The 56732-nt window shown below is 39.0% G+C and carries 66 protein-coding genes and 1 other annotated feature (1 of these 67 running past the window's edge); of the genes, 9 read left to right on the forward strand and 57 right to left on the reverse strand.

What is annotated here, in order from left to right; all coding sequences use genetic code 11:
• Nucleotides 1-195: 195 nt before the first annotated feature.
• The 18 genes from IEU71_RS00005 to IEU71_RS00090 form a co-directional block, all read right to left on the reverse strand.
• Nucleotides 196-543 (reverse strand): hypothetical protein, encoded by a 348-nt coding sequence (locus tag IEU71_RS00005; RefSeq protein ID WP_036067040.1) that lies wholly within the window; start codon nucleotides 541-543, stop codon nucleotides 196-198.
• The gene (locus IEU71_RS00010; RefSeq protein ID WP_004914431.1) at nucleotides 540-869 is read right to left on the reverse strand and encodes a hypothetical protein; all 330 of its coding nucleotides are present in this window, start codon (nucleotides 867-869) and stop codon (nucleotides 540-542) included. The genes IEU71_RS00005 and IEU71_RS00010 overlap by 4 nt, the downstream gene beginning before the upstream one ends.
• A gap of 71 nt (nucleotides 870-940) precedes the next feature.
• Entirely contained in the window at nucleotides 941-1192 is a 252-nt protein-coding gene (locus IEU71_RS00015) for a hypothetical protein (RefSeq protein WP_004914429.1), read from the reverse strand.
• On the reverse strand, nucleotides 1189-1389 hold the full coding sequence (locus tag IEU71_RS00020) for a hypothetical protein (protein ID WP_004914426.1): 201 nt from the start codon (nucleotides 1387-1389) through the stop codon (nucleotides 1189-1191). Before IEU71_RS00020 ends, IEU71_RS00015 begins: the two co-directional genes overlap by 4 nt.
• Complete coding sequence (locus tag IEU71_RS00025; protein WP_004914422.1) at nucleotides 1376-2104, reverse strand: type I restriction-modification system subunit M; 729 nt, start codon at nucleotides 2102-2104, stop codon at nucleotides 1376-1378. The genes IEU71_RS00020 and IEU71_RS00025 overlap by 14 nt, the downstream gene beginning before the upstream one ends.
• Nucleotides 2101-2382, reverse strand: coding sequence for a hypothetical protein (locus IEU71_RS00030; RefSeq protein WP_004914419.1), 282 nt, complete (start codon nucleotides 2380-2382; stop codon nucleotides 2101-2103). Before IEU71_RS00030 ends, IEU71_RS00025 begins: the two co-directional genes overlap by 4 nt.
• A 5-nt stretch (nucleotides 2383-2387) precedes the next feature.
• Complete coding sequence (locus tag IEU71_RS00035; RefSeq protein ID WP_004914417.1) at nucleotides 2388-2546, reverse strand: hypothetical protein; 159 nt, start codon at nucleotides 2544-2546, stop codon at nucleotides 2388-2390.
• Between the two features lie 2 nt (nucleotides 2547-2548).
• Nucleotides 2549-2986, reverse strand: a complete 438-nt coding sequence (locus IEU71_RS00040; RefSeq protein ID WP_004914414.1) for a RusA family crossover junction endodeoxyribonuclease — start codon at nucleotides 2984-2986, stop codon at nucleotides 2549-2551.
• Between the two features lie 106 nt (nucleotides 2987-3092).
• Entirely contained in the window at nucleotides 3093-3794 is a 702-nt protein-coding gene (locus IEU71_RS00045) for a putative HNHc nuclease (RefSeq protein ID WP_004914412.1), read from the reverse strand.
• Nucleotides 3795-5114 carry a replicative DNA helicase gene (gene dnaB / locus IEU71_RS00050; protein WP_051000483.1) on the reverse strand — a complete coding sequence of 440 codons (1320 nt, stop codon included), beginning with the start codon at nucleotides 5112-5114 and terminating at the stop codon, nucleotides 3795-3797.
• A complete protein-coding gene (locus IEU71_RS00055) occupies nucleotides 5107-6120 on the reverse strand; it encodes a phage replisome organizer N-terminal domain-containing protein (RefSeq protein WP_004914407.1) in 1014 nt (337 codons plus the stop codon). The genes dnaB and IEU71_RS00055 overlap by 8 nt, the downstream gene beginning before the upstream one ends.
• 10 nt (nucleotides 6121-6130) lie before the next feature.
• The gene (gene ssb, locus IEU71_RS00060; RefSeq protein ID WP_004914402.1) at nucleotides 6131-6562 is read right to left on the reverse strand and encodes a single-stranded DNA-binding protein; all 432 of its coding nucleotides are present in this window, start codon (nucleotides 6560-6562) and stop codon (nucleotides 6131-6133) included.
• Nucleotides 6549-7142 (reverse strand): ERF family protein, encoded by a 594-nt coding sequence (locus tag IEU71_RS00065; RefSeq protein ID WP_004914399.1) that lies wholly within the window; start codon nucleotides 7140-7142, stop codon nucleotides 6549-6551. Before IEU71_RS00065 ends, ssb begins: the two co-directional genes overlap by 14 nt.
• Nucleotides 7135-7536 (reverse strand): hypothetical protein, encoded by a 402-nt coding sequence (locus IEU71_RS00070; protein WP_004914397.1) that lies wholly within the window; start codon nucleotides 7534-7536, stop codon nucleotides 7135-7137. Before IEU71_RS00070 ends, IEU71_RS00065 begins: the two co-directional genes overlap by 8 nt.
• A gap of 2 nt (nucleotides 7537-7538) precedes the next feature.
• A complete protein-coding gene (locus IEU71_RS00075) occupies nucleotides 7539-7748 on the reverse strand; it encodes a hypothetical protein (protein WP_004914394.1) in 210 nt (69 codons plus the stop codon).
• Nucleotides 7745-7942 (reverse strand): helix-turn-helix domain-containing protein, encoded by a 198-nt coding sequence (locus IEU71_RS00080; RefSeq protein ID WP_004914390.1) that lies wholly within the window; start codon nucleotides 7940-7942, stop codon nucleotides 7745-7747. Before IEU71_RS00080 ends, IEU71_RS00075 begins: the two co-directional genes overlap by 4 nt.
• Before the next feature lie 108 nt (nucleotides 7943-8050).
• Nucleotides 8051-8206, reverse strand: a complete 156-nt coding sequence (locus IEU71_RS00085; RefSeq protein ID WP_004914387.1) for a hypothetical protein — start codon at nucleotides 8204-8206, stop codon at nucleotides 8051-8053.
• Between the two features lies 1 nt (nucleotide 8207).
• Nucleotides 8208-8375 carry a hypothetical protein gene (locus IEU71_RS00090; RefSeq protein ID WP_004914386.1) on the reverse strand — a complete coding sequence of 56 codons (168 nt, stop codon included), beginning with the start codon at nucleotides 8373-8375 and terminating at the stop codon, nucleotides 8208-8210.
• Nucleotides 8376-8469: 94 nt separating this feature from the next.
• Between IEU71_RS00090 and IEU71_RS00095 the strand changes: the two genes are divergently transcribed.
• Complete coding sequence (locus tag IEU71_RS00095; RefSeq protein ID WP_004914383.1) at nucleotides 8470-8916, forward strand: hypothetical protein; 447 nt, start codon at nucleotides 8470-8472, stop codon at nucleotides 8914-8916.
• Nucleotides 8917-9046: 130 nt separating this feature from the next.
• Here IEU71_RS00095 and IEU71_RS00100 read toward each other — a convergent pair whose 3' ends face one another.
• From IEU71_RS00100 to IEU71_RS00110, 3 genes are read right to left on the reverse strand one after another with little or no spacing between them, the layout of a single operon-like run.
• Nucleotides 9047-9772 carry a phage antirepressor KilAC domain-containing protein gene (locus IEU71_RS00100; RefSeq protein ID WP_004914380.1) on the reverse strand — a complete coding sequence of 242 codons (726 nt, stop codon included), beginning with the start codon at nucleotides 9770-9772 and terminating at the stop codon, nucleotides 9047-9049.
• Between the two features lies 1 nt (nucleotide 9773).
• The gene (locus IEU71_RS00105; RefSeq protein WP_004914376.1) at nucleotides 9774-9929 is read right to left on the reverse strand and encodes a hypothetical protein; all 156 of its coding nucleotides are present in this window, start codon (nucleotides 9927-9929) and stop codon (nucleotides 9774-9776) included.
• Nucleotides 9930-9942: 13 nt separating this feature from the next.
• Nucleotides 9943-10206 carry a hypothetical protein gene (locus tag IEU71_RS00110; RefSeq protein WP_036067039.1) on the reverse strand — a complete coding sequence of 88 codons (264 nt, stop codon included), beginning with the start codon at nucleotides 10204-10206 and terminating at the stop codon, nucleotides 9943-9945.
• A gap of 93 nt (nucleotides 10207-10299) precedes the next feature.
• Between IEU71_RS00110 and IEU71_RS00115 the strand changes: the two genes are divergently transcribed.
• Entirely contained in the window at nucleotides 10300-10665 is a 366-nt protein-coding gene (locus tag IEU71_RS00115; protein WP_004914370.1) for a DUF2513 domain-containing protein, read from the forward strand.
• Here IEU71_RS00115 and IEU71_RS00120 read toward each other — a convergent pair.
• Nucleotides 10648-10803: a hypothetical protein gene (locus IEU71_RS00120; RefSeq protein ID WP_004914367.1), complete on the reverse strand. Its 156-nt coding sequence runs from the start codon at nucleotides 10801-10803 to the stop codon at nucleotides 10648-10650. The genes IEU71_RS00115 and IEU71_RS00120 overlap by 18 nt on opposite strands.
• A gap of 70 nt (nucleotides 10804-10873) precedes the next feature.
• Nucleotides 10874-11101 carry a hypothetical protein gene (locus tag IEU71_RS00125; RefSeq protein ID WP_004914362.1) on the reverse strand — a complete coding sequence of 76 codons (228 nt, stop codon included), beginning with the start codon at nucleotides 11099-11101 and terminating at the stop codon, nucleotides 10874-10876.
• Between the two features lie 166 nt (nucleotides 11102-11267).
• On the opposite strand from IEU71_RS00125, the gene IEU71_RS00130 reads away from it, so the two are divergent.
• The 3 genes from IEU71_RS00130 to IEU71_RS00140 all read left to right on the forward strand — a co-directional run bounded on the left by IEU71_RS00130 (nucleotide 11268) and on the right by IEU71_RS00140 (nucleotide 13867).
• Entirely contained in the window at nucleotides 11268-11945 is a 678-nt protein-coding gene (locus IEU71_RS00130; RefSeq protein WP_143471452.1) for a helix-turn-helix domain-containing protein, read from the forward strand.
• 65 nt (nucleotides 11946-12010) lie between these two features.
• Complete coding sequence (locus IEU71_RS00135; protein WP_004914357.1) at nucleotides 12011-12652, forward strand: amastin family protein; 642 nt, start codon at nucleotides 12011-12013, stop codon at nucleotides 12650-12652.
• A 144-nt stretch (nucleotides 12653-12796) separates the two neighbouring features.
• Entirely contained in the window at nucleotides 12797-13867 is a 1071-nt protein-coding gene (locus tag IEU71_RS00140) for a site-specific integrase (protein WP_004914355.1), read from the forward strand.
• A gap of 57 nt (nucleotides 13868-13924) precedes the next feature.
• Here IEU71_RS00140 and IEU71_RS00145 read toward each other — a convergent pair whose 3' ends face one another.
• The 15 genes from IEU71_RS00145 to ykzS all read right to left on the reverse strand — a co-directional run bounded on the left by IEU71_RS00145 (nucleotide 13925) and on the right by ykzS (nucleotide 28000).
• On the reverse strand, nucleotides 13925-14833 hold the full coding sequence (locus tag IEU71_RS00145; RefSeq protein WP_004914351.1) for a phosphate ABC transporter substrate-binding protein: 909 nt from the start codon (nucleotides 14831-14833) through the stop codon (nucleotides 13925-13927).
• Nucleotides 14834-15013: 180 nt separating this feature from the next.
• On the reverse strand, nucleotides 15014-15700 hold the full coding sequence (locus tag IEU71_RS00150) for a response regulator transcription factor (protein ID WP_004914348.1): 687 nt from the start codon (nucleotides 15698-15700) through the stop codon (nucleotides 15014-15016).
• Between the two features lie 83 nt (nucleotides 15701-15783).
• Nucleotides 15784-16938, reverse strand: a complete 1155-nt coding sequence (recA, locus tag IEU71_RS00155; protein WP_004914345.1) for a recombinase RecA — start codon at nucleotides 16936-16938, stop codon at nucleotides 15784-15786.
• A gap of 139 nt (nucleotides 16939-17077) precedes the next feature.
• A complete protein-coding gene (gene pgsA / locus IEU71_RS00160; RefSeq protein ID WP_004914341.1) occupies nucleotides 17078-17659 on the reverse strand; it encodes a CDP-diacylglycerol--glycerol-3-phosphate 3-phosphatidyltransferase in 582 nt (193 codons plus the stop codon).
• 11 nt (nucleotides 17660-17670) lie between these two features.
• Complete coding sequence (locus tag IEU71_RS00165; RefSeq protein ID WP_004914338.1) at nucleotides 17671-18558, reverse strand: helix-turn-helix domain-containing protein; 888 nt, start codon at nucleotides 18556-18558, stop codon at nucleotides 17671-17673.
• A gap of 14 nt (nucleotides 18559-18572) precedes the next feature.
• Nucleotides 18573-19844: an EF-P 5-aminopentanol modification-associated protein YfmH gene (yfmH, locus tag IEU71_RS00170; RefSeq protein WP_004914336.1), complete on the reverse strand. Its 1272-nt coding sequence runs from the start codon at nucleotides 19842-19844 to the stop codon at nucleotides 18573-18575.
• Between the two features lies 1 nt (nucleotide 19845).
• Nucleotides 19846-21108: an EF-P 5-aminopentanol modification-associated protein YfmF gene (gene yfmF / locus IEU71_RS00175; RefSeq protein WP_004914334.1), complete on the reverse strand. Its 1263-nt coding sequence runs from the start codon at nucleotides 21106-21108 to the stop codon at nucleotides 19846-19848.
• Nucleotides 21105-22559: a cardiolipin synthase gene (gene cls, locus IEU71_RS00180; protein ID WP_004914332.1), complete on the reverse strand. Its 1455-nt coding sequence runs from the start codon at nucleotides 22557-22559 to the stop codon at nucleotides 21105-21107. The genes yfmF and cls overlap by 4 nt, the downstream gene beginning before the upstream one ends.
• Before the next feature lie 81 nt (nucleotides 22560-22640).
• Nucleotides 22641-23495, reverse strand: a complete 855-nt coding sequence (locus IEU71_RS00185; protein ID WP_004914328.1) for an amino acid ABC transporter substrate-binding protein — start codon at nucleotides 23493-23495, stop codon at nucleotides 22641-22643.
• Entirely contained in the window at nucleotides 23495-24133 is a 639-nt protein-coding gene (locus tag IEU71_RS00190; RefSeq protein ID WP_004914323.1) for an amino acid ABC transporter ATP-binding protein, read from the reverse strand. Before IEU71_RS00190 ends, IEU71_RS00185 begins: the two co-directional genes overlap by 1 nt.
• Before the next feature lie 4 nt (nucleotides 24134-24137).
• Nucleotides 24138-24779 carry an amino acid ABC transporter permease gene (locus IEU71_RS00195; protein WP_004914322.1) on the reverse strand — a complete coding sequence of 214 codons (642 nt, stop codon included), beginning with the start codon at nucleotides 24777-24779 and terminating at the stop codon, nucleotides 24138-24140.
• Nucleotides 24780-24863: 84 nt separating this feature from the next.
• Nucleotides 24864-25197, reverse strand: a binding site (T-box leader).
• A gap of 35 nt (nucleotides 25198-25232) precedes the next feature.
• On the reverse strand, nucleotides 25233-25760 hold the full coding sequence (gene mreD, locus IEU71_RS00200) for a rod shape-determining protein MreD (protein ID WP_004914318.1): 528 nt from the start codon (nucleotides 25758-25760) through the stop codon (nucleotides 25233-25235).
• Nucleotides 25760-26617, reverse strand: a complete 858-nt coding sequence (gene mreC / locus IEU71_RS00205) for a rod shape-determining protein MreC (protein WP_004914316.1) — start codon at nucleotides 26615-26617, stop codon at nucleotides 25760-25762. The genes mreD and mreC overlap by 1 nt, the downstream gene beginning before the upstream one ends.
• A gap of 113 nt (nucleotides 26618-26730) precedes the next feature.
• Nucleotides 26731-27738, reverse strand: a complete 1008-nt coding sequence (locus IEU71_RS00210; RefSeq protein WP_004914314.1) for a rod shape-determining protein — start codon at nucleotides 27736-27738, stop codon at nucleotides 26731-26733.
• Nucleotides 27739-27826: 88 nt separating this feature from the next.
• Nucleotides 27827-28000 (reverse strand): protein YkzS, encoded by a 174-nt coding sequence (gene ykzS / locus IEU71_RS00215; RefSeq protein ID WP_004914310.1) that lies wholly within the window; start codon nucleotides 27998-28000, stop codon nucleotides 27827-27829.
• A gap of 163 nt (nucleotides 28001-28163) precedes the next feature.
• Here ykzS and IEU71_RS00220 point away from each other — a divergent pair, with 163 nt between their 5' ends.
• Together IEU71_RS00220 and IEU71_RS00225 are read left to right on the forward strand one after the other, a co-directional pair.
• Entirely contained in the window at nucleotides 28164-30209 is a 2046-nt protein-coding gene (locus tag IEU71_RS00220) for an ATP-dependent Clp protease ATP-binding subunit (RefSeq protein ID WP_036067736.1), read from the forward strand.
• 67 nt (nucleotides 30210-30276) lie between these two features.
• Nucleotides 30277-30969 (forward strand): MucBP domain-containing protein, encoded by a 693-nt coding sequence (locus tag IEU71_RS00225; protein WP_004914302.1) that lies wholly within the window; start codon nucleotides 30277-30279, stop codon nucleotides 30967-30969.
• 38 nt (nucleotides 30970-31007) lie between these two features.
• Here IEU71_RS00225 and IEU71_RS00230 read toward each other — a convergent pair whose 3' ends face one another.
• The 4 genes from IEU71_RS00230 to pcrA are packed head-to-tail and all read right to left on the reverse strand — an operon-like array spanning nucleotide 31008 to nucleotide 36935.
• Complete coding sequence (locus IEU71_RS00230; protein ID WP_004914301.1) at nucleotides 31008-32150, reverse strand: CamS family sex pheromone protein; 1143 nt, start codon at nucleotides 32148-32150, stop codon at nucleotides 31008-31010.
• Nucleotides 32147-34192, reverse strand: a complete 2046-nt coding sequence (ligA, locus tag IEU71_RS00235; protein ID WP_004914297.1) for an NAD-dependent DNA ligase LigA — start codon at nucleotides 34190-34192, stop codon at nucleotides 32147-32149. Before ligA ends, IEU71_RS00230 begins: the two co-directional genes overlap by 4 nt.
• An 8-nt stretch (nucleotides 34193-34200) precedes the next feature.
• Nucleotides 34201-34689, reverse strand: coding sequence for an AAA family ATPase (locus IEU71_RS00240; protein ID WP_004914294.1), 489 nt, complete (start codon nucleotides 34687-34689; stop codon nucleotides 34201-34203).
• Nucleotides 34686-36935 carry a DNA helicase PcrA gene (gene pcrA, locus IEU71_RS00245; protein ID WP_004914291.1) on the reverse strand — a complete coding sequence of 750 codons (2250 nt, stop codon included), beginning with the start codon at nucleotides 36933-36935 and terminating at the stop codon, nucleotides 34686-34688. The genes IEU71_RS00240 and pcrA overlap by 4 nt, the downstream gene beginning before the upstream one ends.
• Before the next feature lie 174 nt (nucleotides 36936-37109).
• Between pcrA and IEU71_RS00250 the strand changes: the two genes are divergently transcribed.
• The gene (locus IEU71_RS00250) at nucleotides 37110-37616 is read left to right on the forward strand and encodes a GNAT family N-acetyltransferase (RefSeq protein ID WP_036067043.1); all 507 of its coding nucleotides are present in this window, start codon (nucleotides 37110-37112) and stop codon (nucleotides 37614-37616) included.
• Nucleotides 37617-37645: 29 nt separating this feature from the next.
• Here IEU71_RS00250 and IEU71_RS00255 read toward each other — a convergent pair whose 3' ends face one another.
• From IEU71_RS00255 to gnd, 14 genes are all read right to left on the reverse strand, one after another.
• Nucleotides 37646-38278 (reverse strand): glycoside hydrolase family 73 protein, encoded by a 633-nt coding sequence (locus tag IEU71_RS00255; RefSeq protein ID WP_004910855.1) that lies wholly within the window; start codon nucleotides 38276-38278, stop codon nucleotides 37646-37648.
• Nucleotides 38278-39999 carry a thiol reductant ABC exporter subunit CydC gene (cydC, locus tag IEU71_RS00260; RefSeq protein ID WP_004910854.1) on the reverse strand — a complete coding sequence of 574 codons (1722 nt, stop codon included), beginning with the start codon at nucleotides 39997-39999 and terminating at the stop codon, nucleotides 38278-38280. Before cydC ends, IEU71_RS00255 begins: the two co-directional genes overlap by 1 nt.
• Nucleotides 39996-41723 carry a thiol reductant ABC exporter subunit CydD gene (gene cydD, locus IEU71_RS00265; protein ID WP_004910852.1) on the reverse strand — a complete coding sequence of 576 codons (1728 nt, stop codon included), beginning with the start codon at nucleotides 41721-41723 and terminating at the stop codon, nucleotides 39996-39998. The genes cydC and cydD overlap by 4 nt, the downstream gene beginning before the upstream one ends.
• Nucleotides 41724-41816: 93 nt before the next feature.
• Nucleotides 41817-42830 (reverse strand): cytochrome d ubiquinol oxidase subunit II, encoded by a 1014-nt coding sequence (gene cydB / locus IEU71_RS00270; RefSeq protein ID WP_004910851.1) that lies wholly within the window; start codon nucleotides 42828-42830, stop codon nucleotides 41817-41819.
• The gene (locus tag IEU71_RS00275; protein ID WP_004910849.1) at nucleotides 42830-44305 is read right to left on the reverse strand and encodes a cytochrome ubiquinol oxidase subunit I; all 1476 of its coding nucleotides are present in this window, start codon (nucleotides 44303-44305) and stop codon (nucleotides 42830-42832) included. Before IEU71_RS00275 ends, cydB begins: the two co-directional genes overlap by 1 nt.
• A gap of 201 nt (nucleotides 44306-44506) precedes the next feature.
• On the reverse strand, nucleotides 44507-44806 hold the full coding sequence (locus IEU71_RS00280) for a DUF1292 domain-containing protein (RefSeq protein ID WP_004910847.1): 300 nt from the start codon (nucleotides 44804-44806) through the stop codon (nucleotides 44507-44509).
• A gap of 79 nt (nucleotides 44807-44885) precedes the next feature.
• Complete coding sequence (gene ruvX, locus IEU71_RS00285; protein ID WP_004910845.1) at nucleotides 44886-45317, reverse strand: Holliday junction resolvase RuvX; 432 nt, start codon at nucleotides 45315-45317, stop codon at nucleotides 44886-44888.
• Nucleotides 45317-45568, reverse strand: coding sequence for an IreB family regulatory phosphoprotein (locus IEU71_RS00290; RefSeq protein ID WP_004910843.1), 252 nt, complete (start codon nucleotides 45566-45568; stop codon nucleotides 45317-45319). Before IEU71_RS00290 ends, ruvX begins: the two co-directional genes overlap by 1 nt.
• Nucleotides 45569-45669: 101 nt before the next feature.
• Nucleotides 45670-48351: an alanine--tRNA ligase gene (gene alaS / locus IEU71_RS00295; protein ID WP_004910842.1), complete on the reverse strand. Its 2682-nt coding sequence runs from the start codon at nucleotides 48349-48351 to the stop codon at nucleotides 45670-45672.
• Between the two features lie 250 nt (nucleotides 48352-48601).
• Nucleotides 48602-49936 (reverse strand): aspartate aminotransferase family protein, encoded by a 1335-nt coding sequence (locus IEU71_RS00300; protein WP_004910840.1) that lies wholly within the window; start codon nucleotides 49934-49936, stop codon nucleotides 48602-48604.
• A 64-nt stretch (nucleotides 49937-50000) separates the two neighbouring features.
• Nucleotides 50001-51431 (reverse strand): APC family permease, encoded by a 1431-nt coding sequence (locus IEU71_RS00305; RefSeq protein WP_004910838.1) that lies wholly within the window; start codon nucleotides 51429-51431, stop codon nucleotides 50001-50003.
• 162 nt (nucleotides 51432-51593) lie between these two features.
• Entirely contained in the window at nucleotides 51594-52976 is a 1383-nt protein-coding gene (locus tag IEU71_RS00310) for a gluconate:H+ symporter (RefSeq protein ID WP_036066408.1), read from the reverse strand.
• A 106-nt stretch (nucleotides 52977-53082) separates the two neighbouring features.
• Entirely contained in the window at nucleotides 53083-54621 is a 1539-nt protein-coding gene (gene gntK / locus IEU71_RS00315) for a gluconokinase (RefSeq protein WP_004910835.1), read from the reverse strand.
• A gap of 114 nt (nucleotides 54622-54735) precedes the next feature.
• The gene (gene gnd, locus IEU71_RS00320; protein ID WP_004910833.1) at nucleotides 54736-55644 is read right to left on the reverse strand and encodes a phosphogluconate dehydrogenase (NAD(+)-dependent, decarboxylating); all 909 of its coding nucleotides are present in this window, start codon (nucleotides 55642-55644) and stop codon (nucleotides 54736-54738) included.
• Between the two features lie 131 nt (nucleotides 55645-55775).
• Here gnd and IEU71_RS00325 point away from each other — a divergent pair, with 131 nt between their 5' ends.
• On the forward strand, nucleotides 55776-56627 hold the full coding sequence (locus IEU71_RS00325) for a MurR/RpiR family transcriptional regulator (protein ID WP_004910831.1): 852 nt from the start codon (nucleotides 55776-55778) through the stop codon (nucleotides 56625-56627).
• A gap of 30 nt (nucleotides 56628-56657) precedes the next feature.
• On the opposite strand, the gene udk is transcribed toward IEU71_RS00325, so the two are convergent.
• Nucleotides 56658-56732, reverse strand: partial view of a uridine kinase gene (udk, locus tag IEU71_RS00330; RefSeq protein ID WP_004915389.1) — the final stretch only. 552 nt of this gene lie beyond the right edge of the window; 75 of the gene's 627 nt are visible here — the last part of the coding sequence; its start codon lies beyond the right edge, outside the window; the stop codon is at nucleotides 56658-56660.

Raw genomic sequence — 56732 nt, forward strand, 5'->3', positions numbered from 1 at the left:
GTACCAGATGTTTCCCACTCGTCATTATCTGTCTTGCGATAACCCACGATGTATACTTGTTTGTCTATTACTTTCATTTATCCGCCACGCTTTGCTCCTTTAACTATTCGTCAACTATCTTGATTGTTTCTGGGTGCGACCATTGCTGACAATAACATGCCAGACTCAATCTCATGCTGTAAGTTGTGTCCTATTTCAATCATTGCTGACCTCCGAAATTTTAACCGGAACAATAACCAACCTTTCAATAGTCACATCTTTTTCTATAATAATCTTATAGAGGTCGTGTCCATTCATCACTCTGCCACCATATAATTCAGCCGCACCGTTTTCGTTATATCCCATAATGTAAAACGCTGGCAATATTAGATCCACTTTGAACATCTGCGACTTCTTGTATCCCATATCGTTGAAAAGTTCATCAAGTTCTGATTGCTTTTTAAACTTGTGCAATCGTTGCTTTAGAATTTCAATATCCATTTCGTTTTGTTTGATGCACCTCATGAGGTTCTGATACATATGCTTTTTTATCCACATAATCATTCTTCCTCCACTGGTAACTGCACCGCTTCTGTTAGTGGGTTTTTCCAAAGCTCTGCCTCTTCTTTGGTGCCAAATACCTTAGCATAATCGAATTCCAAATAGTCTAAATCATCTAAATTAGATCCACTAAGAAAAAGATAATGCTCGTCCCCGTCTTCCGTTTCTGGTTCTTTACTTCTCACAAACCACTTCATATGGTGTAACTGTTCTGCTGTGTAAAGTGGTAATGTCTTGTCTGTTTTATCACCATACTTATCACTAATAGGCGTTAGACTTATATACGTACCACCCGATGTTCTTCTGATATATGCTACTGGTTCAGTCATTACTTATCTCCTCCGTGTAAAAACTCATGAATATCATTGCCGATGTCATCTGGACTGATACGGTCGGTGTCCTAGCTCCATTCTGCAATGTACTTGTCTGCTGGCAACACTCTGATGTGTCCGTCTGATGTGTGGACGGTGTATATTTCAAAACCATACGCATCAAAGTCACCCTGTTGATAATTTATTTTAGTAACCGTGACATCTAACGAATACCCACGACGGTCATATAAATTTTCACCAACTGTTATGGTGTATGGTTCATTATTACCATCACTGAATATCGCTCCCAATCCCACGCTCTGTAAGCTAACTATTTTCATTTTTTTACCTCTGGTAGTACAAACTTCAATTCCTTGACTTCAATATTTTTCATGCCGTTTTTTAGAAATATTGCAACTTGTCCTGCGTGCATTGCACTAATCATTTTTAATTCATAACCGCCTGGGTATTCTTTGATTAAAATACCCGCTTGCCTGTTATTTGCATCTACTAACCAATCAAAGCTAACTATCTTCATGACTAACTCCTTTTAATTTTGAATACTTTTCAATAAACTTAGCTGCAAAATCGTACTTATTACCAACATTGTCACGCCACATATTGATGTCTGCTTCAATGTGATCTATTGGCTCATCAATATACCGACTAACATTAAACTCTTTCATTGTCGTCCTGTTTTGCGGCATAACATTTACTGTGCTAAATGCTAAGAAATCATTTTTATCATTCAGTAGATAATAAACATTGTTGACTTCACGGCTTAAACTATCACCATGAATAACGATTGCGTTGATACCTCGAATTGATAGATTGAATAATAGAAAAGGTAACGCACGTTCTGATTTTTCTTCTAATACCATATAATCATCTGATGGTTCATAGAAAAATGGATTGTGGTTGTCAATCAAATCGTGCCACCAATGACGAATAGCAATACCACCTGTACCAGCTGCTGATTCAAAATATGTGTCTGCTTTCCCAACAAGTTTCGTCATAATGTCAGAAACGCTGTTTGGCGTGAAATCTTGCTTCTTAGTCTTGCGCTCGGACTGTTCACTTTCAAAATATTCGTGAAACCAATCAAACGATGTATCGCGCTCAACTTCCAAAAATGCTTTAAACGTTTGCTCACGTTGTTCACGATTCATCATGATTGACATTAACTTGTTAGGAACTTTAAACGCTTCATCAACACCTAGCAATTCATTAACTTTTTCGCTGGTTAATTTCATCTCATCACACTTTCCACAACTTGCCCATTGCTGATATGATAACCAGCAGAATAGGCAATCTTTTTAATCGTGTTCGCGCTGATCATAAAATACTGTGCAAGCACGTCTATTTCAGTAATATTACTTCTGACCAACGCCCTGAATCTGCGCTTACGTTCTGATGCACGTTTCCGTTCGGATTGCGCATGTGTATCAAAACAATGTGTAAACGCTCCTGAAACTGCTGCTTGCTTATTGACGCGTTTAATTGACTGTCTTTTATATTCTTCGATTGTCATTGTATTCACCTACTGACATTGCTTTTCTTGCCACCTGTTGCGATAATTTCTGTCTTCACATGATGTGTCTTTTGAAATTCATATAAATATTTCTTAGCTTCACGCTCTGTATCAAAAGCTCTCCAGAAATCATCATTCACATAAATGCTGTAATATGTTTTCATTGCTATATTTCCTCAATCTCAATTCTTAGATACGGCTTAGGCGTGAATATCTTTCTCGCTCTGCCGTCCACGATAAATCTGTCATCAACTATGATTAGCTTGTTTAGCCTGTCTTGCGTTGACTTGGTCAAGTTGTCCCAATCGCCTTTGTTTTGCTCTGTCGGGTAAATCTCATGGCTCAAAGCACGCTGTATCTTTTTCTTGCTCCATGACTTAGTTGGTGCAAAACCAAAGATGTAGTCAGCCTTGATTGGGACTTCACCATACTTTTTAAAGGCCTTATCCTTGATGATTTCGGCACGTAGTCGATACTCAAGCTCTTGAATATAGGCTTTTTCTCTAGCACCCTTAAACACTTGACGTGTCTTTGGATTAAACCGCGACTGGTTGTGTGGCGCTGGGTCTCCTGACAATTCACTTTCAAAAATAAATATCGTCATGCTTTCCTTTCTGCTCATTTGCTTTTATTCGTACTAAAACGCCTGTTTGTGACTTGCAAACATTAGTTTGGCATAATTACACTAAAACTACTTTTAAACGCTTAAATCACTTTATATTCAGTCCGTGTGCCAATGCTATTTTTTCGTCAATCTTGATGCCGTTCAGGTGGTGTTTCTGTAAGAATGTCTCAATCCCTAACGAATGTGCCTCCTGATGATGTTCTCGACATAATTGCACGGCTCTGTGTTTCAAATGGTTAGTCTTACGCCTGTCTACGCCTTGACCAATCGTGTCTAAATGATGTAGGTCGCTAGGTCTCTTGCCACATATCACGCAACACTTGTTCATCAGACACTGATATTCCCAGTGCGCTATTTCCTGTGGCTCCAGTTCATTCAACGGCTTCACACTCAAAGCAATGTCGTGAAGTGCTGCGTAATCTAATAACATGTTGATGAACTCGTTTGTGTCCGACTTGTTGCCCTTGACTACGCTCAGACTAAATTCGCCAAAGTCTAAACCGTGGTAATACTCGTACATACCGTAAAAGTGCCTTCTCGTGCTTTCTACAGTCTCTAACCATGCTCCACCTACTTGTGACAACCAAATGTCATTGAGTAGTGCAAACGCAAATCTACGCTGTTTTGGCGTTGGCTCACTATCATCACTAGCTACCACTGACAGAACTTGTTGCTGATTAGTTGCGTGATACTTCTGCAATGTGCGCAAATCTTCATCGCTCAACTGCAACGTGATTAGACCTTTGTTTGGGTCAACCTTATTCAGTTTTGCGAATAGCTCTGTCATTTACCAAACCGTACCTCCTTGTGATTCGTTCACCCAATCTGTCATCATGCTGTACTTTTTGTTGAAGGCTAGTTGAATCGTGCCACGCTTACCGTTTCTGTTCTTAGCGATAATAAATTCAACTGTCGATATTTCATCATCATCAGGTTGTTCTTCACCCTCATTGCGATAGTAGTCATCTCGATATAAGAAAGCCACATTGTCTGCGTCCTGTTCGATTGAACCACTGTCTCGCAAATCAGATAACAGTGGGCGTTTGTCTGTCCGCTGTTCAACGCCACGATTAAGCTGTGCTAGTGCTACGATTGGCGCATCTACTTCCTTGCTTAACACTTTCAATCCACGACTGATTTTAGAGACCTCATTAACACGATTGCTGTTGCGCTCGTTGCCTGTTTCAATCAACCCTAGATAATCAATCATCACCATGCCTAACTCGCCTTGCTGACGTTGTAAACGCAGGACACGGCTTCTAATATCATCAAAGCTTTGAATAGGTGTGTCATCAAACCAGATAGGCAACTTTGACATCTTGTCACTTGCAAATGTTAATCTGCCAATTTCGGTTTCGTCCAAGTTGCCATCACGTAACTTTTCTGACGAGATATTGCTCTCTTTGGCAAAAATGCGCTTGACTAGCATTTCATTGTTCATCTCTAGTGAGATAATCAGAACTGGCTTGTTTGTTCGCTTAGCACTTTCTTCTGCCATGTTCAAAGCAAATGCCGTCTTACCCATTGCTGGTCTAGCACCAATAATTGTGAGTGAGCCTTTTAGCAAACCACCAATGTATTTATCAATCGACTTGAAGCCAGTTGTAATACCAGCGATACCACCGTTTTCTTTCACAGATAGAATGCTATCTAGCGTTGGGTTCAAAACCTCATCAATCTTTTTAGTTGTGTTTGAACTAACATCAACGTCACCGTTTAAGAATGTTGATAGATCACTTTTGACTGCTTCAACATCATCACCACTTGCTAGATTCTGCATCACTTGTTGTGCTTTAAGATATAGATTGCGCTTTTTGGCTAATGAGTGAATCACCTTAGCTTTTTGAATAGCGTTATTTGCACTTAGACCACGTTGAGCAACGATTGATACAAAACTAATGTCTACACCAGCTTGGCTAATTGAGATTGGGTTTACCTCGTCACCGTTGTTAGCTATCTCGTTAATGACACTAAATGTTTGCTTAGCTTCCTGATTGTTGAAGTCATCAGCTTTCATCTGTGAGGCAACATCAGCTAACAGACCTTGAATATCATTTGACAACATCAAGTCGCCAAGAAACGATAACTCTAATTCTTCGTTATTCATGACTATCAACAACCTGTTTTAACCTTTCGTAGGTTTCATCATCACCAGCAACCAACAGCTCCCAAACGTCATTATTTTTTAGATCAGGCGTATCTTGCAAAAATACTGGTGTTCTAACAAAACCAAATTTTTCACTGTAAATTGACAAGACTTTTTCGTACTGCTCTTGTCTGTGCGCTAATAACTCTTTTTCTTTAACCGCCTGCTGCTTTTCTTCATCAGACTGCTTTTTAGCTTCACTGGTGGCTGTGTCTTTTTTGCGCTTGTTTTCAACTGCTTCAATGGACGCTAAGGTAAACAACTTTCTTTGATACCAGTTCTTAGTAATACCCCAAACATAAGCCGGTCTGTTATTTCCTTGATTAACTGCTATCTCTATTGCTTTTGATATGACTTTAGTTGCTTCGCTATAATTACTTTCATCAGCGAAGTCTTTGAGTTCATCGTAGATATTTTGAGAAAGAATACCACCGACAGACCCAAAACCATTGTTTTCAAACATAGCCACTATTTGAGAATATGATTTTTGTTTTGTATCTGTCTCTAGTTCTATCTCTTTATCTATCTCTATCTCTATCTCTGTCTCTGGTGTACGTTTGTCGTACATTTGTACACTGACTTGTTTTTGATGTTCAATATTCTTGCGATAAGCCTTGATACGGTCTGCTTCTGTCGAGGTTTTGCCTATAAAACTTTGAATGTCTAACATATAGATTTCGCCAGTTTCCAAAACTTCAATCAGTCCAAACTTTTTGAACATGTCAATCGCTCTTGTGACATCACCCAAACTATGACTAGTGACTGTTGCCAACATTTCAGTATTGAAAGGAATCCGCTCATTGAACATTAGCCGTCCGTCATATTTGAGACTTTTGAGATACATTTTTAGTAATATATTTGAGAATTTATAGCCGTCATTTGGAATACTCTCCAACAATTTGATTTCATCACTATCAAAGAAGTTTTCCTTGAGACGGATATAATAATATTTTTTGTTATCCGCCATGTATCACCTCTTAGAAAGGTAAATCTTCATCACTGATTTCAGTGTTTGAATTGCCGTTGAATGGGTTGAAACCAGTTTGTTGTGTTTTGTTATTTTGTGGTTGTGCTGTTTCATTTTGGGACTGTGACTTGCTTTCCAATAGATCGAAGTTATCTGCAACCAACTCATTTACATAAACACGTTGTCCATCTTTGTTCTCGTAGTTTCTAACTTGCCATGATCCACTCAAACCGACTTGTGAGCCTTTGTGTGTGAAGTTTGCAAAGTTTTCAACCGGCTTGCCCCACATTGTAAAGTTAATAAAGTCTGTTTCACGTTCACCGTTAGCACTCTTGAACTTTCGTGTAACGGCGATTGTGCCACTACCAACAGCCTTGCCTGACTGTGTATAGCGAACTTCAACATCTTTTGTTAGTCGTCCTGTTAAATTAACTTGGTTCATTTGTTTTCTCCTCTAACTGATTCATCTTTAATTTATATGCGTCTAAAATTGCGTGACCTTGACCGTACTGCTTAGCTTCCTTTGCTATCTGCAACACTTGTTCTTTTGAAATTGCATTCATAATTTCAGAATTAAAATCTCGTGACTTGACTTCCTCTTTCTTTTTGAAAGCTTGTTGTTCAAGTTCTAACTCATCAACATCAATATCAGCAATTCCAAACAGTCCCTGTAATGCATACTTTCGTGAGTAACTGCTAACGGCTCCAGTCCACTGTGGCTCACTCATTTGCTTTCTCTCACCCTTTTGAGTGTTTAACACTGGAACATCTGCCAACTCTGCAAACGCACGGCTGCTGTGCTTATCTGTGCCGTTTGTTACCTCTGCAATGGATTGGATAAAGATACGATTTGCAACCGTCACAATCTCATCATTCAAAGCAATTTCCCAACCACTGTCTAACGTCTTGAACGTTTGCAAAATCTGTTCTGCACTACGATATGTGTACTTAACTTGTTGACCTGCTTGTTTCTTCAAATTCATGTGGTTTTGAAGTTCAACGAATGTCATTTTATTACTCATACTTCACCCTCTTCTGCGTGTCATAGACCACAACTTTGTCTAGATCATCTTGAATTTTTTCGCCAAATAAATCTTTAAGTTGTTTTGGAGATTTTACTTCCACTGCGGCCCATCCATAGTTATTAACGAAGTCTTTTTTATTTTTATCGTTATCCTTATCGATTGACACTTTTTTGCTTTCACCGTAAGTGATGTGTTTGAACTGTGAGCCACTATCTAACCGCTCTTTCAGTTCTTTATCCACTTTAGAAATACCATTTTTCAAATGCTTAATCAGATAGACCAAATCTTCTAGTTGGTCGTTATCTAACTCTTGTAATTGCTCTTTGTCGTTCAAAAGACTAAGACCAAAGTTTTGTCCGAAGTCATCAATGATTGTTATTTCGTTTGCCATGCTTAATCTCCGTGTTCTATATTGTTAATCGTTGCATCTAACTCTGATATTTCGTTGTCAACCTCTAACATTTGGTTTTCGAGGTCATCACGCTTCGTGTACAAATCGTCACGCTCGCTATGCAACTTATCCAATAGCTCTTGCTTGTAACGCCAACGTTCGTCTTCAACGTCTGGTCTTCCGAAGTGTAATGCGTCTTGCGGTTCAATCATCTAACGTCACTCCTTCCGACCAGATAATCAATTGATACTTTGAAATAATCAGCTAAATCGAATACCATTGACGATCGTGGTTCGCTTTCTCCTGATTCGTATCTAGCCAACGTTCGTTTTGTTACCAACATTTCATCTGCTAATTCTTGTTGCGTCACGTTTCGCTCTTTACGAAGCTTACGTAATCTATCCATTTGCTTTTACCTCATTTCTTGATATAATCGAGGTATAAATTATTTTTCAAGACAATTTATACCTACTGCGCTTAGCCAACTCCAATTTTGCTAAGCGTTTTTCTTTTGTCAGAAATACTTGTTTGAGCTGCTCTTACCGCCCATTGCTTCAAATCTGCGTTGCTTTTCGATTCGTTCACGCTCCTGTGCTTCACCTTGTGATAAGCCTAGTACGAATACCAAAACCAAAATTACGATTGTTGCTACTACTTGTAAAAACCACATGTTATTTGCTTACCCTTTCAAATAAATCCAATGCCTTTTCGGCTTCGTCAATCGGTCTGTAGTTGATAGACAGCTCACCCTCTATCGCCTCACGACCTTTGCTAATTGCTGCCTGTGCGTAGTCAAGCAACGACTGCCTTATGTCTTCTAAATCTGCACTCTTTGACATGCCGACCTCTTTTCTAATGTTTTATTGTTTGTGTGGTGCTATCCTTTAATTACTGGCATTGCACTGCCTAGTAAATTGAAAGGAAAAATTTAAAATGAATTTAAAACAGATTCAAAACGTTTCGTTGTTGTATGTTCACGCTTTTGGTGTAAATCCTAAAATTGTCGTTAGTGATAAAAACAATATTTCATTTATGGCAAACTTCGTAGATTACCACGACGGTAAATGCTGGACTCATTACACCGATTCGGATGGCGATACACAAACTATAAGTATTGATCAATCCACAAATAGTGAGCAGATTATTGATTTTTTGACGGAATTTAAAAAGGCTCATTATATAAAATTTGCACATCGTTGGCCAAAGTGGTCTAACGCTGAAAAGCTTGAAAAAATAATAGACTTTATAAATTCATACAAAGGTGAGTTGATTGATATCAATGACCGGCCATCGAACATTGTATTGCTTGATAGTAATCAGCCATTAAAAGTCATTTTGTTCAAACCTAACGACGAATTCACCGTCATTGGAATGCAGTAGCATGGGATAATTTCTTAACTTATCAAGTGTTATTTGAAGCTCTTTTTCTTGTTTTGCAGCAAGTTCAATGAGCTTTTTTTGTTCCGAAAACCCCGTTAGTAGGTTGTTGATATTTTCCATTATTTTCTCCTTATGCTGCTTGCAAAAACTTGTTAATAAAGTATTGCTGACCTTTTCCGGTAACTTTAGGTGTCTTAGATACTGTGACACTGCCGTTACTGCGTGCGATTGAGGTTTCCTTGATTTCAAACAATCCCAATTCCATACTCTTCTGTGTTGGCATGTTGTAATCTGTACCGTTACGTCGGATTAAGTAGCCGTTATCACGTAGCCAACTGAACAACCGTGTAGCACCTGTATCGACACCATTTTGTTTGAGTATCTTAGCCAATTCACCAACAAGAACGCTTGTATGACTAGTTGCTACTGCGTCCGCAAACAAAGCTTTAGGTTTCATCTCGGCAATGATTTGGTCTTTCTGCTCAAGTAGTAACTGCGATGCTTTCAGACCAAGTGCCATTTGATAAGATGGATCGTTGGCTAACTTCTTGTAGCGGTCTTCGACTTGGATAAAGTAATCTCGTATTTGCTGACTCTTTTCAGTCTTCGACATCATAGCTACGTTCTTTGCCATGTCGACCGTGAGAGAATAATCTTGAAGTGGCTTAACAGCGCCGTTATTTACAACCGTACCTGAAAGTACACTTGTAAAATCAGTTCCCTCAACATACATTTCCCGATATTGTTCAAACCATGCGCTGAAGCGTTTCTTAACGCCTAATTCCTTGTGCAACTCTCGAGCGCTTACTCGTGTCTCGCCTTGCTCATTTTGGTTAATCTTGATAATTTCTTGCATATTATTTGCCTCCAAATCCACGAATTGAACGAGCGATTTGTTGTTGATTTGCATGACGAACTTCTTTGTCTAAGTCAGCCATTGACGTTTTCAAATCTTCGTGTGAATCAATAAACTCGTCTAACCAAGTTGCATATCTAACTTGTTTATTTTCCATATTGCTTACCTTCCTAAATTTCTCCCTCATACGTTTTGCCGATACTTATGCACGCTTTGAATTTTTCCCAAGCCATTCTTGGTATGACACCACCACGCTCATCAAACTTGATGTAAGGGGCATCCGGACGACTCAAGAAGTGTTTCCGTATTGTGCTTATACTCATTTGTTCGTACAATTCCAAAACCGGAATTGTTAAAGATGCAGGCCAACCTATCTCGTTGTAGGTTTTAATTTGTTGCTTACGTTCATCGGTGAGCTCAAATGTTTTAGCCATTCGTTCACTTCCTTTCTAATGCTTTAATTGATTTTTGGTGCTATCCTTTATTTATCAACGTACCGGTTGAAATAAATGAAAGGATAATGTGTTTTGAAACTAAACTATGAAGCTTTGCGTGCAGTGATGATTGAATTTCAAGAGGCTCCTCTCAATCCAGACGTCCACAACGTTGTACAATCGACAATCAACAAATACGGTTTTGCTACTGATGACATCTTATATGCTGTCAAACAAGCGATTGACGAAGGGCTCTTATCTGGCCACACACAACAAACGGTAGCTAAGTGGCCCGTTATGTTCGTCAGTGACATCACACCAGATGGACACAAGTTTTTGGATTCCATCATTCCAGAGACGGCTTGGAATAAAGTGAAGTCTGAACTAATAACAAATGGCGTACCTATGACCATTCCAACCATCACGAGAACTATTGCAAAACTATTTCTTGATAAATGATTCAACCAAGAAAGTAACTTGAACTTCCATGTAACCGTGGGAGTTTTTAATTGGCTGAACATCTATAACGTGTTGTTCATCATAATCAAACTTCTTGTCATCGATTGTTAATGAATTACCGTCATCAATCATTTCCATCTATCTCCCTCCTTTCTTGAATGCTCGGCTACTTCACTAGTTGCGCTTTTTTTGTGCGCTTAAGTGTCTTTTAGGACACCATTTCTTTAAAAAAAATATCCATAACTTCTTCTCTATTCAGATTGACAACCTTTGACAAAGCGACAATTTCATTCGCTTTAAATTCTCGTTGGTTGTTCAATCCCTTATAGAAAGTTGAAGTCGTCATCGGAATACCCATGTCGTTTATTTCAGAAACAACTTTGTAAACCGGCGTTCCGGTCTGTTTAATCAGACCAAGCAACATTCCTTTATTCATTTAATCACCTCCGTTTCCTTTAGGACACTTTTAATACTACGCCACTATTTTTTCGTTGTCAACACTTTTGTGTCTTAAATGACACTTTAATTTCTAAATTCATTTTGATTGTGTAATTTAGGACACTATTGTGTTATTATATACACATGGAGGATTCATTATGTCTATGCGCTTAAAAGAACGCCGTGAGGAACTTGGATTAACCCTTGAAGAAGTTGGGAAGCTAACCGGTGTCGGTAAATCAACAGTAAGAAAATGGGAAACCGGTTATATCCAAAACATGGGTAGAGATAAAATAGTTGCTTATGCAAAAGCTCTTAGAATAAACCCAATGGATATAATCGACCCAGAAAGCGTAATATCTGATAGCGCTATTGATAAAATAGTTTCCGTTTCATCTAAATTAAATGAAAAACGTCAGAATAACGTTTACAACTTTGCTAAACAACAATATAATGAACAAAAAAACGTTATCCCAATGCCTGTAAAGAGTGAAGTTTCAGTGTGTGGTGCAGTATCAGCTGGTACCGGTGAATATCTATTAGATAATAACCCTGAACTTGTACCCTATGAGGGCGTTGTTCCTGAACATGATTATGCCGTTATCGTCAACGGTGTATCTATGAGACCGTTGTTCGAGGATAAGCAGATTATCTTTGTTAAGAAAACGTTTGAAGCACGTAGCGGTCAAGTTGTTATCGCCTATTATGATAATCAGGCATACGTAAAAAAGTACGTCAATGATGAAAAAGGCGCACGTTTCGTTTCTTTAAATAAGAGTTATGATGATATGCCTATTGATGAAACACATGAGACACAGATTATCGGTGTTGTTGTTCTATAAACCGCTTTGCGGTGTACATATATATGTGCCGAGCGTCCACATTAAAAAGCTATGGAGATTCAAAGATGAAAGAGAAGAAGCCGGAACGATTAAAAGTTCTGTCTATTATTGCGATAGTTTTAGGGGCTGTTGCGCTAGTAAGTTCATGGATGCCTTTTGTTAACAATGGTAGTTTTGTAATTGCAATAATTTCGTTATTGTTTGGAATCGTTGGATTAATATTTAACTTAAAAAATAATAAGTTGCTATCACTTATTGCAATTATTATTTCCGTTATTTCTATAGCTATCGTGATAGTAACACAAGCAAGTTATAGTTCTGCTTTAGACAGTGCAGGAAAAGAGGCTGACAAATCAATCAAAAAATCTAATGACAAAACCAACGGTAACAACACAAACAAATATTTAAAAAATGTGGACGTTGACTTGGGTCAGCTTCAAACAAATGATGACGGTTACGGAAATATCGACACAAAGATGAATGTTAACATTAAAAACACATCATCTAAGAAAATAAACTACAGCTTTACCGTGCAAGCATATAGTTCTAGCACTACAAAGCTTGGTGATCCGGAATATATAGAGGTAGAACTGAAACCGAATGAAAGCATCCAAAAAACAATTTTTGAATATCTTCCGCAAGATAAAGTTCAATCATACAAAGACGCCACTTACAAAATAACAAAAGTACAAGACAATTCATATTAGTAAATGCCCTTATGGGCGTACATAAAAAAGCACACCCCAACCTGCAAAAGTTCACTGGGTGTGCTAAACATTATAGAGCGAACGCATGGGGCGTTCTATTAGATTATAACAGATATAAGCCCCCTGATAAAGGATGTTTTTATTATGGCTAGTTTTGAAAAACGCGGGAAGAAATGGCGTGCTGTTGTATCCTATACTGACGCTCGTGGTTTAAGGCAGAAAACAAGCAAAACGTTTGAGTTGAAAAAGACGGCCGCCGCTTGGGCTGCTGAAACTGAAACTAAGGTAAACGGTGGCTTGGATATTAACGCTGGTAATATTTCATTACCAAAATACTATAAGTTATGGACTGAAACTTACAAAAAGAACACAGTAAGAGAGGCTACGTTTGTTAAATACCACAGTTATTGGCTCAATATACAAGAATTATTCGCTGATATTCCCCTTAATAAACTAACTACGCAGTTTCTACAAACTCAAATGAATGAGTTCGGAAAAACGCACACTAAAGCATATTCTAAAGGATTTTTATCAAGTATTAAAAGTTCGTTGAAAGACGCTCAAATAGATGGTCTGATAGATAAAGATATTTATTCGAGAGTTAAGGCTGTTGGTTCTGTAAAACATACTGATGATAACTATTTATCGGCATCGGAGTTTAAAAAATTGCAGTGGTGGCTATATAAAGATAAAAATAGATTACTCAACGAACCTTTTTATTTAGCCGTGCTGATTGCAGTTGAAAGCGGTGCTAGATCTGGTGAAATATTAGCCTTAACATTTTCAGATATAGACTTCAAAAATAATACAATAAACATTGACAAATCATATTCTCAACTAATGAAAAAAGTGACTCCACCCAAAAATGTAAGTTCTGTTAGACGAGTTGCTATCACTAAAAAGTTAATTGACGTTTTGCGCTGGATAAAAGGCTGTTCAAACTCTGATCAGTTATTTGAGGTACCAATACCATCAAATACCATTATGCGTCGTATGGAGATCATGACAAGTGAATTAGGTATCAATCAAATTAGGTTCCACGGTTTACGCCATTCGCACGTTTCATACTTGCTCCACAATAATATCGACATATCTTACATCAGCAAAAGAGTTGGACATTTAAACGTCACAATCACCCTTACAACATACGCACATATTCTCAAAGAAAAAGAACAAGCTCAAGATGAACTTGTTCTAAAGATTATGGAAAAATAATTCTTGTCCCCATATGTCCCCAAAACGCTTGTAAATACTAGAATAAAAGTAGTTTAATTATTTGTCAGTAACTTTTCCGCTTGAATCACGTGTTACTTTCATATCTGTCAAACCAATATAACCCAACTTTGGCACAATCGTCTTTTGAACTGATTTTGTTGAGAAGTAATCCAAGAATGCCTTAGTGACACCAGTTGCCTTCCCCTTTGTATACATGTGTTCATATGCCCAGATTGGCCATGAATTGTCTTCAACATTAGCTTTACTTGGCTTAACGTTATCCAAGTTAAGCGCCTTGATACCATCAGCATCTAGGTAGGCAAAAGCTAGATATGAAATAGCACCGGGTGTAGTTTTAACAATTTTTTGAACAGTACCATTTGAATCTTGCTCAGTTGCTTGCACTGCATTTTGACCATCTAAGATATTTTTCTCAAATACAGCACGAGTACCTGACCCTGTTGCACGGTTAATCACAACGATCTTTTCATCTTTTCCGCCGACGTCTTTCCAGTTAGTTATTTTACCGGTGAAAATCTCACGTAATTGCGTCTTAGAAATGTTGCTAATTTGGACATCGCTATTGACAACAGGTGCAATACCCACAACAGCAACCTTGTGATCAACTAATTTGCTAGCGTCAACGCCTTCTTTTTCTTCAGCGAAAACATCGGAATTACCAATTTGCGCTGACCCATCAGATACTTGGCTAAGACCAGCACCTGAACCACCACCTTGAACTGTTACTGTAACATCTGGGTTTTTATCTTGGAATGAGGAAGCAACTTGTTCTGCCAATGGCTGCAAAGCAGTTGATCCCAAAGATAGCACTTTACCACTAACCTTCGTCGATGACGTTGATGATGATTTACTGTCACTTGACTTGTTATTAGCAGAGGTATACAACGCAATCCCTGCCGCAATGACAACGATTCCTCCGATAATACCTGCAACTTTTTTGTTCATGATGTACTTCTCCCTTTGGATTATGTAATGAAACAAGGTCGTAGTAGAGGATCTTGGGGGCCGCTCCTTGTTTACAAGTTATATAATACGGTGTTATTGTTATGAATCGCGACCCATTTTCGTCGTGTTTCTGTAAATAATTGTAAAGAAAGGTTTACACAAAAAAACGGCCTTAGGCCGTCAGCTAATCATTGTATAGCCAAATCCGCGAACCGTTTTCAATATTTCTGGTGATTTGGGATTTGTTTCTAATTTTTCGCGTAAATTACTAATGTGCATATCAACCATGCGACTTTCACCGGTATACTCATAACCCCAAACTGCAGTCAAAATAGTTTCTCGATCAATCACACGGCCCAATCGTTGGGCGAAATACAATAATAAATCATATTCACGTGGCGTCAATGCAACACTCTGACCAGCCTTAGTAACAATCTTTTTACCATCGTTGATATTCAAATCTTGAATCGTAATCACTGTTTCTTCTGACTGAACTATGGGTGTTTGTGAGCGACGTAAAACCGCTTTTAATCTGGCAATCACTTCTCTCGGGCTAAAAGGCTTGGTAATATAATCATCTGCTCCAAGCTCCAAACCAAAGACACGGTCAAATTCGTCTCCTTTAGCTGTCACTAAAATTACCGGTGTTGTGATTTTATCCTGACGAATTTGTTTTAAAACCGTCATGCCATCAATGTTCGGTAACATCAAATCTAGTAAAATTGCATCAAATTGTTCTGATTTTGCTAATTGATAAGCTGAGTTACCATCTCCTGCTGTTGTAACTTCGTACCCGTTTTGTTCCAAATTATATTGTAACAGCGTTGAAATTGCTACTTCATCATCGACAACCAATATTTTAGTCATGTTAATCTCCAAGGAATCTATTATCTGCATTGTAACAAAAAAAAGAAAAACGCCCTAGCGTTTTTCCGAAATGTTTACATAACTTATACAATTGGTTCATCTGTTAGATCATCATCAATGCCCAAATCCAAGTCTGCAGTTTGACTAACCGCACCATCCTTTTCTTCAGGCACATCTGAGGTTGTAGTAACATTGTCGCCATCATTATTAATACCGTATGCTTGCCGAACCTTAACATAAAGTTCTTGTCTCAAATCAGCATGATCAGGATCATCAAGGTAATCCTTAGCTTTTTCTCGACCTTGACCAATTCGTTCGCCCTCATATGCATACCAAGCACCAGCTTTATCAACAATATCCTGATCAACTGCTAAGTCTAAAATTTCACCAGTCTGTGAAATTCCCTTACCATACATAATATCTACTTCTGCTACCTTAAACGGCGGCGCAACCTTATTTTTTACAACCTTAACTTTCGTTAAATTACCGGTCACATCAGTACCATCTTTAATTTGTGTCGAGCGACGAACCTCTAGACGAACCGTTGAATAAAACTTGAGTGCGCGACCACCAGGTGTCGTTTCAGGGTTACCAAACATTACCCCGACCTTTTCTCTAATTTGGTTAATAAATATAGCAATGGTCCCTGTACGATTTAGCGTACCAGCAAGTTTTCTTAATGCCTGACTCATTAAACGTGCCTGAAGACCGACGTGTGCGTCACCCATTTCACCTTCAATTTCGGCTCTAGGGACCAGCGCAGCAACAGAATCAATCACAATCATATCAACCGCACCAGATTGAACTAATGCATCAGCAATTTCTAGACCTTGTTCACCCGTGTCAGGCTGAGAAAGCAATAGCTCATCTTTTTTAACGCCTAAAGCCTCTGCATACTTAACATCCAAGGCATTTTCAGCGTCAATATACGCTGCTGTGCCTCCCTGCTTTTGCACCTCAGCAACAGCATGTAGCGCAATCGTCGTTTTTCCAGAAGATTCCGGTCCATAAACCTCAATAATACGACCCTTAGGATATCCACCAACTCCCAACGCGATATCTAACTTAACAGATCCGGAAGGAATTGTTTCCACTTGCGTCAGCGCATTGTCTCCTAAAGTCATCACTGAGCCCTTACCAAAATTTTTTTCAATTTTTTTTAGCGCTTCATTTAATGCAGCCTGACGGCCATCCTTTTTAGCTTTGTCATCTTTTTTTGTCGTCTTTTTTGTTATCATGCGGCAAACTCCTTTTATCTTACTTGATTAGTGTAACTGTTTCTAGAATCAAAAGCAAGTCTTTTTCGAACATTTGTTCGTTATCTTTTGTTCATACTTTGTTATACGAAAAAAGCGCTTCAAGCGCTTTGAAAACGTACTATAAACCATCTGAGAAAACAACTCTATTTTGCCAAAAGTAGTCTAATCCAGAATATATCGTGAATATTACCGCTACCCACAATAAGATGTCTCCAATTGGAAAGCCAATTGTGGCAAACGGTGCATTGTGAATATACAAAAAGAAAATAGCAAACATTTGAGAAAATGTTTTTATTTTGCCGGGCATTTGCGCTGCCAACACTTGACCATTATTTTCAACAATTAGTGTCCTTAAACCAGTAATAGCCAGTTCGCGAATCACAATAACTGCTGTCATCCATGCCGGTACAACGCCAAAGCTGGTTAGAAAAATCAATGCTGTCATTACCAACAGTTTGTCCGCCAACGGATCTGCAAACTTGCCAAAATTGGTTACTAAGTGCTGACTGCGTGCAATTTTGCCATCTAGAAAATCCGTGATTGCAGCACTTGCAAATACAATTGCTGCAATTAACCATGTGGTGGGCACTGTAGTACCCGCCAATTTCACATTTCCCCAATCCAACGGCAATGTTAATAACAAGATAAAAATTGGAATTAAAATAATACGAAAAACTGTTAATTTATTAGGTAAATTCATGAAAAATCCTTCTATTTATTTAGATTAAATAAAACATTCCAAAAGGCAGTAGTAGCACCATCCACTGGCACAGTTTCACCGTCCACAGTTAAAGTTGCGTTGCTAACATTAGTAAATTGTACATTGAAAGAAGTTGTACCAGATGGAATCTCTACTGTTTTATCATTACCAGCCGAAACTGTCTCATTTAATAATATATTGCTATTGCCATCACTAACCTTAACAGTTGTCCCGGTACTCTGTGCCTTAATCACAACAGTATGCTTTTTTGTGCTCTCGTTAGATAAATTAAAAATGGTTGTTTGTAGACTTGTATTTGTTTCGGGAGAGCCTAAATCCAACTTTTTCTTGCTGGAAGAGGAAGCAGAGGACGAAGAACTTGATTTTTTTGACGATGTAGCATTTGACGAAGATTTCGGTACAGCCGAAGACGAAACTGAAACATTCCCACTATCACTGTTTTGTGATGTACCAGTACCAACATGAGTCAAAACAAACCAAATCACTGCCAATGCAATCACAATCAACAAACCAATCCAGATTGTCGGCATAAAATTGGACAGTCTTGACTTGGCCGTCATTGTATGATCAATACCAGCGCGCATAATACCATCATCATCTTGGTGCGCGCGACTCAAATCACTACTACGTGAAATCGACACTGGTGGTTTTTCTCCCAAAACCTCATCTGGGTGTAAACCAACTGCTAAAGCATATTGACGAATAAAAGCACGCACATAAAAATCACCCGGTAGAACGCTGAGATTATTTTCCTCAATCGCAACCAAATAACGACGTTGAATCTTGGTGATATTCTGAATATCATCCAATGATAAATTTTTAGATTGGCGAGCAGCTTTTAATTGTTCACCAATTTGATTTGTTAATGTTTCACTCATAAATGTCCTAAAACCTATTTTTGCAACACAAACCGTTGCAGTACAGCATCCTGAAAAATTATATCGGCTGTTACAAGAATGTCATCAAATGTTAAATCTTGTAACAACTCTATCTTATCAAAAAGATTAGCCCCAGACAAGGCATCATCTCCTCGAAGTGCAATGTTTTCAAGTGAATTTAGACGTTGTATACCTTCACCAATGGTTGCTCGTTTAAGTTGTTCAAAATTATGGGCTTGATTCTTCAACGCGCTGCGATATTGATTAATTTGCGTTTGAATTGCCTTTTCTAACGCCTGATAAGCTGTCGTTTCCGCGAAGATACTAATAAATTGATATTCACGTATTAAATCAAAAGATGTGTCAAATTCTGAATCAATAATACCTTTATTATACAACTTTTGATACCAATCCGTCTGCTCACCAAAGAGTAAATCCAACATTAGATCAACCGCTAAAGTACGTTTAGTGACGATTGTACCACGCAACGGCTTGCCATTAATGCGAATACCAAACGCAACCTTGGGCCGTGAAATATTAAACTGACGTGTATCAGACAGATTAACCGCTGGTTGAAGATTTGGCGTCAAGCGTGTGACTGATGAAGAGTTGCTTGCAAAAAGCTGTTGTGTTTGACTAATTGTTTCTAAAAGTTCAAGCTTATCAAAATGGCCAATTACTTGCAGTGTGAGTTGGCTCGGTTGATAAAAGGCATGGTGGACATCATATAGTAATTCTGGTGTAATCGTCGCAATAGATTGCTGTGTGCCGGCTATATCATGCGCCATTGGCGATTCTGGATACATCATAGACAAAATGCCCATATAAACGGCCCAATTCGGATCATCTTCGTACATTTGAATTTCTTGCCCGATAATACCCTGTTCCTTTGCAACAGTTTTATCGCTAAAATAAGGTGTCTGGACAAATTGCAAAAGATGCTGGAGTGCGGGTACAACATGTTGCGTCGTAGAAAATAAATAGCTGGTTTGATATGCATTTGTAAAGGCATTAGCGTCAGCACCTAATTGACCAAAACGTGTAAACGCATCTTCATTTTCTTTTTCAAAAAGTTTATGCTCCAAAAAATGAGCAGTTCCAGCTGGAATTTTTTTGGGTGAACCTTGCCCTACTTGATATTTTTCATCGAGTGATCCATAGTCGGTCGTCAAAACAGCAAACGTCTTATGATAATCCGGTTTTTCCACCATTACCACTTTTAAACCATCCGGCATAGTCTCGGTTAATACTTTTTCTTTTAGTTGTTTGTAATACTTTTCTAGCATGCTATTCCTTAGGCAACAATATGAATCTGCTTTGTATCTGAAGCTTTTGTGCTACAAGCGCAATGTCATTTGACGTAACCGCTTGTACTTGCTTAATCCATTCAAATTCACTGGTCTCACTACCAGTCAACAAACGTGAAAAAGCGATTTCTATTTGGCTATTAGGTGAATCTTGCTGACTGAGATAATCATTTATCAAACTTTTTTTAATTGAAGCTACCACTTTCTCGTCAAAATCACCGTTTTGCATAGCCAAAATTTCTTGATGAATCATTTTCTCTGTTTGTGCCACCTTGTCAGCATCCAATCCAGCTGCAATTAATAAAAAACCAGTGTCGTACTGCCATTTTGAATAAATGCTGTATGCTAAGGAGGCCTTTTCACGTACATTCATAAATAACTTCGACAAAGGCGAACCCCCTAGCAAAGCATTCATCACCATAGCAGCAAATCTTTGCTTATCCAACGGTGGCACATCCAGATGCATCGCTAATGTCAACATTGCTTGGTTAATGTCTTGAAGATGTTTTTCTTTTTCGACAGTGGCTGGGCGTAACGCCTGACGATAAAATGGTTGTAAAAACGGTAGCCTTCTCGCTGGGACTGACCAGCCGCTGACTAGTGAAGCGACTTCACTATCGTTGACATCACCTAAAACAACAATATTTACAAGATCATTAGTGATCATATTCTTGTAAGTAGTATACACTGACTCAGATGTCAAATTTTTAACCAAATCAATATCACCCGCCGATGACGATTGCAAATTTGGCACATCATACGTGATATTACGTAATTGGCTGATTGCATAACGTGATTTGTCATCACTAATGCTTTCTAATTCATTAATTAGACTTTGCTTTTCCTTTGCAAAGACGTCATCATCAAATTTTTGCTCACCCACAAGTGGATCAAACATCATATCCTTTAAGAAATCAAACGCACTGACTAACAAATTGCTACCATCACTGACATAATCAGGAGCTGGTAATTGCATCGTCACTCGCAAATGATGTGTTTGACCAAAGCGATACACATCGGTTTGATATTGCGCCCCGTATAAATCAATTGTTTTTTGCGCCACGTCTTGTTGTGTGGGGTATCGTCGCGCACTGACTGCCATAAGGTAAGATAAAAGCGATCTAGCACTGATATTAGATGTTAATGCAGGCGCCACAAAATCAACAGCAATATGTAATGTTTTAAATTGTGTGGTAGGTAAAATAACTAAATTTACCCCTGAATTGATTCTATATTTTTTCATAGTATTGGTGAGAATAGTCGACTAAACTTTTGCTTGAATTTCATCCAGACAGATTGTTGATCAAAATAATCAGCTGTCAAAAGTGTCGATTTCTCAATATCCTTTAAAAAGAGTTCCTCTAATTGTACCGCAAATTCTGGATCATAAATGAATGCATTAGCTTCAAAATTAAGTGAAAACGAACGAATATCCATGTTAGCAGACCCCACTGTGGCCACCTCATTATCAATCATCACCACTTTGCTATGAAGAAATCCACCATCATAACGATAAACCGTCGCCCCCAAGTCAATTAATTCCTTTGCATAATACTGAGTTGCCCGATAAACTAACGGATGATCCGGCATACTTGGAATCATCAGGCAAACCTCAACGCCTGACAAAATAGCAATTTCCAATGTTTCTAAAACTGGTGAATCAGGAATAAAGTAAGGCGTTTGGATCATAATTTTTTTGCGTGCAGAAGCAAACATTCGCATAAATCCTTGCTTAATTTGTTTCATATCATTGTCAGGTCCACTTGAAACAATCTGAATCATAGACTTGCCCGGTAATGAAAAATTTTCAGGAAAGTATGCTGTCGTTTGTGTCAATATTTCTTTTCCTTCAGCTGTGGCATTCCAATCCATTAAAAAGCGACTTTGTAGTGATAACACCGCATCACCAGAAATTCTAGTATGTGTGTCACGCCAATTGCCAAACTTTTTGAATTTTCCTAAATATTGATCCCCAACATTGAAACCACCAATATAGCCAATTTTGCCATCTATAATTGCAATTTTTCTGTGATTTCGAAAATTAAAACGCAAAGTCAGAACTTGAAAACGACGCATCAAAAAGGGTACAGCTACACCGCCAGCAGCCCGTAAACGTTTGTACATATCGACGTGTTGCCCATGAGAACCAAACTGATCAAAAATGACTCTCACTTCAACGCCTTCACTGGCCTTTTGGGTTAACAAATCAATTAACTGGTTACCTATGGTATCATCATAGATCGTAAAGTATTCTAAATGAATATGTTCCTTTGCCGCACGTATATCGTCAAATAAAGCTTCAAACTTACTCTCACCATCGGTGAATATCGTAATCTTGTTACCACGTGTTAGTACAGATTTGTCAGAAGTCAAAAATAGACCCAATAGCTCACTTGCACTTTCAGGAATAGGTAATAATGTTTCGATATCAGCCAATTGATGACGTTGGTTAATCGCAATTTGTTCAAGACCACGCTGCTCTTGTGTCCTTAAACGAAAAATTTTTTTGCTAGAGATACGACTGCCCGCCAAGAAAAAAATAGCAAATCCAATTACTGGTAGAAAAAGCAACACTAACATCCATGCCCAAATCGTCGCAATATCTCGCTTTTGGCGAAAAACGGTAATGAATGCTACGACCGTATTGACGACTAAGGTTAAAATTATAATTATCCAAAATGAATCTCTAAGCATATCTCCCCCATTAAACTGTTTTAGGCATAATCATATTTTAACACAAAAAAAGGCGCCAATTGGGCGCCTTCATGATTTTAACTACTTTCCAAACCACTTCGTACTTAACTTCTGTAAACGACCATCCTTTTCAAAAATGGCTAATTCTTTATCGACAGCCTTTCGAAGCGACTTGTCTGATTTTCGGAATCCGACACCTGTGTGGTCAGTTGGAAAATCGCCAACGGTCACCGTATAATCATTAGGATTAGACTGATGTGCCACATAATAACGCGCATAGTCTTCGTCAATCAAAAGACCATCAATCCGTCCAGCGTTCAAATCATTGAATGCTTTGTCAAATGTGTCATAACCTACAACAGTATTATCCTTGACATACTGTTTTAATACCTTTGGATATTTATTAAATCCTTCATCACCACTTGACGCAGTCTGATCACCCAAAACCTTGTCTTTCATATCAGCAAAACTGTTAATATTATTTTTTTTCAACGTTACCAAAACTTGTGTTGCCTTGTGATATGGTGTGGAAAATGCCACTTGTTTCTTTCTAGCGGCCGTAATAGTATAACCGTTCCAGATTGCGTCAATGTTGCCAGTGTTCAATTCTGTTTCCTTCATTGACCAGTCGATTGGCTGCCATTTAACTTTTATGCCCATACTTTTGAAAACAGCATTTGCCATATCAACATCAAATCCAACTAGTTTACCATTTTTATCACGAAAACCCATAGGTACAAACGTATCATCTAAACCAATCGTAATTTGCTTAGATTTTTTGATTCTTGACCACTCGTCGGTCTCTATAGTCGTTTGATTATCACTCGTCTTCGTTTGTGTTGGTCGTGATAACGCGAGCCCCGCCCATATAAGAATGGCAAGAAATACTAGTCCAACAATACTATTGACAATAATTTTCTTTTTCAGACTTGGCATTAACGTACCACCTCCTTAGCAAAATCAAAAATACGATCAGAAACAATCTCTGCAAAAAATTGATCATGGGTAATAATAACTTGTGTTACACCACGAGATTTTAATGTTTTCACAACTTCGGCAACCTGTTTAGTGGAAGATTCATCCAGACCACTTGTTGGCTCATCGTAAGCCAATATTTTAGGGCTCATGGCTAATGCCCTCGCAATTGCCACACGTTGCTTTTGACCACCTGAGAGTTGATATGGATATAAATCAGCTTTGTCCGCCATACCCAGTGACTCTAGAAGTGATAGCGCTTGTTCTTTAGCTTTTTCAGCTGGCACTTTATTGACATTAATAGGTGCCAAAGTAATGTTATCCATTACTGTAAAATTAGGAAACAGATTAAAATCTTGAAAAATGAGTCCAATATTAGCATCTGAACGTTCACCGTCTATACTAATTGCTTCATTGTTAATGGTAATTTCACCACTATTGGCAGGTTCTAATCCCGCCATTATTTTAATCAAAGTTGTCTTACCAATACCAGATGGCCCAACAATACTGAGAACTTCACCCTCTTTTACTGTCAGATTTAGGTTTTTGAAAATGACATTTTGGTCATACATTTTGGTCAAATTTTTAATGGTTAACATTGGGTTACCTCCAAGTATTGAGTACTTTTTCACTACGACGTAATAGCAACGTCACGATTGCAGTCATTAATAAATAAATCAAACCAACTAACAGGTATGGCATTAATGTCACATCACGACTTGCAGCAATATTTCCGGCCCGAAGCATATCACCTAGACCAATAACATAAACAAGTGACGTATCTTTAACTAAATTAATCACTTCATTACCAAATGACGGTACTACAATTTTGATTACTTGTGGCAAAATGATTTTGAAAAATGTCTGAAATTTGTTAAATCCTAACACTTTAGCAGCATCATATTGTCCAACGGGTATCGCCTGTAACCCACCACGGAATATTTCAGCCAAGTACGCTGCATAATTAATAATGAAAGCAATTATAGCTGCCTCAAAGCGAGGAAATGTCACACCAATCATGCCTAGCCCATAGTAGATAAAAATCAACTGAAGCAATAATGGTGTCCCACGCATAATCCAAATATAACCATTAATCAACCATCTAATAGTGAAATATGGTGACTTCAATCCCAAAGATACAATGATTCCCAGCGGTACTGATCCAATAATAGTGAGAAAGAAAATCCCCAATGTCATTTTCAAACCTGATAACAAACTCGGTAATATTGTTGCTAAATAACTCATGCCCTGTACTCCTTTTGAAAAATTAATTATAATTTTGATATATCATAAAACGAAAAGCGCCCCCTTACAACGATTTCATCATTGTAAGAGGACGCTAATGCGTGGTGCCACCCCAAATTTAAGTTTTGTTCACACAAAACTTCTCAATCAGTCAATCTACCACTAAACAAAAACACCCTCCAAATACAATTAGTATTCAGAGGGCGTTTATCGCGGTACCACCTCTTGGTCATGTTGCCATCGCTGTCAACATCTCAATCAGTCAAAGACTGTATGCAATAACGGGCATTACCGGCATGACCTACTCAATTCAATCACTCACTCGCGAATGTGGTTCATCAATCATAGTTACTTGCTCACACCAACCGCAAACTCTCTTCATACTATGAAAAATTACTCTTTCGCTCAACGTTTTATTATATGTTTCTAAGTATACTAGGATTTTCTAATTTGTCAACGTAAGAATTGAAAAAAAGACCAAATCGGATAATGAACTACTGCTGCTAGTCCCACATTCAAGAATACTGTTGGCAACACTTCATACATCAAGAACGTCAACAAGCTAATATTAGCTAACCCAATGATAAAACCGGCCAAGTAACTAATAAAAAGATACACCACTAAACCAGCCAAATAGAGAAATAGGCCACTGAGCAACCTTTCGTCTAAAACACGATGAAGTTGTTTCATAACTGCAACTGCCACCAAGAAAGCACATGTATAAGTACCAAAAATACCAGTATAATACATATCAAATAAAATACCAACGAGCGTGACGTAAAACCATAATGGCAATTCATTATCAACATCAAATTGCACACCAAGAAACGCCCATCCGAGTGTCAAGGTCGGTAAAACATGCCAAGGAAAATGCGTCAATATGCCACCTAGTCCTGACATTAAAGTGCCATCAATAAATAGGGTAAGTACAAACAACACAGGATAAATGACACGTAATCTTGTTAGCTGCCAAAAAGCCATTAATTTGCTCCAATCTGAGAAATTGCAACCATCACCGTTGTGACGTTACCTAAGTCAGCAGCCGGTTCAATATAAATTTTCTTTGACAAACCATAATCATCAGTACTGACTTTAGCAACCTTCCCCACGTATAAACCAGCGGGGATAACACCACCTAATCCAGATGTCTCAACTAAGTCACCTTTTTTAATTTTATTATCAGAGGTTACCTGTCCCATGATCAGTTGGTTCTTTTCGCGATTAAAACTTGTCACAATCCCGTTAACATCACCATTGTCACCTTTAATTGTGATAGCAAACCGATTGGCATCAGAACTCGTATCAGAAATTAAGGCTACTTTCGAATTAGTCGTATTAACTTCACTAATACGGCCAATAATACCAGCACCCGCAAGAACCGGCATACCTTTTTTTAGGCCAGCGTTTGAGCCTTGATTAATGACAAGCTGTGACTGCCAAGTAGTTGGAGAACGGCTGATTGTCACAGCAGATATTGTTTTATAATCTGTTAATGTTGCTTTTAACTTTAACTGCTCTTTAAGAGATTTATTTTCTTCTTGCACAGTTTGAAGTCTAACTTTATCTTGTGCAAAAGCGTCTATTTTTGCTTTTAAAGCTTTATTTTCTTCAAAAGTATCAAGCAAGTTACCGATACTATTAGCTGTCCGCCCAATTGCAGTAGTAGGAACAGCGATAACACGACTGACACCCCCAGCTAAATCATTCCCAAACCGTTGCAAAAAAGGGGGCGTGTTTGTGCGCTTAGCCCACCAGTTAGATCCTGCTATTAAGCTAACAATCACAATAATGCCAACAATTAATGTGACAACTGTACGTGATGAAAATATTTTTTTCATGTTTTTCCCCAAAACGTGAAGTAGCAATATATGCCACTAATCGCAAATAACGTCTATTTCTGAAAATATAAAAGCGTAGCGCAAGCGCCACGCTCTAGAATACAAAATTAAAATTAACTTTGTCGCATGACATCAATTGACTTTAATGCCTCTCCAGTGCCAATAGCCACGGCATCTAATGGCTCGTTGGCAATTAAAACAGGTACTTTGGTCGCTTCCTGAATAATTTTATCCATGTCACGCAATAAAGCCCCACCGCCAGTCAAAACCATACCGTGATCAATAACATCAGCTGCAAGTTCAGGTTGTGTTGATTCTAATGTTTCACGAATAGCTGCAACGATTTCTTGTACTGGCTCTTGAATAGCGGCAGCAACATCTTCCGCCGTTACATCAATCGTTTTTGGCAGTCCTGTCAATAAATCACGACCGCGTACCGTTGCATTTGGTAAAGTTCTCGCCAAATCCAGCGAAGCAGCACCAATTTCAATTTTTAAACGCTCGGCAGTTGGTTCACCAATGGTGACATTATATTTATTGCGGACAAAATTAGCGATAGCTTCATCTAACTTGTCGCCAGCAATACGAATTGAACGGCTTGATACAATGCCACCAAGAGAAATTGTAGCCACATCTGTTGTACCGCCACCCATGTCAACAACCATGGAACCAGTTGGGTCCATGACGGGTAATCCAGCACCAACTGCTGCTGCAAAGGGTTCTTCAATGACGTAGGCATCACGGGCACCAGCAACACGTGCTGCATCAATCACGGCGCGTCGTTCAACAGCTGTCACACCCGAAGGTACACCAATAGTGACGTATGGCTTACCAATACGACCGCCAAGGGCTTTTTGCAAATAATAACGAATCATAGCAACTGTGGTGTCATAGTCAGCAATAACACCATCACGCATTGGACGAATCGCTGCAATACTAGCTGGCGTACGACCTAACATGTCTTTTGCCTCTGAACCAACTGCAACTACTTCGTTTGTTTGAGTGTTACGCGCGACAACTGAAGGCTCACGCAAAACGATGCCACGACCTTCGATATATACATATGTGTTTGCGGTACCTAAATCAATACCGACATTGCGTTGTCCAAATGAAAATGCCACGTTACTGCCCCTTTAATTGCCATTTAAAATAATATTATTTTTTACTTAACTTATAATATTGTAGCATAAAAAACTTGCTTTTCGTATACTAATTTGCACGGACATATGTCACCTGACCATGAGCATGTGCAATACCTCGAATCGCGTTTTGATACGCAAATGAGGCCCATGCCTTTTGAAACGCCGGAAAGTTTTCTGGGTTAATTTTAATTTCATTTATTTTGCCATCACGCAAATCATTCAATGCTATTGTGTAATCCATGTTTCACCTCAATTATAATTGTAACACGATTTATTTTTAGCACTCATTCTTATTGAGTGCTAATTAGTTGAACCTTTTTGTTTTCTTTATGATATAATAATCTTATAACCTATGAAAGGAGAGTATGGCTTTGAATCACACACGAGCCATACGCATAGTAAATATGGCACAACAAGATCCCTTTGGTTTTAATAACTTAGACGACATGTTCCGGGCTATGAACGAACAAATGGCTCAGGTTCAAGGTCAACAAAATACACAATCGAAAAAAAATAAAAATAGCAAACGTCAATTACTTGATGAATATGGCATTAACTTGACACAACAAGCTCGTGATGGCAAGCTCGATCCTGTTATCGGACGTGGCAATGAAGTGTCACGCACAATTGAAATTTTAAACCGACGTACAAAAAATAATCCAGTTCTTATTGGTGAACCCGGCGTTGGTAAAACCGCAGTTGTAGAAGGTTTAGCATTAGCTATTGTCGCTGGTAAAGTTCCCGATAAGCTCCAACAAAAAGAAGTTATCCGTCTCGATATGTCAGCTTTAGTTCAAGGCACGAGCATGCGTGGTCAATTTGAAGCAAGAATGCGTCAATTGATGAAAGAAGTGACAGACAATGATGATGTCATCCTATTTATTGATGAAATTCACGAAATTATGGGCGCTGGTAATGCAGAGGGCGGAATGGATGCTGGTAATATTCTAAAGCCAGCTCTTGCTCGTGGCGAGTTTCAATTGATTGGCGCCACAACTTTAAACGAATACCGTAAAATTGAAAAGGATGGCGCAATCGCCCGTCGTTTTCAACCTGTTCAAGTTGAAGAACCAACTAAGGAAGAAACACTCACAATTTTGCAAGGAATTCGCCAACGATACCAAGATTATCACCACGTCATTTATACAGATGACGCTTTGAAAGCGGCTGTTGATTTATCAGATCGTTATATTCCTGAACGATTTTTGCCGGACAAGGCCATTGACTTGATTGATGAAGCTGGTTCACGCAAAAACTTAACTATGAATGTTGCCGATCCACAAACGATTCAAGGTAAAATTGACGCTGCTGATCGTTTCAAGCAAGAAGCAATTGACAAGGAAGACTTTGAAAAAGCTAGTTATTGGCGCGACCAAGTTAATCAACTCGAGTCTCAAAAAGCCCAAGTTGAAGCGCATCCAGAAATGTCAAAACCGCAAAACATTGACGAGAAAGATATTTTAGACATCATCGAGGAAAAAACAGATATCCCGGTTGGTGAATTGAAAGAAAATGAAGCTAATCAATTACAAGACTTGGACAAAAATTTGTCCGAGCATGTGGTTGGTCAAGAAAATGCTGTTGAAACTGTTGCTAAAGCAGTGCGTCGAAACAGAATTGGTTTGACAAAATCTGGTCGCCCAATTGGATCATTTTTATTTGTTGGTCCAACTGGCGTGGGTAAAACTGAAACTGCTAAACAACTTGCCAAAGAAATGTTTGGTAGTGAAGATGCAATGATTCGTTTTGATATGTCAGAATACATGGAAAAACACACTGCATCTAAAATGATTGGCGCTCCCGCAGGGTATGTTGGTTATGAGGAAGCTGGGCAGCTCACTGAGCAGGTCCGTCGTCACCCTTATTCACTAGTGCTGTTTGATGAAGTTGAGAAAGCCCATCCCGATATTATGAATATGTTCCTGCAAATTCTGGATGATGGTCGTTTGACGGACGCTCAAGGCCATGTTGTTAGCTTTAAAGATACAATTGTTATTATGACATCCAATGCCGGTTCAACAGATACAGGTAACTCACCAGTCGGATTTGCACAAGTGGATAATCAAAATCGCCTAATGCAGCGACTAGAAAATTATTTTAGGCCGGAATTTTTGAACCGTTTTGATGATATCGTTGAATTCCAACCACTATCCCAGGCACATTTGCTAAAAATCGTTGATTTATTGTTGGACAATATGAATGATAATTTATCAGAAAACGGTCTCCACATCGAAGTCAGTGAGTCTGCGAAAAAGCAATTGGTATCTTTGGGCTACGATCCTTCAATGGGTGCTCGTCCGTTGCGTCGAGTGTTACAAGACAAAATTGCCGATGGTATTGCTGACTATTATTTGGCTCATCCAACTGTCCATCAGTTATTTGCTGACTGGCAAGATGGATCCTTTATCATTAGTGAAGTTCAAAACGAACCAGCTCAAGTTGAAAAGTAATAATGAAGACCTGCGGGTCTTTTTTTGTTTGTGATATAATGGTGACATATTCAAAGGGGATTCTTCTATGGCAAATACTGCACCCGTATGGGTTTACGATAAAGATATTGCAACAGGCGAACTGTTACAGGAACCGCGTCGATTAGACGGGAAATCTGGTACTGATTACCATGTTTCACCGGCTGCGATTAAACAATATGAATATGTTGATAACTCTGGTCAATTGACGGGCGTTTTTGGTGATTTACCACAAACATCAGTCTTATATTATCGTCCTAATGACTGGCGAGCTGTACATCGTATTGATATGTTTGTAGAAACGTTAACCAAACTGCCTGTTTATCCAACCCCTAGTGATCTTAGTCCAATTATCACCACAATTTCACCCAAAGAATTTTGGAATACTCATCTTCGTGTCATTACCAGTAATGGTCAATTCTGGTATCAAATTGGTGATCATCATTGGCTCAGATACGATTCAAGTCAAATGGCTCTTTCAGATAACGCGCCAGATCAAGCAAACGTCAACTATTTCAATAATCCTGAAAAAGTTGAGAGTGATCAACCTAACGCCATTGTTAACTTTTTACCAGGGCAATCAACGGAAGTTTTCGAATCACCATATGGATTGCCTGTTGGCAGTGTTCTAAATGGTGACTTTGTGGCTATCTCAGATGAGTTGCACGATGCCAACGGTGTCGTTTGGTTAAAATTAGCTACTAAAGGCTGGATAAACGGTGTGTATATTGATCGATTATAAAAAGAAGCAAAGTGAATGTCCTTTGCTTCTTTTTATAATCAATCTAATAATGTTGTTGTAAATGTTTTTTCACCAGACTTGCGAATCAAAATCGCCTGCATTTCATTGGCTGTCTGTACAATGATTTTAATTGGCACATTGCTTGGCAAATACTTCAAAGCTGATTGTGAAATATAAGTTGTGAAACTTTCAATTTCGGTTTGACTATAAAATTGCGTTGTGACGTTGACTGTCATGCTTGACAACGTACCATTCTTAAAGTCAGCAACAGCGGTTGCTCCTGCAATATTCGGGAAAAAGTTGGCAACGTCATTTTTAAAATTAGCAAATCCTGTGTTAGCATCCGAACCCAATTTAGAAGTATCAGTTGACTCTTTTGGCAATACAATTGATTGATCGTTAATATCGGACCATTTCTCAATTGTTGTCCCTTTATCACTCGTTGTCTGTGCGTAGAAACTACCTGGTGCAAGTGAATCTGTTTGTGAATTAGCATACATGGCAATCACGATTGGCGTATCATCACTAACACCTTTTTGTTCACGAACTTGCTTTAAAATCTGTGGCGCAATCTTTTTACCGTAAGCAATACGGTCCGCTTCAGATATATTTTGCGTGTAGGTGGCACCATATTGTTCTTTTTGGTATTCATCTTGTGTATTCATTGCAACACCAATGATCATACCTGATAACTTCAAACTATTACCATCCTTGACCATAAAGTCTTGTTCCGTCAAAGTTTGTACATAAATTGGGTTGCGTGAACTATCGGTTTTACCATTATCCTCAGGATTAAGGCCAATGGTATCACTACTACTTTTGCGTCCCAATAAATCTGTCACCAGAGATGAACCCAAGTATTGTCCTTCTTGAAAAATATAACGACTGGGTTTAAAGTGGTCTTTTGCCAAATCTAGTAATGATGATTCAAAATTTTTAACATCCAGACTATTCGGCTCAGAAGAAGCAGTAATACCTCGTGCGGCGCTCACTAAATATCGACCATTCTTAATAACTGTTTGGTACTCACCGGGTGTACTTTGTGTAATCTGTACCCCACTAGTTTTTTTAGTCGTTGTCGGTGTGACCCGATTGGCATTAAAAAAATATAATGCACCAACCGCCACCCCCAAGACTACCACCGCAATTATCATATAAATTCGGAAACTAATGCGTTTCATGACTTGTTATCCTCTTTTAACTGTGCATCAACAAATGCTTGTTCTGTCCAAACCGTGACACCCAGTTCGTTTGCTTTCTCTAACTTACTACCAGCAGCGCCACCGGCGATGAGTAAATCAGTTTTTGCCGAAACAGACCCGGCGACACTAGCACCATGATCTTGCAACCACTTAGTCGCAACTGGACGACTACTCTGTTCTAGTTTACCAGTTAATACAACCTTTTTGCCATAAAAAAATGAATTTTCGTCAATTTCGACCCCAGATGAGTAAATTTGATTGACACCTGCTTCAGTTAACTCTTGCTGAAGTTTATCTGCAGCGGGCATGCTGAAGTATTGTACTAATGACTGAGCAATGGTTTCACCAATACCTGGAATGGCTGAAATTTCATCAACATCCGCATTTGCTATTGCTGTGAGTGTTTTGAATTTTTCAGCAATTAGGCGTGCCGCTTTAGCACCAACCATACGAATGCCTAATCCAAACAACAAACGCTCTAACGAATTATTTTTCGATTGAGCAATTGCATTGATTAAATTTGCCGCAGATTTTTCCTTGAATTTATCTAATGTCAACAGTTGAGACAATTCCAACCGGTAAATTGAAGCAACGTCTTGAATATATCCTGCTTTCAATAGTTGACCGATAACACGTGGCCCCATACCATCAATATTCATCGCATTGCGCGACGCAAAATGCGTTAACCCTTCTTGAATTTGAGCTGAACAAAATGGATTGATGCATCGCAAAGCAACTTCACCTTCAATATGAACTAATTCCGATCGACAAGCTGGACAAAAAGTGGGGATTTCATAGATGGTACTATCAACTGGTCGCTTATCTACTATCACTTGCCCGATTTCTGGAATGATATCACCGGCTTTGTGAAGTGTTACAGTATCACCGATTCGCACCCCTTTTTCATTCAAATAATCAGGATTATGTAAGCTAGCACGTTGCACTGTTGTACCCGCTAACTGAACTGGATCCATCACAGCAGTTGGTGTCACTGCGCCAGTGCGGCCAACTGTCCATTCAATGTCTCTAACAACTGTCAGTGCTTCTTCTGGCGGAAACTTATAAGCAATTGCCCAACGAGGAATTTTAACCGTATTGCCTAAATCAATTTGCAAATCTAATTGATTAACTTTAACAACAACACCATCAATACCATATGCCAACTCATCACGTTTAGCAGTGTACTCTGAAATATAGTCAGCAATATCTGCCATTTTTTCTATCACACGGTTTTGACGATTGGTGGGTAAACCAAGTGATGCAAAACGCGCCAAGGCACCACTTTGAGTTGTAGCGCCCAAAACTTCCGGTTCAGCGGTGTAATAAACAAAGGCCGATAATTCACGTGATTTCGTGATACTAACATCTAATTGACGTAATGAACCTGCTGCCGCGTTCCGTGGGTTTGCAAAAGGTTCTAATCCATCAGCTTCTCGTTGCAAATTCAACTTAGCAAAACTTTTTTTCGGCATATAAATTTCGCCACGTACCTCAATGGTTAGTGGCTCTGTTAGCGTTTGTGGCACTGATTTAATTGTTTTCACATTGCGCGTGACATCTTCACCAACAACACCATTACCTCGTGTTGAGGCCTGTACCAGTTTACCTTGTTCGTAGGTGAGCGCCACTGCTAAACCGTCAATTTTGAGCTCCAAATTGTACGCTGATTGAAACCCTAATGATTTGGTCGTGCGCACATCCCACTCCTCGAGTTCTGCCAAACTAAAGACATCCCCTAGTGACAACATCGGTGCTGGATGGGTAACTTTTGCTAGATCAGATTTGGTGTCAGCGCCTCCAACATTTTGTGTTGGTGAATCCGGCGTCATAAATTGAGGAAATACGGTTTCCAGCGCAACAAGCCGTGCGTATAAGGCATCATAGATATGATCTTCAACCAAAGGCTCATCGTTTTCATAATAGGCAACACCATAATTGATTAATTGTGTCTGTAAATGAGCAATTTCTTGCTGCGCTGTCTCTGTTGTCATTTTTTCAATTGGTGTAAATTCTGGTAACATCTCATACCTCACTGATGATTAATTCGTTGCATGATAACTGCGATAGCTTGTTTCAGAGTAGTCGTTTGATTAAAGAGTATTTCGTTTGACAATCCAAGATAATCTTTTTTTCGATACCACTTGGCAACATCTGACTCTGTAAATGATACAAATTTTTTTGTTCGATGACGATTAATCGTTTCTGGCAACGTCAAATCATAATAGACGGGTATAACAACGTCAAACTTTTTTAAAGCAGATTGTAACATTTCTTGATATACATCTTGCCGTAAAATACCTTCCAAAATCACAATGTCCACATGCAAACGACCAAATTCAATTAATTCGGCCATCAAATTAATGGCTAAATTGCCTGCATGATCATCAACTTGTAGCATTTGTCGGCGAACAATATCTTGTGAAATTAGAAAACTATTATCACACTGGTCATGTAAAGCTTGTGCTAACGTGGTTTTACCACTTCCAGAATTGCCTCTAATAATGATAAATGTTGTCATTCGACACGTGTAATTGGTGCGAAAGCGGCCAAAAGTTGCTTAACCCCTTCAGAAGGAAAAGCGACTTTCAATTCTTGATCTTGGGCGTCTCCGGAAACGGCGACCACTGTCCCAATGCCCCATTTTTTGTGTGATACTTTATCGCCAGCTCGCCATGGCGTTTTATCCGCCCCAGTCGTACCTGATGTCGTTTTTGTTACAGGACTTGCTTTATAGGTTGTTGCCGTTGCACGCTGCGTACGATTGTCAAACGGTAAATGGCGGTCTAAAGTAGTAGAACTATTAAATCCACTATTAACCATGTCGAGTAGTTCAGGAGATATTTCATCAATGAAACGCGACGCTTCATTAGATTGTGTACGACCATAAAGCAAGCGTGAATAAGCGTTTGTTAAGAACAACTTTTTCATTGCACGTGTAATACCCACATAAGCCAACCTGCGTTCTTCTTCAAGTTGATCGTCATCCATCATTGAACGCGATAGCGGGAAAATACCTTCTTCCATGCCGACAAGAAATACCACAGGGAACTCCAAACCTTTGGCAGCGTGTAATGTCATTAGTGTCACTGCGCCATCACCTTCTTCAAAATCATCTAAATCGCTCATCAGAGCAGTTGAACCAAGAAAATCTGTCATTGGATCAACTGAATCAGGATCATCTGGATTGTATTTAGCATCAAACTCTTTGGTAACTGACAAGAACTCCTCTAAGTTTTCTAAACGTCCTTGACTTTCCGGATCATTTTTTTCTGCTAACATTTTGCGATAACCGGAGGTCGTCATTGCCATTTCTGCTAATTCAGTAACATTCAAGAACTCAGCTTGTTGACGCAGATTGTGCATCATTTCAGCAAAACTAATCAGCTTAGAAGCGGCTTTTGCTGTAATTTCAGGCGCTAGTTCAATATTTTCAATGGCACCCATATAGGACAAATCCATACGATTGGCAAAAGCACGTAAACGATTAATTGAAGTTGCGCCAATGCCTCGTTTGGGTTCATTCACGATACGTTCAAACGCAGCATTATCTGATGGATTGGTGATTAAATTCATATACGACATAATGTCTAAAATTTCTTTACGCTCGTAGAATTTATGCCCACCTACCATCGTATATGGCATATTAGCTTTAACCAAAGCTTCTTCAATGCCTCGTGATTGGGCATTGGTACGATACAAAACAGCAAAATCACTGTACGCCATTTGTTCCGTTTGTCGCATTTTTTGAATATTTGATAAAACAAAATTAGCCTCGTCACGTTCACTTTGTGCACGATAATAAGTTATTTTGTCGCCTTTGCCATTTTCAGTCCATAAGTTTTTGTCAATGCGCTCATTATTGTTGTTAATAACAGCATTGGCGGCGTCCAAAATATTTTGTGTCGACCGATAATTTTGCTCTAACATGACGGTATGCGCATCAGGATAATCTTTCTCAAAATTTAAAATATTATTCATATTAGCGCCACGCCAGCCATAAATGGACTGATCTGCATCACCGACTACTGCTAAATTACGTGATCTTTTGGCTAACATATTAACAATTGTATATTGCGCATCATTTGTATCTTGGTACTCATCGACGTGTAAATACTCAAATTGATTTTGATATTTTGACAATACATCTGGTACTTGGTTGAACAAATCGATTGTCAGCATAATCAAATCATCAAAGTCCACACTTTGCGCACGACGTAATTCAGATTGATAGGCAGCATAAACTTCTGCGACAGTTTCTTCGTAAACATTTCCGGCTTGTTTTGCATATGCTTTAGGTGTCAACATATCATTTTTGGCATTGGAAATCGTCCCTAAAATTGTTCTGGGATCATATTGGTTTGTGTCAAGATTTAAATCATTAATCACTCTTTTGAGCAAAGTACGCTGCGCACTAGTATCAACAATGGTGAAATTACGTGATAAGCCAATATTTTCACCATCACGTCGCAAAATTCGTACTGCTAAGGCATGAAATGTTGATACCCAAATTTCTTTTGCCACTTCAGCATCAACAAGTTGGGCAATTCTTTCACGCATTTCTCGTGCTGCTTTATTAGTAAACGTAATTGCCAAAATGCGCCAAGGATAAATATTTAAATCTTGTATGAGATGTGCAATACGATGTGTCAACACACGCGTTTTTCCTGAGCCAGCACCAGCCATAATCAATAATGGTCCCTGTGTCGTTTGTACTGCTTCTGATTGTCGATCATTCATTCCTGAAACAAGTGTTTCTAATGGCATATTGTTGTCCTTTATCTGTAAATTAGCTCTTTCTATTTTACCACCAATAGGCCGATATCTCTATTCACTGCATCAGGATTTTTTATTACCCGTTATGATAAAATATCAAATTGTGTTAAACTATGAGTGACCAAATCCCATTTTATGGACAAAACAAAAGAAAGTGTATCAAAAATGAAACTTAGACCATTAGAGAAAAGAGATTTATCCTATATTTATGAACAGGAAAATTCTCGTCGCGTCATGGCACTTTGGTTTGAGGAACCTTATTCTTCATTTGACGAACTACAAATTTTATATGATCGTCATATTTTAGATCAAACTGAACGCCGCTTTGTTATTGAGGATAACGAATCGTTCATTGGTGTCGTCGAATTAATGGATATCGACACGCTTCATCGTCATACTGAAATTCAAATTATTATACATAGTAAATATCAGGGCCATGGTTATGCACAAAGTGCGATGAAAGCCGGCATTGAATATGCCTTCACAGTGCTTAATATGCACAAAGTCTATCTGTATGTCGATGTCAAAAACGCAGCAGCTGTTCATATTTATAAAAAAATTGGTTTTATCGCTGAGGGAACCTTGCGAGAACATTTCTTTGCCGAAGGTCGCTACCATGATAGTCTCATGATGGGTATTTTTAAATCAGAATTTGAAAAATCAACAAAATAAAAACTAACAATTACAAAAATTGTTAGTTTTTATTTTGTGGGCACATCAAATCGATCAAGATGCCACGTTTGAATGATTGTAGTTAATTTTTTGGCATAGGAAGGATCGGTCGCATAGCCATCTTGCGTCAAAGCTTGTGCAGCAGTGGCATAGTCCTTTGCCGCCAAAACGTGTTGATATTGGTTTGTATTCCAACTAGTCCCACGATACAAGAGCATCGCGTGAGCTTTCATACTCTCTTGCCAACTACTGTAAGCAGCAAAACGCCCTTGAATCGTGATCCACTGCCCATTTTCATATTCTTTAGTTGGCAATATCACACTTTTTTGTCCTGCGTCTGCCTTGATGCCGTATAAATTATGATATTGAGTTGCTAATGTACTTGTATTCCAATTGGATTCTAAAATGGCTTGCGCAATACTAATTGAGGCAATGACATGATATTTTTCTTGCAATTCACGCGCATACGGTGCTAATTGATTAATCCAAGCAGCTTTTTGAGCATGGTCAGCATCCTCTGATTGTGTTTGTTGCCGTTGATAAATAACCGTCTCTGAAACCATAGAGGCAACGACCACCAAAGCAAAAAGGCCACCGATTAACCATAATAATCGTTGTTGGCGCAGTTTTTTTTTGGATTTACGACGCTTTTTCTTTGCCATTAATATTGATCCATTAGTAGTAGTTGCTTAAATCTTTCTGATTCATCACGAAGAAGTGATGGTTTACCTGACAAAACAAATTTGCCTGCTTCTAAAAAGTATACTTTATCAACATTTTCAATACCTGTCAAATGATGCGTTACCCAAATAATCGTACGATCTTGCAAAACTGAAAAGATTTGTGTCAAGACATCATGTTCAGTTTTTGGATCAAGAGATACTGTTGGCTCATCCAAAACAACAATAGGTGCTGCCTGCAATAAAATACGCGCCAAGGCAAATCGTTGCTGTTCACCACCTGAAAATCGAGCGCCAGCTTCACGCATTTGTGTGTGATATCCCTCTGGCAAAGCGTCAATTAGCGGTTGTAAACCAGCTTGTTTGATGGCCTCTGCTACTGCATCATCAGAAGCATGAATATTACCCATGCGCACATTATTCAATATTGTTGAATCAAATAAATAAGCTTGTTGATCCAAAACAGCTACCAATTCTGACATTTTTGGCTGTAATTGGCTAACTGGCTGACCACCAATAGTAACTTCGCCTTGATTTGGATTGATATCGCCTGCCAGCAGTTTTAATATAGTTGTTTTACCAGCACCCGAACGGCCCAATAATGCAATTTTTTCGCCTGATGTTATTGTCAAATCTAAATGATCAATTATTGTTTTATCAGCATAAGCAAACGTTACTTTATCAAATTTCACTACCGTATTTTTAGGAATTAGTGCACTTTCAATCTTTTTAACTGCGGGCAACTGATTCAAGCGTGTCATACTATCTTCATAAACCGATGCTTCACTAACGCCTTGATTAACACCAACAAAACTATCAACCAATGGGAATATTGCTAATGTGAAAGCTGCGATATAGTTGACCAAATCACGGTCATTAGCAAATTGATTGCCCGCCCAAATCAATGTTGTAATCGTCAATAATAATACCAACATTTGAATTAAGAAATCACGCCACCACCCAAATTTCATACTTTTATTTTTAACACTAGCCAATTCTGACATCACTTTGCCCTGCCGTGAGACCAAATCAGCTTGTCTACCCGAGAGCACCCAGTCCTGTAATCCCAAGATAGCATCCGTCGCTTCAGTATAAAGTTGATTCTGTAAAGCTTTTTGACGGCGAACACCATTGTAATTCCATTTTAAGCTTAGCAAAGGAATCACGATTAAAATAACAGCCAGTATAAAAAACCACCACAACATAAATTGCCAATTAACAACGCCAAATCCAATGCTGACAAAAATATACAACATGATGCCAGCACCGAGTGGAAATAGTGTTCTGAGATAAAGATTTTGCAATCGATCTAAATCATCAGCTAACAAACTAAGTATATCACCCGTCTGCATACGACCACGAATGCTACCTGCTGTGCTCGCAACACTCTCATAAAGTCGTCGCCTTGTTTTTGATACAATACGTAATACCCAATTGTGTGACACCAAACGTTGCGCATAGCGAAAGACTGGCCTTGCAATACCAAAAGCACGCGTTAATACGATAGGCACATAAATAATTAAAATATTTTCAGGATGTTGTGCCGACCTTGAAATTAAGAATCCAGAGACAAACATCAAAGCGCCTGCTGCAAAAGTAGTCATGAAGTTTAAAAATATTGACCAAAACAAACCAGATTTTTGTTGCCGCAAAAATGGCATAATCCAATGATCATTTTGAAGTAACTTTTGAATTTTTTTCATACCAATTTACCTCGATACAATTCATGACGTAGGTGATTAAGCGCACTATTTTCATCGGCTAACAATATTTTAGGCTCACCAGTTTCAACAATTTGACCATTTGCTATCACTAAAACATAATCCATTTGATCTAACCAATGTAGACGATGTGTCGCAAAGAAAACTAAGTGATTTGCTAAAATTGGCGCCATGGTTTGTTTTAATTCAACTTCAGTTTCAATATCCAAATGAGCAGTTGGTTCGTCAAAAAGCAACACTTTTCGTTGAGGATCAAGTAACATTCGCGCTAACGCTACGCGCTGCGCTTGCCCACCAGATAGCTGACGACCACTCTCACCTATCATTGTATCGAGTCCATCCGGCATTTCACGAACCAAAGAAGACAGTCCTGCCCGTTCAATAGCTGATTCAACCGTCACATCATCCGTATTTGGTGTATAAAATTTAATATTATCACGTAAAGAAGCATGAAAAATATAGGGAGATTGCGGCATGTAGAAAAACTGTTTTTGCCAATTTTGCTGGGTCAGGTGTGACAATGTTTGACCATTCACAATAATTGAGCCTTCATTTGGCTGCAAAAAACCGCCCAAAAGCTTCAATAGCGTTGATTTTCCTGAACCACTCTCCCCGACAATCGCAATTTTTTGATATCCTTTTGCACTGACGTTAATGTTTGTTAGTGTTGGTACCGTATCGTATGAAAAAGCAACATCAGCCAAATTTAATTCAGAATTCGTTTGCCACGTTGCCAGTGTCAACAAATCTTGTTCTGGAACACTTGGCATATCAATAACCGTTAATACGTCAGTCAGAGCATTTTTGCCGTTTAAAGTTGCATGATAATCATCTGCAAAGTTACGTAGTGGCAAAAAATATTCTGGTGCCAAAATTAAAATAGATAGTGCCGGCAAGAGTGTCATCTTACCATTCATAAGATCAAAACCCAAAAACACGGCCACAATTGCAATAGAAAGTGTGGTAAAAAAGTCTAATGCAAATGTAGAAGTGATTGCTATGCGGAGTGTCCGCATTGTCGTCTTACGATAATCCTCTGAAATGTTATAAATTTCTGACCCATAAGATTGTGATAAACCAAGCTGCTTCAATGTTGGCAAACCACGTAAAGCATCCACAAAACGATTATTTAAATTTTTAAAATTAGCAAACTCAGCATCCGCTTTACTCTGTGCAGCTAAACCAAGAATAATGAAAAATAAAATTACCACCGGAAAAATTAATAATAAAAATAACCCTTGTTCCCATTTTAAGAAAAAGATGTAAAGTAAAATCAACCATGGAATAATACTCAAATCAAAAACTTTAATCAGCAACAATTGAAAATAATTTTTGACATTGTCTAAGCCAACGCCAAGTGTTGTAACCGCATTTCCAGTACCTGATTTTGTAATGACACTTGGCCCAATTTCCGCGTACTTTGCCAGTAATTGTACACGATAAGACTCGACCGCCTGATCTGAAAAGTGGGCCATCAATGAATTTTTAAAAACGACCAGCAATTGCCGAACTAAAAAAGCAATCGCAAAAGCAAGCACTTGATTCACCACACTTGTGATACCATTACCTTGCCATAAAGCAACAAGAACTTTGGCAAGAAAAATACCCTGAAACAATATTGCAAATGCTTGTAATCCTGTAAATACAACCAGAGTTGCCAATATTTTTATAATGCCCGGCACGGCAAACAATCTTTTATCTATCATCTACTATCTATTGTTTGCTGAAAATTCAATTATTCAGCATACTCTCCTTAAACTAAAAAACGCTCACATCAATTGTAAACGTTTTTTGTTTTATTATTCAACCACTTTGTCCGCGACAATGCGCTTACGGAATACCCAGAAACTCCAAATTTGGTAAGCAAGGGTAATTGGTAAGGCAGTTAAGACGACAATAGTCATCACTTTTAAAGTGTAAGGTGACGAAGATGCATTAATGATTTTTAGGCTGTGTAATGGATCAGCTGCAACCATCACACGAGGAAACATACCTACAAATAGCAAAACGACAACTTCCACTAATGTCAAACCAGATAACACAAATGGCACACCCTCTTTTGTCTTAGCAATAGCCAAGTACCAACCAAGCAAGGTTGTTACAACAATTGCTACCAGAATTAGCAAAGTCCACAATGTTTTTGTTTGCAAAAAGTCAGTGTAGAAAAACAGCAAAACAGCAAACAATGCTTCACCTGCCAAAAGTAGTGGATACAAAACTTTTAGCTGTGTTAAAGCACGAACACGCAAATCACCATCAATCCGCAAACGCGTGTAGTTAAGGCCGTGAACATAGCTCATTAGTGCAACTGCGACACCGCCCACTAGTGTAAATGGCGTAACATAATCGAAGAATCCTGCCGAAATGTTACCTTTGGCATCCATTGGCATACCGGAAACCATCGCTGTAAAAATCATACCTAAGAAGAATGGTGCAATGAACGAAGACAGCGCAATCAATCTTTCCCAAAGTTGCGTACCTTGAATAGTTGGCATGTGCTCACGAAATTCAAATGACACACCACGGTAAATCAATGCCATCAAGACAATAAACAAAAGTAAATAAAAACCAGAAAATAGTGATGCATACCAATAAGGAAAGGCAGCAAAAGTGGCACCACCAGCAGTCAAAAGCCAGACTTCGTTGGCATCCCAATTCGGTCCAATCGCTTCATATAGCGCCTGCCGATCTTTTTGATTTCGTGCGTTAAAGGCAAACTGCATACCAACGCCAAAGTCATAACCCTCTAAGAATAAGAATCCTGACCACAAAACAGCTATTAATATGAACCATAAAATTTGTAGAAAACTCATTATGCTTCTACCTCACTTCCTGATAGATGTTCATAAGGGTCACGTGGTGAAGCTTCTGCTTCTTCCTCTGCATCCGGACCAGCATGAAGCACGCGTCGAGACAACCAAATCATGACACCACCCAAGGCAGCAAAAGTTAAGAAGTAAACAATGTTAGAAATCAGCAATGAAGCAGCTGAAACATTTGGCGAAACAGCATCTGCGATTGTCATCAAACCATAAACAACCCAAGGGAAACGACCCAATTCAGTGACCAACCATCCGGCTGTATTAACCACGAATGGGAAAAATGTCATAACACCCATTATCCATAAGAACCAGCGCTGAGACAAAATTAAATTAGACTTCTTACGGTTAAACCATAGTGCAACAACGGCGACAAGGCCAAGTAATCCAGCGCCCATTGCCATCACACGGAATGAATAAAACAACGTATTTTCTGGTACATAGTAGTTTTTGATACCATCAGTTGTTTTACCGTATTTCTTTTCAAATTGCTTTTCAAGCTCAGTTGTACCAGTAGTTTTCCCGCCAGTCAAAGAGTGATTACCAAGAATTGACAATGCATAAGGAATTTCAATTTTGGCAATGACACGATGTGTTGCAGGATTAGTCACTGAAATCAATGACCAAGGTTGTGCTTTATCAGTTCTTTTGGATGCATCAAGAGTTGTATCAACACCTTCCATGGCAGCGTACTTCATAGGCTGCATTGACTGCAACTCAAAGGCATGTTGATCACCCGTAATCAAGGCGCCACCAACACCAACCAAAGCAACAACTAAGGCAACATTAATTGACTTACGGAAGAAATCAATTTGTTTGTCACCTTTTTTTAATTTGAGCAATTTAAACGCTGCCATGCCAGCAACGATAAAACCACCTGTTACAAAAGTACCAACTAAAACGTGCGGAAATTCGATCCAAAGCTGTTTGTTTGTCAGCAGAGCACCAAAACTTTTTAATTCAGCTCGACCCATGTGGTTGTCAATTGCATAACCAACTGGATTTTGCATGAATGAATTGGCTGCTAAAATCCATAAAGCAGAAATACTTGATGCAAAAGCGACAACCCAAATAAAAATTAAATGAATGGCTGGCTTAAATCGGTCCCATGTAAACGACCACAAACCAATAAAGGTTGACTCCGCAAAGAAAGCAACCAAAGCCTCAATCGCCAATGGCGCACCAAAAATGTCACCAACGTATCTTGAATATTCAGACCAGTTCATACCAAACTGGAATTCTTGAATAATACCTGTCACGACACCCACAGCAAAACTGAGTAAGAAAATCTTACCCCAAAACTGTGTCATTTTTTTGTACGTCTCATCTTTTTTGATGACATACAACGTTTCCATTAACGCAACGACAACAGCTAATCCTATTGACATTGGTACAAAGAAAAAGTGAAAAATCGTGGTCATCGCGAATTGGAATCGCGCTAAATCTAGTATGCCCACTAATGCAACCATAACTATTCCTCCAACGTATTGGTGTCGATTATTATGACAATCAATACTTTCAAATATTCAACTTGATGTATTACACAAGAAGTTCTCTATGAATAGTTTATCACTTGATAAGCTTGATTTAAAGGCTTTTATAATTTTTTGCAATAAAAATGTACCTTGTAATTTGGTCAAACAAAATTATAAGGTACATTTTAATTCAATTTAGTTAAAGTTCGTATCATCGTCCAAGAAAGTGTTAAGCACTTCTTCGACCATATCCCACTCTTTGTCGTCTTCAATTTGAATAAGTTCTTCTTCGGTAGCATCACCATTTTCATCAGGGTTGAAAATGTAGGCTTGTATATCAACTTCCTCATCATCCTCAACACCCTCAGGGACTAACAAAATATAATCTTTGCTATATTCATCAGAATGGAACGTGAAGAGAATTTCATAAAGCGCTTCATCACCGTTTTCATCAATTAGGGTAATTTTTTGTACTTCTTGGTTATTTTCACTCATAGTCATTTCCTTTAACTGTTAATGATTTCATTATAACGTAAACGCGCTGATCCGTATACCAAGAACAGCGCGTTTTGAGTTATTTAGTTAATTTACCGTTCGCATCCAGATAATTCTGTAAAATAAATTCTGCAGCAATTTTATCAATGACTTGTTTCCGCTTTTTACGTGATACATCAGCTTCTTCAATTAACATGCGTTCAGCTTGAACAGTTGTGAGCCGCTCATCTTGAAAATCCGTGGGCAAATTAAAGTGCTCTTCAACCATTTTGGCGTATTGACGAGCTGCTTCGGCACGGGGCCCTTCACTGTTATTCATGTTTTTAGGTAGACCCAGAACAACACCCTTAACTTGCTTTTCTTTGATAATCTCACCAAGACGCTCTAGTCCAAATTGCTCTTCATCCTCGTTGATACGAATAATTTCGACACCTTGTGCAGTCCAACCCATTGGATCACTGACCGCAACGCCCACTGTTCGACTACCAACATCTAATCCTAATAGTCGCATTATTTATCTAAATAGGCGTGTACGAGCTCTTCAATTATTTCGTCTCGTTCGTGACGTTTAATCAAATTTCGAGCATCATTCAAACGCGGAATATAAGCTGGGTCTCCAGACATCAAGTAACCTACAATCTGGTTAATTGGATTATAGCCCTTTTCTTCCAGTGCATTATACACAATTTCTAATGTTTCATGAATATCCTTAGGCAACTGATTTCCAAAGTCAAAAACAGCCGTTTCATCTCCTACTGTCATGGTACACGCTCCTTTCTCTTCAAAATGCAATGTGATTGACACATTGTTACTTACTACTCACTATAATACTAAATTATTTTCTCAATCAAGTTACAAAAAAATTACTTATCAGCTAAGAAATCTGCAACGGCTGCCAATGCGTCTGTGATACCATCAGGATTTTTACCACCTGCTTGTGCCATGTCTGGTCTGCCACCACCACCACCACCAATTTTTGGTGCAATGGATTTAATTAAATCTCCTGCTTTGATTCCTTGCTTAATCGCTTCAGATGAAGCAGCAACAATCAAGCTCACCTTACCTTCTGCAGCTGATGCCAAAACCAAAATATCAGAGGGCTGCTTTTCTTTCCAATTATCAGCCACTTGTCGGAGACCATCAATGCCATTCACAGTCAGCGCTTTCGCAATATAACTGTGATTGTTGACTGTTTGAACATCGTCAAAAATCTCGCCCGATTTAGCATTAGCTAATTGTGCGGCAAGAGACTCATTTTGACGCTGTGTATTACGCAATTCAGCTTGCAGTTCGCTCACTTTATTAGGTGTATCTATTAATTTTTGTGCTTTCAAGCCATTAGCAATTTGTTTCAATGCTTTTTCTTCAGACTGGTATAATGCTAATGCTGCTAATCCTGTGACAGCTTCAATTCGGCGTACACCAGCGCCAATACCGGATTCGCTGACAATTTTGAAAATGCCTAGTTCCGCCGTACTATTGGCATGCGTGCCACCATCAAATTCTTTGTTAAAATCACCAATAGAAACGACTCGGACTTTTTCACCATACTTCTCACCGAACACCGCCACAGCACCCAGTTTTCTAGCTGACTCAATATCTGTTTCAACCCATGTAATCGGCAAATTTTTGGCAATTTCTTGGTTGACCATTACAGCAATTTCATCTAAATCATTATCAGAAACTGGACCATCATGGTTAAAATCGAAACGTAAGTAGTCAGGTTCAACAAGCGAACCAGCTTGATGCACATCCCCACCTATCACATTCCGTAGTGCTTGATCAAGCATGTGGGTCGCTGTATGATTTTTTGAAACAGCAATGTGACGTGCCATGTCAACTTCAAGCGTAACACGGTCACCTAAATTAAAGTCAGATATTACTTCGACGGTATGAATATGCTGTCCATTTGGCGCTGTCTGTACATCAACAACATGTCCAATGAGCGCACCAGCCTGATTTGAAATGTCACCAAAGTCAGGCACTTGACCACCCATTTCAGCATAAAATGGTGTCACATCAAATACAAGTTGCGTTGTTTGACCTGCAGTGGCACTATCTAATAACGCGTCAACACCAGCGCTATCTTGACCAATAATCGCAACAATTTCGGCATTTGAAACCTTTGTTTCAGACCATCCAACATACTTAGAATCCACTTTCAAATCAGTTAGAACAGCATTTTGAACACCCATTGACTTGTCACTAGAACGTGCTGCACGAGCGCGCTCACGTTGCGCTTGTAAAGCATCACGATAGCCATCAACATCAACTGTTAAGCCTGCATCAGCAGCTTGCTCTTGTGTCAATTCTAGGGGGAAACCATACGTATCAGACAGTTTGAAAGCATCCAGACCGCTAATTTGGTGTTGACCATTCTTTTTGGCGTCAGCAATCACGTCATTCAATAAAGCCAAGCCACCAGCTAATGTTACATTAAATCGTTTTTCCTCAGAGGCAATTGTTTTTTGAATTTTCGTTGCGTTTTCTGAAATTTCTGGATAATAACTCACCATAATTTCACCAACAACTGGGACTAACTTAGTCAAAAATTCGCCCTTAATGCCTAACTTTTGTCCATGCAATACAGCACGACGAAGTAAACGACGGATAACATATCCGCGTCCTTCGTTTGACGGCAACGCACCATCACCAATTGCAAATGTGATAGCACGAATATGATCGGCAATCACTTTAAAACTAGTATTGCTTTCACTATCTTGACTATCATCATAAACAAAACCATCTGTTAAAGCTTCTGTGGCATGAATAATAGGCAAGAAGAGATCAGTATCAAAGTTAGTTCGACCATTTTGGAAAACAGAAACGACACGTTCCAATCCCATACCTGTATCGATATTTTTATGTGGTAATTCAGGGTATTGCGAATTATCAGTCAACCCCGGCAAATGATTAAACTGTGAAAACACGATATTCCAAATTTCTAAGTACCGTTCATTTTCACCACCGGGATACATTTCAGGATCATTGTCTGGTAAATCTTGAAATGCTGGTCCCCGATCAAAGAAAATTTCTGAATCAGGACCTGATGGGCCCTCACCGATATCCCAAAAATTATCTTCTACTTCGTAAATATGGCCATCTGGTAAATCTGTTTTTTCCTGCCAAATTTGTTTTGCTTCTTGATCTTTCGGGTAAACAGTGACATAAAGCTTTTCTTTATCCAAACCATACCACTCTGGACTCGTGAGCAGTTCCCATGCCCATGGAATCACTTCGGCTTTGAAATAGTCACCAATTGAAAAATTACCCATCATTTCAAACAAAGTATGATGACGTGCTGTCTTGCCTACATTTTCAATATCATTGGTACGAATAGCTTTCTGAGCGTTTGTAATACGCGGATTTTTAGGCACCACTGTACCATCAAAATATTTTTTTAATGTCGCAACACCTGAGTTAATCCACAATAGTGTTGGATCATCTTGCGGAATCAGATTTTTTGAAGGCACGATTTCATGCCCTTTAGAAGCAAAAAAGTCTAAAAACATTTGACGAATTTCTGCTGAACTCAACTCTTTCATGACAAGTTTTCTCCTTAATTAATATAAAAAGACCAAAACAAAGTGCGGACGCTTTACCGTGGTACCACCGCAATTTGTAATGATCTTTGATCTTTACCTTTATAGCTCATAACGCCGAGACGCGGTGATTTTTCAATCACATCTAGTTTTGGGAGCACAACCTCATATACGTGTGTTTTTCATCAGCCAACACATTTCTAATTGACAATACACAAGGCCATATATCCAATGCCAAATCAATTATATCATATCACCAACCAATATGACTATCAGTTTGTGGTAATACAATTTTTCCCGCTTCTAAATCTGAAAAAGCCTGATCAATAATCGCCAACGCTTTGGTTAGTTCTTCTTCCTTAATGACTAGTGGGGGCTGAAAACGTAAAATATTGCCTCTCAAGCTAATCATAATCGCGCCAAGCTCAAATATACGGTATATCAATTGATTGGTCGCATGCGTGTCTGGCTGTCCTTGATTATCAATGATATCAATGCCGCCATTTAAGCCATACATGCGAACATCACCGATAAAATGATAACGTTGTGCTGCATTTTCAAAAAATGTTTTTGCAATTTTCCCTAATTCATACGAACGCAAAACCAACTGTTCTTGCTCGATAATGTCTAATGTCGCCAGCGCTGCTGCTGCCGTGACTGGATTACCGGCCGTTGTATAAACGTTAGCAGGCGCTGATAAACTCGACATGATATCTCGACGTCCCACAACTGCACTTAATGGTAAGCCACTTGCAATTGATTTACCAATGCTCATCAGATCAGGTACTATACCAAAATGATCAATAGACCACATTTTTCCTGTTCGACCAAGCCCTTGATTAACTTCATCAACAGCAAACACAATATTATGTTCACGCGTAAAATTATAAACTAACGTCATAAAACGTTGTGGGGCTTTAACAATGCCACCATCACCTTGAATTGGCTCGATAATGACTAACGCCACTTCATCGGCGGGTAAATAGGTTTCAAATGGTAGCATAAATTGTTTGAATAGTCGATTAGAAAAATCGTCATCACTTTCATTAACCAAGCGTTGCGTTTGATCGGGATATGGTACTTTAATAACATCTGGCAGTAGAGGGCCAACTTTTCGCGTCATATTCAAACTCACACCTGAAATTGACATAGAGCCATACGTCGACCCATGATAAGCACCAGTGAAGCTAACAACATAGGATCGGCCAGTATATCCGCGAGCAAATTTGATAATCGCATCATTAGCATCAGAACCAGAATTGCCAAAAGCGACTTGTTTATCAAAATTTCCTGGTGCAATATCTGCCAGACGTTTTGCCAACTGAGCTGTTGTTGTGTTAGCAAAGTAAGCCGGCGTATACTGAATTAATTTCTGCGCTTGCTGGGTAATTGCCTCAACCACTTTTGGATGTGAATGCCCCGTATTGGTAGCACTAGCACTGGCTAACAAATCAATATAGTCGTGACCATTGGCATCAGTAATAATGGCACCACTACCATGATCAATCACAATATCAAAATACTTAACTCGTGTTGCATCAGCTAAATAAACCTTTTCTTCATTTAAAATTTCCGTATTTTTCGACATATGAGGCAGCTTTCATTTATGATTTGTGTACAATAAAAGCCCTGAAACAACAGGACTTTGTCAATTAATTTCGAGATAATTTACTATGTTTGGCACCATAAATGGCATAAATTATCAAACCTAGTGCAAACCAGCCAAATGCGTATATTTTAGCCTGATCATCTAATTCATAAAAAATGAATCCTGATCCTAAGGCAGCTAACGCTGGTAACACAGGATAAAATGGCATTTTGAAGCCAGGTTCTTGAATATCCTTACCTTCACGTGGGCGCAAAGCATAAATACCAAGGGAAACAATCATAAAGGCAATTAATGTACCAGCAGAAATCAAACCAGCTAACTCAGTGAAACTGAAAACCGATCCAATCAAAATTGCAATTACTGATAATGCTAATAACGCATTGTTAGGAAGCCCCTTATCGTTAACCTTACCCAAAAAGTTTGGCAACAAACCATCACGTCCAAAAGCATACAGCAATCGTGATCCTGCAAGCATCATACCAATGATGGCTGTGAACATACCAATCAAAGCAACAATAGACAATAGATTTGAAGTAAAGACATGTCCTGACTGCAATAATGCCCAAGCAGCTGGCGCAGCATTGTCAGCATACTTAGAATAAGGGAACATACCAACCAGAACCAAAGCAACCGTAACAAACAAAATCGTAGCAATGATGAGTGATCCAATAATACCACGAGGCATCGTCTTCTTTGGGTTCTTTGCTTCAGCGGAGTTAGCTGCAATCGAATCAAATCCGATATAAGCCAAGAATATTTGTGAGGCACCGGCGAATATGCCTGTCCAACCACCGAACTCCGTACCAGCCTTGTGCGCTGGAATAAATGGTACATAGTTACTAGGATGAATTGCTGTCAAACCAACAGCAATAAAAATCAAAATGACAGCAACTTTACCGATAACCAACACATTTTCTACTCGAGCGGTTGTATTTGTACCTCGCCAAAGTAAAATAGCAACAATCAAAACAGCAAACAAGGATGAAATATCAATTATGCCACCATTACCTGCAACAAATGATCCTGCTAACGCTTTCGGCAACGCTAAATGATGAGACGCTAAAAATAGTTTGAAATTAGCTGACCACCCTGACGCAACGAATGCAACAGCAATAAAGTACTCAGCCAAAAGTGCCCAACCAGCTATCCATCCAAAAACCTCACCAAACACAACATTAGCCCATGAATAAGCAGAACCCGCAAATGGCAATGCAGATGCAAATTCAGCATAGGCAAAGGCCGCAAGTCCGGCCACTATCGCAGCAATAACAAACGAAATTGCAACTGCTGGTCCCGCATGATTAGCTGCAACAATTCCCGGTAAAGTAAAAATGGCTGTGGAAACAATAGTTCCAATTCCTAGCGCCAACATTTCTTTGACACCCAAAGTTTTACGTAAGTGTCGATCACTTTCCGTAAAACTTACAGGCGACGCTTTGTGAAACCAGCCTGTTTTTTTATTTAATTCTGACATATGTTTATCCCTTCAACGCTTAAAAGTTATTATAATATATTAACATTTTCTCATCTTAGTGTCAACATTCCCATGAAAATAAAATGAAAGTTATTATATTTTTATTATCATGGGATAAACTCCCTCAAATAAAAAAACCACCTTTTAAGGTGGTTTAGCAGTTTAAGCGAAAATAGTTGTCATAATCAAAATGACAATCAAACCTGTCACTGAAATAATTGTTTCTAGTACCGTCCAAATTTGGAACGTTTGCTTAACACTCAAGTCAAAGAATTCTTTAAAAATCCAGAAACCAGCATCATTGACGTGCGATGCTATCAATGAACCGGCACCAATTGCTAAGGCAACAAATACTGGTAGTAATGTATTTCCTGGATTAGAAGCCAAAATACCTGTAACAATACCAGCAGCAGTCATGCCCGCAACAGTTGCTGAACCAACTGAGACACGCAACACCGCAGCAACAGCCCAAGCAAATAGTACCACAGCGATAGGGCTCATTGAGCCCCCTGCTTGGAAAGTTGTAGCAATTTTGTCAGATAGGCCAGAGGTAACCAAGACACCACGCAAAGCACCACCACCACCAACAATTAACAGAATACCTGCAACAGCAGCCATACCTTCATTTAGTGATTTACCTACTTCAGTCATAGACTTTTGTTGCCAGATTCCCATTGTAAAGATAGCAAATACCAAAGCAATTGTCATAGCAACCGCAGGATTGGCAGCAAACTCAACCACTTGGTCAACCATTGTTGGATTTTTAGGAGTCACACCACCAGTGTATATTAGCTTATAAACGGTAGCTATAATCATAAATATCAATGGAAAGACAGAGGTCAAAACTGACAAACCAAAGTTTGGTGTTGCTTTGAGATCATATTCCTTGACTGGTCCTACTGCTTCTATTTCTGTTTTAAATTGGAATGCACCAGGTGCATATTTTTGAGCAAGTTTAGTAAACATTGGCCCAGCAACCACGGCAGTAATCACTGACACGACCAAACCAAAGATCAACATCATACCAATATTAGCACCCAAAGCTGATGCAACAGCGGTTGGTGCTGGCTGTGGTGGTAAGAAGCCTTGAGCAGAGCTCAAAGCAGCAGTCATTGAAACACCTAAATAAAGTAATGGCACGCCGGCTTCAATGGCAACTGCGAACACAATTGGTATCAAAAGTACCATACCAACACCAAAAATCATTGAAATACCAATAATAAATGATGCAATCAAAACAGCCCATTGCAAGCGTTTCACACCAAACCAATCAATTAATGTCTTGGCAATGCGATATGAACCACCTGCGTCTGCCACCAAACGACCAATCATTCCACCAAAGATGAAAATAACTGAGTTGGGACCAAGAATATTTCCGACGCCTTGTGCACCGAGGACAGCGTCAGGAATTTGCATTGGCTTCATGCCAAGCAGCAGCGCTAAAATAAACGCAGTGATAATTAATGATACGAATGTGTTTAATTTTAATTTTGCAATCAACAACAACAAAATTAAGATGGACACGATCAACATGACGAATTCCATGTGTATATATAGCCGGCTTAAAAACCGCTTTCTCCTTTTATGGTTATCAGTAAAAGCTAATGTAGACACCAATATTTAACCGTACTTAAATATTTTGATTAGCTGTTTACTTAGAATGTTTTCTTTGATAATTAGCAATATTTTCATATTCCGTCTGCAATTGGCGCGATAATCTGATGAAAATTGGTGCTAATTCTCGATAAGCCTCGAAATTTTCCGGATCTGGTTGGTAAGTATTAGAAGCACCAACATACTTTTCAATTTCGTACAAATCGTCAATCTTACCCAATGCTTTTTGGGCAACAATTACTGCTGCCAACGAACCAGATTCAAATGCCTCTGGCACAGTTACTGGTTGTTCGAAGATATCAGCGAACATTTGACGCCAAAGTGGTGACCGAGCAAAGCCACCAGTGGCTTGAATTGACTTCAGTCCACCAACAACTTCTTCCAAAGCTAGGCTGACCATATAAACGTTGAAAGTAATGCCCTCTAAGACAGACCTTAGCATGTGGGCACGCGTGTGTGCATGGTTAAGTCCAAAGAATGAACCGCGAGCATTAGCATCCCAAATTGGTGCACGTTCGCCACCTAAGTATGGATGGAAAATCAATCCTTCTGATCCAGCTGGAATGCGAGAAGCAATTTCAGTCATCAAATCATACGCATCTTCTCCCAGCAAAGCAGCGGTAGATTTTTCAGCGTCAAACATGTTATCACGTGCCCAACGGAATACATCACCACCATTATTAACGGGACCACCAACGACCCAATGATCCTTATCCAATGCGTACGTAAAAGTACGTCCCTTAGGATCAATCACTGGTTCATCAGCAACCACGCGAATAGCACCAGACGTACCAATAGTAATGGCCGCCACACCCGGTTTAACAGCATTAACACCCAAATTTGATAGTGGCCCATCGCCAGCACCATAAACAAAAGGTGTGTCTGCTGGAATACCAATCACCGCAGCATACTCAGCGACCATATTTGTTTCATATTCATATGGTTCAACCGGTTTTGGTAATTGTGATTTTGTGACGCCAGTCACTGTAAGTGCCTGTTCATCCCAATCAAGATTGAAAATATTAAACAATCCAGTACCAGAGGCAATCGAAATATCCATTTTATTGCTGCCAAACAAGCGATGGAATAAATACTCTTTGATACCTAAATAGTGCGCAGCATTTTCATAAACGTCATGATGTTCCTCTTTCAGCCATAATAGCTTTGACAAAGGTGCCATCGGATGAATAGGCGTTCCAGTTTTTTTATAAATTTGAGCGCCTAAACCATTAGATTTCAGTTCTTCTGTATACTTAACTGCTCGTGTATCAGCCCACGTAATAACACGTGTCAATGGCTTCCAGTTTTTATCAAAAGCAATTAAAGAATGCATCGCTGAACTGAATGAAACGGCGGCAATTTTGTCACCGTCTTTTAAATCAGCAGCACGCACGACATCAGTTAATGCTTCAATTAGGGCATCAAAAATTTCATTTAGGTCTTCTTCCGCCATATCTGGTACATCACGATACAATGGATAACCTTTATTAGCACTGGTTACAACCTGATCTTTATCGTCAAACAAAACTGCTTTAGTTGACGTTGTGCCTAAATCGACACCAATCATATATTCCATGTGTTCACCTCAAATTACACAATTAATAATTGTTAAACGTTGAACATTATTGCATTAACACAGAAAAAGCTCCCAATATGGGAGCTTCTATCCAAGAAAACGAACAGATTCTTATTACTTGGCAGCGTCCATTGCGTGACCACCGAAGCCGTTACGCAAAGCTGAAACAACCTTACCTGTAAATGTGTCATCTTGCAATGAACGGTAACGCATTGCCAAAGACAAGTAAATAACTGGTGCTGGAACATCCAAATCCAATGATTCCTGCACTGTCCACTTACCTTCACCTGAAGAATGCATACGACCAGCAATAGCATCCAAATGTGGATCCTTGGCGAACTGTTCTTCAGCCAATTCCATCAACCATGAGCGGATAACTGATCCGTGGTTCCACAACTTTGAAACAGCTTCATAGTCGTAGTCAAATTGTGAGGCTTCCAATACTTCGAATCCTTCGGCAATTGCTTGCATCATACCGTATTCGATACCGTTGTGAACCATCTTCAAATAATGACCTGATCCCAAACGACCTGTATACAAGTAACCATCTTCTTCAGCGATTGACTTGAAAAGTGGTTCAATAACTTGCCATGCTTCGGCGTCATCGCCACCAATCATGAAGTTACCACCATTACGGGCACCGTTCATACCACCTGAAGTACCGGCATCAAAGAACTTGATACCTGCAGCAGTTGTACGCTTGTTTTGTTCCAAGTTGTCTTTGTAGTTAGAGTTACCACCATCAATAATGATGTCACCCTTGTCCATCTTGGCAATCAATGTATCGATAGTTGAGTTAGTTGGTACGCCTGCTGGCACCATAACCCAAACAGCTTTAGGAGATGGCAACTTTGACAACATATCATCGATGTCTGAAGCGCCTTCAATTGAAGCTGAATAGTCAGTTGCTTCTTTGACGAAGTCAGCATTCAAATCGAACGCTACCACTTCATGACCGTTATCAACGGCGTTCTTAACCAAGTTCAAGCCCATCTTACCAAGGCCGATCATCGCAAACTTCATGTTTACATACCTCTTTATTTTTTGTGTTTTTAGTACACTTTTATTATATGAAAATAATTTACAGTTTGCAACCCTTTATTGAAAAATGTTTTCTCATCTTGTATGATTAGTATATTGGAGTACAAATTACTATGCCGAAAAACATCATTACCCAACTCAGGGTACAGCGCAAACAATATAATACAACTGAACAGAAATTAATTGATTATATTATTCATAATGTTTCACAGGCACAAGAAGCCACGATTCAAGAAATGTCTGATGGTTCTGGTGTTTCAACAGCAACCATTTCACGATTTGTCAAAAAAATTGGTTTCGATTCTTTTCGTGATTTTTCAGTTGATCTTGCCCGCATCTCAGTTCAGAAATCACCTGTGGAATTTTTTGGGGAAATTGTGGACACAGATGACACCGTTGCCATTGCTCAAAAGGTTTTTCGTGGCGCTGAAAATGCACTCGCAGCTACGGTTAATAACTTGACAATTGACCAACTAGAGCAAGCCACGCAATGTTTGATTAGTGCACGACGGGTTGGCTTTTTTGGCATTGGTGGGTCGTCAATTGTTGCTTTTAACGCCTATCACAAATTTTTACGAACACCGATTGATGTCATTGCCCATCCTGATTATGACGTCCAATTAATGCAGGCCGTTAGACTTGATCACACGGATGTTGCCGTTGTCATTTCGCATTCTGGACGTAACAAAGATACTTTGCTAATTGCTCAAAAATTATCTGAGAATCATGTCAAAATCATTGCTATTACATCTTTCCCAGACTCACCGCTTGCTAAACTTGCAGATTTAGTGTTGTTATCCCTAGCCGAAGAGGTTAATTTTCGTAGCGAATCAATGAGTTCACTGATAGCCCAAATCACGATTATTGATACCCTGTTCACTTTGGTTGGTTCACAATTATCGGAAGACACACAAAGTGTCGTTGATACGATGCGCGATACAATTGAAGAAACACGTGCACAATAAAAAGCGACGTTTATAAATAAACGTCGCTTTTTATTGTGCTTTCAACATAGCTAGTATTTGGTTGGTAATCATATCAATAGCAACCTTATTTTGTCCACCCTCGGG

This window comes from Leuconostoc falkenbergense, from assembly GCF_014634805.1.
In the GTDB taxonomy this organism is placed as follows: domain Bacteria; phylum Bacillota; class Bacilli; order Lactobacillales; family Lactobacillaceae; genus Leuconostoc; species Leuconostoc falkenbergense.

Excerpts from the sequence above, each read along its gene's own strand:
- IEU71_RS00040 (WP_004914414.1), bottom strand. The coding sequence starts at position 2,986 with ATGACGATATTTATTTTTGAAAGTGAATTGTCAGGAGACCCAGCGCCA.
- IEU71_RS00105 (WP_004914376.1), bottom strand. The coding sequence starts at position 9,929 with ATGGAAAATAAACAAGTTAGATATGCAACTTGGTTAGACGAGTTTATT.
- IEU71_RS00240 (WP_004914294.1), bottom strand. The coding sequence starts at position 34,689 with ATGACAACATTTATCATTATTAGAGGCAATTCTGGAAGTGGTAAAACC.
- recA (WP_004914345.1), bottom strand. The coding sequence starts at position 16,938 with ATGATAACAAAAAAGACGACAAAAAAAGATGACAAAGCTAAAAAGGAT.
- IEU71_RS00090 (WP_004914386.1), bottom strand. The coding sequence starts at position 8,375 with ATGTCAAAGAGTGCAGATTTAGAAGACATAAGGCAGTCGTTGCTTGAC.
- IEU71_RS00100 (WP_004914380.1), bottom strand. The coding sequence starts at position 9,772 with ATGCAAGAAATTATCAAGATTAACCAAAATGAGCAAGGCGAGACACGA.
- gntK (WP_004910835.1), bottom strand. The coding sequence starts at position 54,621 with ATGGAATATATGATTGGTGTCGATTTAGGCACAACGTCAACTAAAGCA.
- pcrA (WP_004914291.1), bottom strand. The coding sequence starts at position 36,935 with ATGCCATTAGAAACACTTGTTTCAGGAATGAATGATCGACAATCAGAA.
- mreD (WP_004914318.1), bottom strand. The coding sequence starts at position 25,760 with ATGGCTTTTTGGCAGCTAACAAGATTACGTGTCATTTATCCTGTGTTG.
- IEU71_RS00055 (WP_004914407.1), bottom strand. The coding sequence starts at position 6,120 with ATGGCGGATAACAAAAAATATTATTATATCCGTCTCAAGGAAAACTTC.
- gnd (WP_004910833.1), bottom strand. The coding sequence starts at position 55,644 with ATGAAGTTTGCGATGATCGGCCTTGGTAAGATGGGCTTGAACTTGGTT.
- IEU71_RS00300 (WP_004910840.1), bottom strand. The coding sequence starts at position 49,936 with ATGTCGAAAAATACGGAAATTTTAAATGAAGAAAAGGTTTATTTAGCT.
- ligA (WP_004914297.1), bottom strand. The coding sequence starts at position 34,192 with ATGTTACCAGAATTTACACCAATTGAAAAAATGACAACAGAGACAGCG.
- IEU71_RS00255 (WP_004910855.1), bottom strand. The coding sequence starts at position 38,278 with ATGGCAAAGAAAAAGCGTCGTAAATCCAAAAAAAAACTGCGCCAACAA.
- IEU71_RS00045 (WP_004914412.1), bottom strand. The coding sequence starts at position 3,794 with ATGACAGAGCTATTCGCAAAACTGAATAAGGTTGACCCAAACAAAGGT.
- IEU71_RS00190 (WP_004914323.1), bottom strand. The coding sequence starts at position 24,133 with ATGTTAACCATTAAAAATTTGACCAAAATGTATGACCAAAATGTCATT.
- cls (WP_004914332.1), bottom strand. The coding sequence starts at position 22,559 with ATGCTTAGAGATTCATTTTGGATAATTATAATTTTAACCTTAGTCGTC.
- ruvX (WP_004910845.1), bottom strand. The coding sequence starts at position 45,317 with ATGCGACTATTAGGATTAGATGTTGGTAGTCGAACAGTGGGCGTTGCG.
- cydD (WP_004910852.1), bottom strand. The coding sequence starts at position 41,723 with ATGATAGATAAAAGATTGTTTGCCGTGCCGGGCATTATAAAAATATTG.
- IEU71_RS00280 (WP_004910847.1), bottom strand. The coding sequence starts at position 44,806 with ATGAGTGAAAATAACCAAGAAGTACAAAAAATTACCCTAATTGATGAA.
- IEU71_RS00075 (WP_004914394.1), bottom strand. The coding sequence starts at position 7,748 with ATGATTGAACCGCAAGACGCATTACACTTCGGAAGACCAGACGTTGAA.
- IEU71_RS00035 (WP_004914417.1), bottom strand. The coding sequence starts at position 2,546 with ATGAAAACATATTACAGCATTTATGTGAATGATGATTTCTGGAGAGCT.
- IEU71_RS00025 (WP_004914422.1), bottom strand. The coding sequence starts at position 2,104 with ATGAAATTAACCAGCGAAAAAGTTAATGAATTGCTAGGTGTTGATGAA.
- IEU71_RS00275 (WP_004910849.1), bottom strand. The coding sequence starts at position 44,305 with ATGGTTGCATTAGTGGGCATACTAGATTTAGCGCGATTCCAATTCGCG.
- cydB (WP_004910851.1), bottom strand. The coding sequence starts at position 42,830 with ATGAGTTTTCTACAAATTTTATGGTTCATATTAATAGCTGTTTTGTGG.
- IEU71_RS00140 (WP_004914355.1), top strand. The coding sequence starts at position 12,797 with ATGGCTAGTTTTGAAAAACGCGGGAAGAAATGGCGTGCTGTTGTATCC.
- IEU71_RS00110 (WP_036067039.1), bottom strand. The coding sequence starts at position 10,206 with ATGGCTAAAACATTTGAGCTCACCGATGAACGTAAGCAACAAATTAAA.
- IEU71_RS00150 (WP_004914348.1), bottom strand. The coding sequence starts at position 15,700 with ATGACTAAAATATTGGTTGTCGATGATGAAGTAGCAATTTCAACGCTG.
- IEU71_RS00030 (WP_004914419.1), bottom strand. The coding sequence starts at position 2,382 with ATGACAATCGAAGAATATAAAAGACAGTCAATTAAACGCGTCAATAAG.
- mreC (WP_004914316.1), bottom strand. The coding sequence starts at position 26,617 with ATGAAAAAAATATTTTCATCACGTACAGTTGTCACATTAATTGTTGGC.
- IEU71_RS00080 (WP_004914390.1), bottom strand. The coding sequence starts at position 7,942 with ATGGATAGATTACGTAAGCTTCGTAAAGAGCGAAACGTGACGCAACAA.
- IEU71_RS00290 (WP_004910843.1), bottom strand. The coding sequence starts at position 45,568 with ATGACAGTAGGAGATGAAACGGCTGTTTTTGACTTTGGAAATCAGTTG.
- IEU71_RS00250 (WP_036067043.1), top strand. The coding sequence starts at position 37,110 with ATGAAACTTAGACCATTAGAGAAAAGAGATTTATCCTATATTTATGAA.
- IEU71_RS00015 (WP_004914429.1), bottom strand. The coding sequence starts at position 1,192 with ATGAAAATAGTTAGCTTACAGAGCGTGGGATTGGGAGCGATATTCAGT.
- cydC (WP_004910854.1), bottom strand. The coding sequence starts at position 39,999 with ATGAAAAAAATTCAAAAGTTACTTCAAAATGATCATTGGATTATGCCA.
- IEU71_RS00005 (WP_036067040.1), bottom strand. The coding sequence starts at position 543 with ATGATTATGTGGATAAAAAAGCATATGTATCAGAACCTCATGAGGTGC.
- yfmH (WP_004914336.1), bottom strand. The coding sequence starts at position 19,844 with ATGCTAGAAAAGTATTACAAACAACTAAAAGAAAAAGTATTAACCGAG.
- yfmF (WP_004914334.1), bottom strand. The coding sequence starts at position 21,108 with ATGAAAAAATATAGAATCAATTCAGGGGTAAATTTAGTTATTTTACCT.
- IEU71_RS00230 (WP_004914301.1), bottom strand. The coding sequence starts at position 32,150 with ATGAAACGCATTAGTTTCCGAATTTATATGATAATTGCGGTGGTAGTC.
- IEU71_RS00135 (WP_004914357.1), top strand. The coding sequence starts at position 12,011 with ATGAAAGAGAAGAAGCCGGAACGATTAAAAGTTCTGTCTATTATTGCG.
- IEU71_RS00095 (WP_004914383.1), top strand. The coding sequence starts at position 8,470 with ATGAATTTAAAACAGATTCAAAACGTTTCGTTGTTGTATGTTCACGCT.
- IEU71_RS00145 (WP_004914351.1), bottom strand. The coding sequence starts at position 14,833 with ATGAACAAAAAAGTTGCAGGTATTATCGGAGGAATCGTTGTCATTGCG.
- IEU71_RS00065 (WP_004914399.1), bottom strand. The coding sequence starts at position 7,142 with ATGAGTAATAAAATGACATTCGTTGAACTTCAAAACCACATGAATTTG.
- IEU71_RS00325 (WP_004910831.1), top strand. The coding sequence starts at position 55,776 with ATGCCGAAAAACATCATTACCCAACTCAGGGTACAGCGCAAACAATAT.
- IEU71_RS00185 (WP_004914328.1), bottom strand. The coding sequence starts at position 23,495 with ATGCCAAGTCTGAAAAAGAAAATTATTGTCAATAGTATTGTTGGACTA.
- ykzS (WP_004914310.1), bottom strand. The coding sequence starts at position 28,000 with ATGGATTACACAATAGCATTGAATGATTTGCGTGATGGCAAAATAAAT.
- IEU71_RS00020 (WP_004914426.1), bottom strand. The coding sequence starts at position 1,389 with ATGAAGATAGTTAGCTTTGATTGGTTAGTAGATGCAAATAACAGGCAA.
- pgsA (WP_004914341.1), bottom strand. The coding sequence starts at position 17,659 with ATGAATTTACCTAATAAATTAACAGTTTTTCGTATTATTTTAATTCCA.
- IEU71_RS00010 (WP_004914431.1), bottom strand. The coding sequence starts at position 869 with ATGACTGAACCAGTAGCATATATCAGAAGAACATCGGGTGGTACGTAT.
- IEU71_RS00165 (WP_004914338.1), bottom strand. The coding sequence starts at position 18,558 with ATGAGTGAAACATTAACAAATCAAATTGGTGAACAATTAAAAGCTGCT.
- ssb (WP_004914402.1), bottom strand. The coding sequence starts at position 6,562 with ATGAACCAAGTTAATTTAACAGGACGACTAACAAAAGATGTTGAAGTT.
- IEU71_RS00130 (WP_143471452.1), top strand. The coding sequence starts at position 11,268 with ATGCGCTTAAAAGAACGCCGTGAGGAACTTGGATTAACCCTTGAAGAA.
- IEU71_RS00125 (WP_004914362.1), bottom strand. The coding sequence starts at position 11,101 with ATGAATAAAGGAATGTTGCTTGGTCTGATTAAACAGACCGGAACGCCG.
- IEU71_RS00195 (WP_004914322.1), bottom strand. The coding sequence starts at position 24,779 with ATGAGTTATTTAGCAACAATATTACCGAGTTTGTTATCAGGTTTGAAA.
- IEU71_RS00220 (WP_036067736.1), top strand. The coding sequence starts at position 28,164 with ATGGCACAACAAGATCCCTTTGGTTTTAATAACTTAGACGACATGTTC.
- IEU71_RS00070 (WP_004914397.1), bottom strand. The coding sequence starts at position 7,536 with ATGGCAAACGAAATAACAATCATTGATGACTTCGGACAAAACTTTGGT.
- dnaB (WP_051000483.1), bottom strand. The coding sequence starts at position 5,114 with ATGAATAACGAAGAATTAGAGTTATCGTTTCTTGGCGACTTGATGTTG.
- IEU71_RS00120 (WP_004914367.1), bottom strand. The coding sequence starts at position 10,803 with ATGGAAATGATTGATGACGGTAATTCATTAACAATCGATGACAAGAAG.
- IEU71_RS00085 (WP_004914387.1), bottom strand. The coding sequence starts at position 8,206 with ATGTGGTTTTTACAAGTAGTAGCAACAATCGTAATTTTGGTTTTGGTA.
- alaS (WP_004910842.1), bottom strand. The coding sequence starts at position 48,351 with ATGAAAGAGTTGAGTTCAGCAGAAATTCGTCAAATGTTTTTAGACTTT.
- IEU71_RS00305 (WP_004910838.1), bottom strand. The coding sequence starts at position 51,431 with ATGTCAGAATTAAATAAAAAAACAGGCTGGTTTCACAAAGCGTCGCCT.
- IEU71_RS00310 (WP_036066408.1), bottom strand. The coding sequence starts at position 52,976 with ATGGAATTCGTCATGTTGATCGTGTCCATCTTAATTTTGTTGTTGTTG.
- IEU71_RS00225 (WP_004914302.1), top strand. The coding sequence starts at position 30,277 with ATGGCAAATACTGCACCCGTATGGGTTTACGATAAAGATATTGCAACA.